The 46,435-nt window shown below is 56.3% G+C and carries 30 protein-coding genes and 3 pseudogenes (1 of these 33 cut by a window edge); 20 read left to right on the top strand and 13 right to left on the bottom strand.

Features of this window, described 5'->3' with window-relative positions; genetic code table 11:
• Positions 1-134 precede the first annotated feature (134 nt).
• From HKD31_RS16100 to HKD31_RS12415, 4 genes and pseudogenes are all read left to right on the top strand, one after another.
• Positions 135-696 (top strand): annotated as a pseudogene (locus HKD31_RS16100) (transposase); the annotation flags it as partial.
• Between the two features lie 597 nt (positions 697-1,293).
• Complete coding sequence (locus tag HKD31_RS12425) at positions 1,294-4,143, top strand: TonB-dependent receptor plug domain-containing protein (protein ID WP_194265252.1); 2,850 nt, start codon at positions 1,294-1,296, stop codon at positions 4,141-4,143.
• Positions 4,144-4,194: 51 nt separating this feature from the next.
• Positions 4,195-7,503 (top strand): GH92 family glycosyl hydrolase, encoded by a 3,309-nt coding sequence (locus HKD31_RS12420; protein ID WP_228120636.1) that lies wholly within the window; start codon positions 4,195-4,197, stop codon positions 7,501-7,503.
• A gap of 112 nt (positions 7,504-7,615) precedes the next feature.
• Positions 7,616-9,877: a GH92 family glycosyl hydrolase gene (locus HKD31_RS12415; protein WP_338085578.1), complete on the top strand. Its 2,262-nt coding sequence runs from the start codon at positions 7,616-7,618 to the stop codon at positions 9,875-9,877.
• Between the two features lie 156 nt (positions 9,878-10,033).
• On the opposite strand, the gene HKD31_RS12410 is transcribed toward HKD31_RS12415, so the two are convergent.
• The 4 genes from HKD31_RS12410 to HKD31_RS12395 form a co-directional block, all read right to left on the bottom strand.
• Positions 10,034-11,029 (bottom strand): putative FMN-dependent luciferase-like monooxygenase, encoded by a 996-nt coding sequence (locus HKD31_RS12410; RefSeq protein ID WP_338085577.1) that lies wholly within the window; start codon positions 11,027-11,029, stop codon positions 10,034-10,036.
• An 86-nt stretch (positions 11,030-11,115) separates the two neighbouring features.
• Positions 11,116-11,739: an alkylhydroperoxidase domain protein gene (locus tag HKD31_RS12405; protein WP_062495512.1), complete on the bottom strand. Its 624-nt coding sequence runs from the start codon at positions 11,737-11,739 to the stop codon at positions 11,116-11,118.
• Positions 11,736-12,386: a CMD domain protein gene (locus HKD31_RS12400; protein WP_194265255.1), complete on the bottom strand. Its 651-nt coding sequence runs from the start codon at positions 12,384-12,386 to the stop codon at positions 11,736-11,738. The genes HKD31_RS12405 and HKD31_RS12400 overlap by 4 nt, the downstream gene beginning before the upstream one ends.
• Positions 12,387-12,422: 36 nt before the next feature.
• Positions 12,423-15,023 (bottom strand): TonB-dependent receptor plug domain-containing protein, encoded by a 2,601-nt coding sequence (locus tag HKD31_RS12395; protein WP_338085576.1) that lies wholly within the window; start codon positions 15,021-15,023, stop codon positions 12,423-12,425.
• A 394-nt stretch (positions 15,024-15,417) separates the two neighbouring features.
• Here HKD31_RS12395 and HKD31_RS12390 point away from each other — a divergent pair, with 394 nt between their 5' ends.
• The 14 genes and pseudogenes from HKD31_RS12390 to HKD31_RS12325 all read left to right on the top strand — a co-directional run bounded on the left by HKD31_RS12390 (position 15,418) and on the right by HKD31_RS12325 (position 34,726).
• The gene (locus tag HKD31_RS12390) at positions 15,418-17,046 is read left to right on the top strand and encodes a TIGR04028 family ABC transporter substrate-binding protein (protein ID WP_062495516.1); all 1,629 of its coding nucleotides are present in this window, start codon (positions 15,418-15,420) and stop codon (positions 17,044-17,046) included.
• Complete coding sequence (locus HKD31_RS12385; protein WP_194265256.1) at positions 17,043-18,005, top strand: ABC transporter permease; 963 nt, start codon at positions 17,043-17,045, stop codon at positions 18,003-18,005. The genes HKD31_RS12390 and HKD31_RS12385 overlap by 4 nt, the downstream gene beginning before the upstream one ends.
• A complete protein-coding gene (locus HKD31_RS12380; protein WP_194265257.1) occupies positions 18,002-18,817 on the top strand; it encodes an ABC transporter permease in 816 nt (271 codons plus the stop codon). Before HKD31_RS12385 ends, HKD31_RS12380 begins: the two co-directional genes overlap by 4 nt.
• A complete protein-coding gene (locus tag HKD31_RS12375; RefSeq protein WP_194265258.1) occupies positions 18,814-20,424 on the top strand; it encodes a dipeptide ABC transporter ATP-binding protein in 1,611 nt (536 codons plus the stop codon). Before HKD31_RS12380 ends, HKD31_RS12375 begins: the two co-directional genes overlap by 4 nt.
• A gap of 182 nt (positions 20,425-20,606) precedes the next feature.
• A pseudogene (locus tag HKD31_RS16095) lies at positions 20,607-20,814 on the top strand (IS3 family transposase); the annotation flags it as partial.
• A gap of 672 nt (positions 20,815-21,486) precedes the next feature.
• A complete protein-coding gene (locus HKD31_RS12365) occupies positions 21,487-22,734 on the top strand; it encodes a LysR family transcriptional regulator (RefSeq protein ID WP_062495524.1) in 1,248 nt (415 codons plus the stop codon).
• Positions 22,731-24,029: an MFS transporter gene (locus HKD31_RS12360; protein ID WP_194265260.1), complete on the top strand. Its 1,299-nt coding sequence runs from the start codon at positions 22,731-22,733 to the stop codon at positions 24,027-24,029. Before HKD31_RS12365 ends, HKD31_RS12360 begins: the two co-directional genes overlap by 4 nt.
• Positions 24,026-26,419: a TonB-dependent receptor gene (locus HKD31_RS12355; protein ID WP_194265261.1), complete on the top strand. Its 2,394-nt coding sequence runs from the start codon at positions 24,026-24,028 to the stop codon at positions 26,417-26,419. The genes HKD31_RS12360 and HKD31_RS12355 overlap by 4 nt, the downstream gene beginning before the upstream one ends.
• Positions 26,406-27,779, top strand: a complete 1,374-nt coding sequence (locus HKD31_RS12350) for an MFS transporter (protein ID WP_194265262.1) — start codon at positions 26,406-26,408, stop codon at positions 27,777-27,779. The genes HKD31_RS12355 and HKD31_RS12350 overlap by 14 nt, the downstream gene beginning before the upstream one ends.
• Positions 27,776-29,296, top strand: coding sequence for an aromatic amino acid lyase (locus tag HKD31_RS12345; RefSeq protein WP_194265263.1), 1,521 nt, complete (start codon positions 27,776-27,778; stop codon positions 29,294-29,296). Before HKD31_RS12350 ends, HKD31_RS12345 begins: the two co-directional genes overlap by 4 nt.
• 22 nt (positions 29,297-29,318) lie before the next feature.
• The gene (locus HKD31_RS12340) at positions 29,319-30,641 is read left to right on the top strand and encodes a dihydroorotase (RefSeq protein ID WP_338085575.1); all 1,323 of its coding nucleotides are present in this window, start codon (positions 29,319-29,321) and stop codon (positions 30,639-30,641) included.
• Complete coding sequence (locus HKD31_RS12335; protein WP_194265265.1) at positions 30,638-31,891, top strand: Zn-dependent hydrolase; 1,254 nt, start codon at positions 30,638-30,640, stop codon at positions 31,889-31,891. Before HKD31_RS12340 ends, HKD31_RS12335 begins: the two co-directional genes overlap by 4 nt.
• 54 nt (positions 31,892-31,945) lie before the next feature.
• Complete coding sequence (locus HKD31_RS12330; protein WP_194265266.1) at positions 31,946-33,058, top strand: DUF917 domain-containing protein; 1,113 nt, start codon at positions 31,946-31,948, stop codon at positions 33,056-33,058.
• Between the two features lie 3 nt (positions 33,059-33,061).
• Complete coding sequence (locus HKD31_RS12325; RefSeq protein ID WP_194265267.1) at positions 33,062-34,726, top strand: urocanate hydratase; 1,665 nt, start codon at positions 33,062-33,064, stop codon at positions 34,724-34,726.
• A gap of 1,035 nt (positions 34,727-35,761) precedes the next feature.
• Here HKD31_RS12325 and HKD31_RS12320 read toward each other — a convergent pair.
• From HKD31_RS12320 to HKD31_RS12295, 6 genes are all read right to left on the bottom strand, one after another.
• Positions 35,762-36,535 carry an SDR family NAD(P)-dependent oxidoreductase gene (locus HKD31_RS12320; protein ID WP_157772957.1) on the bottom strand — a complete coding sequence of 258 codons (774 nt, stop codon included), beginning with the start codon at positions 36,533-36,535 and terminating at the stop codon, positions 35,762-35,764.
• A 38-nt stretch (positions 36,536-36,573) separates the two neighbouring features.
• Positions 36,574-37,842, bottom strand: coding sequence for a VCBS repeat-containing protein (locus HKD31_RS12315; RefSeq protein WP_194265268.1), 1,269 nt, complete (start codon positions 37,840-37,842; stop codon positions 36,574-36,576).
• Positions 37,843-37,898: 56 nt separating this feature from the next.
• Positions 37,899-38,522, bottom strand: coding sequence for a glutathione S-transferase family protein (locus tag HKD31_RS16365; protein ID WP_086897444.1), 624 nt, complete (start codon positions 38,520-38,522; stop codon positions 37,899-37,901).
• A gap of 554 nt (positions 38,523-39,076) precedes the next feature.
• Entirely contained in the window at positions 39,077-39,247 is a 171-nt protein-coding gene (locus HKD31_RS12305) for a hypothetical protein (RefSeq protein ID WP_194265269.1), read from the bottom strand.
• Between the two features lie 534 nt (positions 39,248-39,781).
• Positions 39,782-40,729: a TIGR03571 family LLM class oxidoreductase gene (locus tag HKD31_RS12300; protein WP_194265270.1), complete on the bottom strand. Its 948-nt coding sequence runs from the start codon at positions 40,727-40,729 to the stop codon at positions 39,782-39,784.
• A gap of 75 nt (positions 40,730-40,804) precedes the next feature.
• Positions 40,805-41,995 (bottom strand): MFS transporter, encoded by a 1,191-nt coding sequence (locus HKD31_RS12295; protein WP_202208598.1) that lies wholly within the window; start codon positions 41,993-41,995, stop codon positions 40,805-40,807.
• Between the two features lie 189 nt (positions 41,996-42,184).
• On the opposite strand from HKD31_RS12295, the gene HKD31_RS12290 reads away from it, so the two are divergent.
• Entirely contained in the window at positions 42,185-43,108 is a 924-nt protein-coding gene (locus HKD31_RS12290) for a LysR family transcriptional regulator (protein ID WP_086897447.1), read from the top strand.
• 188 nt (positions 43,109-43,296) lie between these two features.
• Positions 43,297-43,953: pseudogene (locus HKD31_RS16400) on the top strand (transposase); the annotation flags it as partial.
• Positions 43,954-44,035: 82 nt separating this feature from the next.
• Here the strand turns inward: HKD31_RS16400 and HKD31_RS12280 are convergent.
• The 3 genes from HKD31_RS12280 to wecB form a co-directional block, all read right to left on the bottom strand.
• Positions 44,036-44,353, bottom strand: coding sequence for a putative quinol monooxygenase (locus HKD31_RS12280; RefSeq protein ID WP_086897449.1), 318 nt, complete (start codon positions 44,351-44,353; stop codon positions 44,036-44,038).
• A 601-nt stretch (positions 44,354-44,954) separates the two neighbouring features.
• On the bottom strand, positions 44,955-45,659 hold the full coding sequence (locus HKD31_RS12275; RefSeq protein ID WP_194265271.1) for a hypothetical protein: 705 nt from the start codon (positions 45,657-45,659) through the stop codon (positions 44,955-44,957).
• 48 nt (positions 45,660-45,707) lie between these two features.
• On the bottom strand, positions 45,708-46,435 hold the 3' portion of the coding sequence (gene wecB / locus HKD31_RS12270; protein ID WP_089179464.1) for a non-hydrolyzing UDP-N-acetylglucosamine 2-epimerase. 421 nt of this gene lie beyond the right edge of the window; 728 of the gene's 1,149 nt are visible here — the last part of the coding sequence; the start codon falls outside the window, past its right edge; its stop codon occupies positions 45,708-45,710.

Raw genomic sequence — 46,435 nt, 5'->3', positions numbered from 1 at the left:
TGAAACACAGGCTCATGCGATTTATTTTCCACAGTCAGGGAACAGAACTCGCCGGATGATGGCATAAAGCCCCCTCTTGTCCATCTCCAAAGACCTTTCCGCAGGTCTGCTATCCAAAACGGCCGACCCGGCGGGAAAAGGCTGTGTCCTATGCGGACGCAAACAAAGAAGGGCGTCTCCCCTTTGACCCGGTACGGAATATCTGTCAGCGACCGCCTGTCCTTCTGGCGCTTTCTCGGTCCTGGGGGCATCGGATCATGTGCCGGATGCCAAAAAGATCTGCCTGTTTCGCGAACGTCTGGCCCAGACGGGCGATATTGAAAAACTCTTCAACCGGTTCGATGCCATGGTGCAGTCGGCTGGATCCCTGCCGATGTCAGGCCAGATCCCAAACACCACACTAATGGCGGCGCCAAAAACAGCGTAACACTCATGCTGGGAAGGTTGATCTTCGGGAGAAGTGTATCCCGAATACCGACAAGATAAACCGGCAAAACGGTCCCACAAGAACCGACATGCCCGATGCCCCCTGCAGTTCACCAAAGTAAAACGACAGGATGAGAGGACGATCCCCTCGACAGACTGCACTATCACACTCTTTGGCTATAAATCCCGTGTCGCCATCGACTGGAATTCAGTCCGATCCATAGACGGAAGACCACCGATGCGGCGGCCAGTGATGATATGAAACTACGCGCAGAGCAACAGCCCGGAACCGCCCACTCGTTCCTGACGCAAAGCAAAATTCATCACACAGGAACCGAAATCAGACCGGAAGGACCTCACGCGACGGCGCTCAAGGGTCGTTCACACGCCGCCACCCGTTTCGGAAAGACATCTCTTGATGCCCTTCCAAACGTTCGCTGCACAATGGATACATATTGTATCATAAGTTACAGTCATGAAATATGTATGCTTTTATGCAACACCTTTTCTTAAATTTATGTTCGATGATTTTTTGTAAGAATTAACAGTTTTTGTAACGGTCGAGCCAAGTTATGAACCGAAACACGTTATTGTTTCATAACGATGGCTTTCCGTTACTGATCCCCAATTTCCTACCCAGCTTGAGGACTGTTTTTTATGAAAGTCAGGCCAACCTCTCGTCGAAACGTTATGCTTTTCGCCTTTTCTGCGTTGACCGGTATCGCTGTCGCGGCCCCTTCCGGCCCAGCGCGAGCCCAGGCTGTCAATACCGCGCAGGACAGCATTGACAAGACGAAACAGAACAAGGTGCCCAGCCGCTCTGTAACGAGCAAAACATCGACTACCGCAGCATCGCGCAAAGCGACATTGAAAAATGCTGCCGATACCGGCGTAAATTCGACACATGCCGAGAGCGTCGTTGTCACGGGCACATTGTTCCACGACAAGAACCTGAGCAGCGCCTCGCCGATCGAACAGATCACTGCCAAGCAGCTTCAGCAGCGCGGCATCAAGACCGTGACTGACGCTCTTCAGCTTCTGTCGTCCAACGGTTCGGGCAACCTGACGAACGCGTTCTCCGCCAATGGAGCCTTCGCGGGTGGCGCATCCGCACCGTCTCTGCGCGGACTCCAGACGTCCGCGACGCTTGTGATGATGGATGGCATGCGCCTGTCTTATTATCCCGCAGGTGACGACGGCGCACGAAACTTCGTCGACACGAACTGGATGCCCTCGTCACTGGTGCAGACCATTGACGTCCAGCAGGACGGCGGTTCGGCACTTTATGGCGCTGACGCTGTTGCCGGCGTTATCAACATGATCACGCGCGAACAGATCAAGGGTTTCGAAGGCAACGCTGAAGGCGGCCTCAACCAGGGCGGCTACGGCGGCCATCAGCGACTCTACGCGAATTACGGCGTGGGCGATCTGGATAAGGATGGTTACAACTTCTATGTCAACTCGGAATACCAGTCCGATGACATGATCACCAACAGCCAGCTCGGCTATCCATACAATACGAGCAACCTCACGGGCATTGGTGGCGGAAACGCTGATGGCAACCTGCTGGGTTCCGACGGCACATTTACCAATGCCGTCACGCAGACCACAGGCGCCGTGGCGCAGGCTGTCGATAGCAACGGCAAAGCACTCAGCGGCTATCAGTTGCTGAATCCCACCTCCGGCTGCAACGGACTGTCAGGGGCTCATTCCGGATACGTTGCCGGTACGCCGACGGGGTCGGTGAGCACCATGTGCCAACAGGACAAGGTCTCGAAATACGGCGTCATCTCACCTTATGACCGCCGCGTGGAAGCAACTGCCCACCTCACGGTCAAGCTTGGTCCGCGTGCGAAACTGGTGAGCATGTTCACCTACTCGCAGAACCTGTCCTATTATACGGGCACCCCGAGCGCATTCTACGCCAACACACAGTCCCAGCTTGGAACAAGCGAAGGCGTGCTTGCCCCTGCCTATCTGCCGAATGGTTCGCTGAACCCCAACAATCCCTATGCGTCTCTCGGCGAAAGCGCACAGATTTACGGTCGTTTCATCGATCCCACGGCCGAAACCCAGTTTTCGCAGAACTATCGCGGCTCCATGCATCTGACCGGCTGGGAACCTTCCAACTGGGGCGGGGACTGGAACTATGATTCCAGTTTTGTCGGCATGAATACCGACCTTTCCACCAGATATGACAACAATATCAATATCGCCGATCTTGATTATGCGATCGAAAACGGCACGTATAATTTCGTTGATCAGGCCGCAAACTCCACTGCGGCAAAGCGCGCCATCGCGCCGACGGAAATCGTCCACTCCAAGACGGAAGAATATTCCTGGCAGGCTTCTGTCACCAAGGGGCTGGTGCGACTGCCGGGCGGAATGCTGAACCTGGCTGTCGGAACCAACGTCCGCTACGAAGGCTTCAACGCTCCGAATGCCAACCCGATCGATCCCAACGACGTCAACGACCAGTATGAAGGCATCAATCCGTTCAGCGCGATCGGCCATCGTTACGTCTATTCCGGATATTTCGAGCTGAATGCGCCGATCGTGAAAATGCTGAACGCCGATTTCCAGGGGCGTTACGACTCCTACTCCACGGGCTTCAGCCACTTCTCTCCGAAGATCGGCGTCACCTTCAAACCGACCAAGGAGTTCATGCTCCGCGGAACATGGTCGCAGGGCTTCCAGGTCCCGAGTTTCTACGAAACAAACGGCACCACAATTGGCTACACGTCTTATGGCCCCTCGAACCTGACCTGGATCAACCAGCACCTCAACGCCAACGGGACCAAGGACGACTACGCTCAGGCCTACAGCCTGGGTGGCGAAAGCATTGGCAACCCGAACCTCAAGCCCATGACGAACAATACCTTCACGGGCGGACCGGTCTTCCATCCCGTCCCATGGATGACGTTCAGTGCGGAATACTGGTACATCCGCGAGAAGAACGTCATTGTCTCCAATCCGATCCCGGCAGCCACCGTGGCATCGGCTTACGAGGCGTTGAACACCAACAAGACGGTCACGATCGACGGCGATACCGTGATCCCCGATGTTGCGGATCCGCTGCATCCTGACGCACCACGCCGCGCCGGCATCATTGAATCCTCCTATATCAACGCCGACAGCATGATGACCGACGGCGTTGATCTCAATCTTTCGATCAGCCATCGCCTGCCCGGTCCGCTGAAGATGATCAACTGGTACAGCAACGGCCACGCGACATGGGTGCACCGCTTCAACCAGACCATCCCGGGCGTGGGCGTGGAACGCTTTGCCGGAACCGAAGGCCCGTGGAACACAACCTCGGCATCAGGTACGCCGCGCTGGCGCGCCAACTGGCAGAATACCTTCACGTGGAACAAGCTCTCGACGACGTTCACGGTCTATTACACCAGCGGCTATCACGGCACGGCGGAAGACAACGATGGTCCAGGCACGGCCGGAAACTGCAAATACGCGCTCTATCAGGACGTCAGCAGCTTCTATCCCTCACAGTGCAATGTCCGCCACTTCTGGGACATCGACATGACTGTGAACTACCAGTTCAACAAACAGTGGGCGGGCTACGTCAACATCTACAATCTGGCCGGTTTCAAGGCTCCGTATGACTTCGGCACCTACGGTTCCTACCTTTACAATTCGTCCTGGGCCCAGAATGGTGTTCTCGGGCGGGCATTCCGCTTCGGAGTTACGGCAACACTGTAAGGCGTGATGCAAAATATAACCAAGCGATCCTATTCGCACGCGGCATTCCTCATGGCGACAATCGCCATGGGGGTACCGCAAGCCTTTTCAGCCCCCGTCCCCTCAAGCCTTTCGGACATGTCTGCGCCCCTCGCGGTCCAGACGGGTTCCGGGTCGGGCTGGGCTCTCTCCAGCACCGATGGTCCTACAAAGGAGGAGGTCATTACGGCCCGTGCCGGCAGCGGCCTGATCGGAACGAAGACGCTTCGCCTTGATGCAGCAGCCGCCTCTGTTCACACGATCATTGCGAAACCCGGTCGCGACATCTCCATCGACAGGCATTCCCACCTCACCTACGCGATTTTCCCGGTCGCCGATCCGCTGTCCCTGACGGATGAAGCCACCTATACCAGCCTGGACGTCCTGTTCACGGACGGAACCCGTGCCTCTACGCTCGGTGCCCGCGATCTGTCCGGAGCCGAACTGACGGCGCAGGGTCAGGGAGCAGGCCGGGCGCTCTACCCCAATCAGTGGACACTGGTTGATGTTCCTCTCGGCGAGGTCGCTGCGGGCCGAACCGTCGCCGCCATTGAACTCACGTCCCGCGCACCCAAAGGGAAAGCCCGGCGTGTCTATCTCGATGCGGTTTCCATCACGGATACTCCCGATCCGAGCAGCCTGACACCGGCCGATCTTGTGGACACACGACGCGGGACCAATGCGAACGGCCACTATTCGCGGGGGAACAACTTCCCTGCCGTCGCTGTCCCTCACGGGTTCAACTTCTGGACGCCCGTGACGCGTGGCAACTCCAACTGGCTTTACCAGTATCAGGAGCACAACGGCCCCGATAACCACCCGCGTCTCGAAGCCCTGTCTCTCAGCCACGAACCCAGTCCCTGGATGGGCGATCACGACACCTTCCAGATTATGCCCGCGCCCGGACCCGACGTGCCCTCCGCAGACCGGACAACGCGCGCTATCGGCTTTACGCATGACCACGAAACCGCCCTGCCCTACCGTTATGCCGTTACGCTGGACAACGGGATTGTGGCTGAGATGGCCCCGACCGATCATGCCGCAATCCTGCGCTTCCGCTATCCCGCGGGCACAGTTCAAGGGCAGGTCGTCTTCGACAACATCACCAATCAGGGCAGCCTGAAAATTGCTCCGGACGGACGCAGCGCCGACGGGTACACGGACGTCGCCAGCCAGCTCTCCACTGGCGCGAGCCGGATGTATGTCCATCTTGAATTCGACCGTCGCGCCATCGCACAGGGGCGCCTGAGCGGACAGAAGCGGGACAACGTGCAGGCCTGGGCGGCGTTCGACACGAAGACGGACCCGACCGTCACGATCCGGATCGCCACGTCGCTTATCAGCCTCGAACAGGCGCGTCATAACCTCGCACTCGAACTACCAGCCAGCGCTACGCTCGAAACCGTAGCGGACACAGCGAAAAGAGCGTGGAACAGTCGGCTTGCTCGCGTGCAGATCCCTGGCGCCCCACTAGACGAACAGCGCACGCTCTTCGGCAATCTCTACCGGATGTATCTCTATCCCAACAACGCGGCGGAAAATGTCGGCACCGCCAGTGCGCCGCGCCTGCGGCATGCCAGCCCGTTTGGGGTGCGGCTGCATCCCGACAGCCCGACGCAGACCGGGGTTCCGGTCGTAAACGGGCCGCTCTATGTCAATAACGGGTTCTGGGACACGTATCGCACGGCGTGGCCCGCCTATGCCCTGCTGACGCCGGAAGAAGACGGGCAACTCATTGACGGTTTCGTCCAGCAATACCGTGAAGGCGGCTGGATCGCACGCTGGTCCTCACCCGGTTATGCGGACCTCATGACCGGGACGAGCGCGGATGTGGCTTTCGCGGATGCCTATGACAAGCACGTCCGCAATTTCGATGCGTCTTCGTTCTATCGCGCCGGTCTGAAAGATGCGACCGTCATGCCCGATGATCCTGGCGTCGGGCGGAAGGGTCTCAACCGCTCGGCATTCCGGGGTTATACCGACACCGACACGGACGAGGCGCTGTCCTGGTCCAATGCTGCGACCCTCAATGATTTTGCCCTCGGCGAGATGGCCGCGTCCCTGGCCGCTTCCACTCCGGCTGACAGCCCGGCCCATGCCAATTATGCGGCGGAAAGCTGGTACCTGCACAACCGGGCGCTGAATTACGTCAATCTCTTCGATAACGAGGTTGGATTTTTCGTTGGCCGTCGGCCGGATGGCCGGTGGAGAGCTTCTAAAGCGCAGTTCGATCCGCTTGCCTGGGGCGGCGACTATACCGAGACAAATGCCTGGACGATGGCGTTCGATCCCGTTCAGGATGGACAGGGGATCGCCAGTCTCTACGGCGGCCGCGATGGGCTGGCGCGGAAGCTGGACGCATATTTCGCGACGCCCGGCGTTTACCACACGGGCGATTACGGCGGGGTGATCCATGAAATGCGGGAAATGCACGATATCCGCATGGGTCAGTACAGCCACAGCAACCAGCCCGCGCATCATATCCTTTATATGTATGACTATGCCGGGCAGCCCTGGAAAGCGCAGGACAAGATCCGCGACGTCATGAACCGGCTGTATCGCGGAACGGCGATCGGGCAGGGTTATCCGGGGGATGAGGACAATGGCGAGATGTCCGCCTGGTGGGTCTTCAGTGCGGCAGGTTTCTATCCCCTGCGCATGGGCACGCCGACCTACGCCATCGGTGCACCGCGCTTTGAGACCATGCGCCTGACGGTCGGGCAGGATCGGGTCCTTACGGTTCATGCTCCGGGCGTGAGCGACCGCAACCGCTTCGTCCAGTCCGTCAGCCTGAACGGCAGGCCGCTGACGCGCTGGTGGCTGAGCCATGACGAAATTGCCGAGGGTGGTGATCTGACCTTCCAGATGGGACCACAACCCTCGCACTGGGGAAGCTCACCGGATGCCTCCCTGCCGTCGCTGACACCGGCCGGACAGACGCCGAGCCCAGCGGTCGATCTGGCAGATGTCCCGGGCGCGACGCATACCGGGCCGGACGCGCTGTTCGACAATGACGCGCTCACATCAGCACCCATTGGTGGTACGGATGTGACGGTCACTGTATCGGCAGACGCATCGGCCCTGGCCTACACCGTCACATCAACCGGCAGCCCCGATCTCGCGCCTTCCGCGTGGGAGATCCTGGCGTCCGACGACAACAGGACGTGGCAGGTGGTGGATCACCGGACGGGTGAAGCATTCCCCTGGAAGCACCAGACACGTCCGTTCCTGCTACCGAAAGGCGCCACGCACCGGATGTATCGCTGGCATGTGCTGAAACCGGTCTCTGCCGAGGCTGGGGAATTCGAACTGCTGGGTCACACGTCCCCCTCAGCACGGTAACCCTTTCGCCCAGAAGATCCGGGGGCACCGCGTGCAATAGCCACCCGGATATTTTCACTCACGGAGTTAAGCCGTTATGGCGCTTTGCAGATTAGCCCGAAGTTTTCTGGTCGTGACCCTGCTGTCCGGGACCGCTCCTCTCGCCATGGCAGCACCGGCCATGGTTCCTGCGGATGCCTCTCCCGCCTCCGCCGTGGACCCACGGATCGGAACCGGGGGGGCAGGACACACCTATCCCGGCGCGACCGTACCATTCGGGATGATCCAGCTTTCGCCCGATACGGCGATGACGGATTTTCATCATTCCTATGCCTGGGCGGCGGGCTATCAGTATGATGACCCGACGATCATGGGCTTCTCACACACGCATTTTTCGGGCGCGGGCCATTCTGACCTCGGTGACGTGCTGGTGATGCCGATTTCCGGGGATGTCCGGCTGGAGCCGGGAGACGCTGCCGTACCGGAAAGCGGATATCGCTCGCGCTTCCGCCACGCCACGGAGATCGAGAAGCCGGGCTATTACGCAGTGACGCTCGATGATTACAGGATCCGTGCCGAACTGACCGCCTCCCGCCGGGTGGGCTGGCACCGCTATACCTTCCCCAAGGGAAAACCCGCGCATCTGCTGCTGGATCTGCGGCCGAGCATCTATGACTATCCAGGCAAGGTGCTATGGGCGCGCCTGCATGTCTCGGCCGATGGGACGGTTTCGGGCTGCCGGACGACACGGGGCTGGGCACCGGGGCGCACGCTGTGCTTTGCCATGCACTTCTCCAGGCCAATGGTCGGGCGCACGCTCTATGATCGCGAGACGAAAGTGGCCTATCGCGGCTTTGGCGGTCCGGGGAACCATCCCATCGATCATGAAGCGCAGAACGGCCGGGAACTGGAAGGCGTGTTCGATTTCGGGAAGCTGAAAGAGCCGCTTCTGGTGAAGACATCCATCTCACCGGTCAGTGAAGAAAACGCCATTGCCAATCTTGATGGCGAAGGACAGGACTGGAACTTCGACGCCCAGCGCAATGCGGCTCTCGAAGCATGGAACAAGGCCCTTTCGGTCATCGACATGCAGGGTACGCCGGATCAGCGGACGCAGTTCTATACCGCGCTCTATCATGTCATGCTTGCTCCGACGCTCAGCATGGATGCGAACGGCGATTTCACCGGACCGGATTATCAGCGTCACCGGGCGGACGGATTCGAGTTCTACTCCACCTGGTCGATGTGGGACGTCTATCGCGCGCAGCAGCCGCTTCTGGCCATTCTGCGTCCGGATATGAGCTCACATTTCATCCGCTCGCTCATCGCCTCCCAGCAGACCAGTCCGTTCGGCCTTCTGCCAATCTGGGCCTATCAGGGGCTCGAGACGTGGTGCATGATCGGCTATCACGCGGTGCCGGTCATTGCGGATGCGTATCTGGCAGGTGTGCGGGGCTTTGATGCCGAGGCCGCGCTCAAGGGCATGATCCGCAGTGCGACCTATGGTCCCTATGGTGATCTGACCGATTACATGAAGATCGGTTACGTCCCGATCGATAAGGAACCTGAAGGCGCATCCAAGACGCTGGAATACGCGTATGACGACTGGGCGCTTGCCCGCATGGCACGCGCGATGGGCAAGACAGACGTGGCACGGACATTCGAAAAACGTTCCGACAACTGGCGGAAAGTGTGGGATCCTCAGACGGGATTCATGCGCGCCCGCCTGTCGTCGGGGGACTTCCACACACCCTTCACTCCTGCCGCCGCAGCCTATGGAAGCGACTACACCGAAGGCAATGCATGGCAGTATTCATGGTATGTGCCGCAGAATATCCCGGCCCTCATCAAGGTCATGGGCGGACGGGAGAAGTTCACCGCCCGGATCGACGAGCTGTTCGACGCCAAGGTCGATCCCGCAATTTTCAGAAATGTCGAGGATATCAGCGGTCTGATCGGCTGGTACGCCCATGGCAACGAACCGGATCATCATGTCGCCTATCTGTATGACTATGCGGGTGCTCCATGGAAAACCCAGCAGCGCCTGACGCAGATCATGCAGACGCAGTATGCCCTTCGTCCGGACGGGCTGGCGGGCAATGACGACCTTGGCCAGATGTCGGCATGGTATCTGTTCACTGCGATGGGCTTTTATCCGGTTGCGCCCGCCAGCCAGGAATATGCGATCGGCCGTCCTTTCGTTTCACACGCCGTCATGCATCTGGGCAACGGCCATGACTTTACGGTCACGGCTGACAATCTGGACGATGCCCATCCCTATGTCGGTCAGATGACGCTCAACGGCCAGCCTCTCACCACCCCGTTCTTGCGACAGCAGGACGTGCTGGCAGGTGGCGAACTGCACTTCGTCATGCAGTCCCAGCCTCCGGCCTGACCCGACCGCCGGGGGTTCTTTTACCCCCGGCCTTCAGACACTTCCTCGAACTACCGCGAAAGCAGAGCGGAAGATGCCCAGAGAGTCATTCTCTCGTCATTCGCGAGGCCATGAAATCGGGCAACCACGACATCAAAGGGTCTTCACGCTTTCCATCTACAATTGAGGCGCAACCTGAGTAGCAAAGAGCTCCAGCGAGCGAAGAATGAAGCGGTGTTCCGGATCGACGGAATGAACCTGTATGGCGATCTCAGTAGCATGATCGAGCGTTCTGTCCTTTGACAGGGAGTCCAGAACATCGGCCGGCGTTCCCAGATGAACATCAAACGTCCGGATCAGGGTATCGATGTTGGTATCGTCAATCGTATGCCCGGCGGCCCTGAACTTTTTCACCTGCCGCAACAGTCCTTTCCCGGCCAGTTGCCGAGCTTCTTCGCGGTCGTCTGCAACGAAAACCGAGCGTGAAGCGAGTATCCGGGGGGCCTGCCCCGATGGCAGCGCTTCAAGATAGGCCTCGACGATCGGCAACTGAAGATCCGACAGGCTGGCATCCGGCCGGGCGGCAGAGCGTGGCTGCGTCCGGGACAGCAGCAGGCCATCACTGTCTTCTCCCGCCTTTTTCCCGCCAAAGGCGGAAAATGTCGCCTGCCAGCTCCGCTTTTCCAGTCCCGTCCCTTGAGGCCAGAGATGGTTCCCGCCGGCAAGTTCTGCGCCTTTCCAGGCAGATTTGACCGTCTCCAGATGACGGTTGAATGTTGCGTGACGATCCTCGAAACGCTTCCCGAATGCCAGATAGGACGCTGGCGTTCCCCCTGAACCGAACCCGACTTCCAGCCGCCCCTGCGACAGGATGTCGGTCACGATCGCATCTTCGGCCACGCGCACGGGATCTTCCATCACGAGAGTGACTACGCCTGTACCCAGACGAATACGGGACGTATTCGCCGCAACATAGGACAGAAAAGGAAAAGGAGACGGGAGTCCCCCCTCATCTCCATGAAAGTGATGCTGCGCCACCCAGGCGCTCTTGAAACCGTAAGTCTCTGCGGCCCTGATCTGTTCAAGCGCCAGGGCGTAACGCTGGCTGGCCGGGACGGCATCCAGAAGACGTGTAAAGAATCCGAACTGTTTTCGTAACACGGTCGAAATCACTTTCAATCTGTTCCCAACAAGGCCGGGCGCACGATGCAGTATTTTTCCATGCGTCCGCAATAATGCCTTCTTCCACGAAGGAAATCTTAGTCCTGTTTTTCCACCGGAAGGGTCGGATACCCCAGAGACAGCATCAGCCGGTTCGCCCAGTTGAAAAACGAGGACGCGTTGATCAGATCAAGAATCTCCGCATCATTAAAACCGGCCTGACGCAGAACACGCACATGAACATCTGAAAAACCAACGGGCGTTTCCGAGATCTGGCGGGCCACTTCCGCGACAAGCAGCCATGCCTCCGTCGCATCCACCGGCAGGCTTCCGGTTGCGAGCAAAACGGCCAGAGCCTCGGATGAGCCTCCCTGCCGTTCGCTGAAACGGGCATGAACAGACGCGCAGTAAATGCAGCCATTGAAACGTGAAACAGCCGTTGCCGCGAGTTCGCGCTCCCTGCGCGGAAGTCCACCGTCCGTGTTGTAAAAGATATCCCTGTCACTACGGGTCCGCGCGCCGAGAACCTGCGGATCACGGGCCAGCAGCATGAAATACGGGGACTTGGCGCGGGCACGATCCACCAGCCCGTCATAATGAACTTCCGTCAGTTCGCTTTCTTCAAGCGGCGGAAGCCAGGGGTGCCAGTCCAGAAGGGCTGTGGTGAAACGGGCAGGTTCCCGGTTATCCGGACGTGATGCATTCTGAGGGGTAACGCTCATGATGTGCTCTCCGGAAGACCCTGCCCCACGGCGGGACCGGCATGGCGCAGAACTGTCAGGCCATGAATGATCCTGACCTGAAAAGTGAGAAACGAAACGAGCTGGGACAGCGTCACGATGGCCGTTTCGCTCCATCCTGTTTCCTGCAGGGCCTCAAGTGCGCCGGCTGACGCATCGCGCGGATGATACACAAGAAGATGCGCATGCTTCAGAGCGGCAGACAGTCGCGTCCCGATCTCCGCAGCAGAAACATCGAACACAAGACCATTGAGATCTTCCGTGGATAGTGTCCCCTGCGGGTAAGCCCCGTAAGGCCCCCTTGTCCTGCCATCACGCACGAACTGCCTGATGGCCGCGGGGAGAGCATCGCCATCCCCGCTCCTTTCCAGAAGGTTCAGATACAGGCGGTAAATGTCCTGTTCCCCATGCAGTCCCGCGACAAATGACGCGACGGCCAGGCGCTCCGTTCTTGAAAAGCCCTCGTCCCGCTCCGGATGGAGAAGAAGCGCGGCGCTTTGCTGGGCATTATCTCGCAGGACACTGCGGCCACGCCTCAGAGTATCAAGCCATGATCCTGCCCCGATCCCAACGACAGAGTCGATCAGGTCCTGAGGCGGGTCCGATTCAAAGGAAAATCCTTCGGTCATCAGTTCATCCTCAAAAGAATTAAATGAAAGGGGCAATCAAAAGACATATCCAACCTTCGCATAGTAATATCCGCCTTCATATCCACCAGGAGCGGTCATCGGATACTTGATGGTTCCCTGGGTTTCGGAGAGTGTGCTCTCCTTCACCCGGGTCGGAAATTTGTTGAACAGGTTGTTGGCCCCCGCAGTCAGGGTAAAACCGTGCCCAACCCGTGCACTGAACGCAATGTTGGTCTGAACCTGCGGGCGGATATGCGTCCAGGTCGAGGACGGGTCACCGCTGTAGTTGATCCATTCAACCCCGGCATAACGCTGTTCCTGCACATACACATCATACCGTCCCTTGGACCAGTTCAGGGCAAAGGACTCCTTGTTCTTGGGAGAAGCCCGCAGGAGATTGTTGCGCGAGAGGCTGTCGTAATACGTTTGCCCCAACTGCTGCAGAACCGCGGGTGTGGCAGCGTAGCGGGTGACTTCCGTATCAGCCACGTTGGCCTGCACACTTCCGATCAGCACACCCCAACGCGGCGCGAGCGGAAACTGATAGCTCAGCTTGGCCGTAAAACCGTTGGTTGTCGTATTGCCGATATTGGTCATGTAATTGACGAATATCCTGTCCGTCGGGCTGCTGGTAATGCCCTGGGCGTAAAGGAATTCGTTCATCTGGGTTCCGGAAAACTCCGTGGTGCTTTCGATCCGGTCATTGATATCGATGCGATAGCCATCCAGCGAGAGATGAAGCGCATCGAGCGGAGACCAGTCGAACCCGATATCATAACTGCGGGATGTCTCACCTTTAACGCCCGTAGCACCCAGAAGCCTGGCCACCGGGTCGAATGACGAAAGATTCTCCGTCACCTGCCCCGGACCGGTAGATGTTGCATTGTAATGAACGGCGCCCAGAGTGGGCGCGCGATAACCCGTGTTGACACTGGCACGCAGCGCAAAACGCTTGCTGAAATTATACCGCATCCCGATAGAGCCGGTCGGCGCTGCTCCCTTGTCGGAATAGCTGACAGCCCGCCCCCCGATCGTCATTTCCCATTTTTGCGTCAGGAACAGATCCAGTCCAACGTGCCCGTCGAAAATATCCCGTGACCAGTTGCCGGCATTCTGGGGTTCGAACCCGGCATACCCCGCTGCACCGGAGCTTGGCTGGACACCCGTCTGCCCGACAAGCACGGGCCCGGTCGCCCAGGACTGATAGTCACCCTGGCCGATCTGATAGGTATCGTGCCGGTACTCAAGGCCAAAATTCAGCTCCGCAGGTTTGGCGAGACGGGGAATATCGAATTTCTTCGAGAACTTCGCCCCGCCGATCAGCTCGGATGAAATAAGCTGGCCCTGATGGAAACTTGTCTGACTATCAACGCCAAATGTCGGGTTCTCATCATTTTCAACATCTTCGTTCACCCGTTCACGGCCGAAGGAAACATACGTGTTCCAGGCCAGCCCTTCGCGAAGGACGCCACGCAGACCACCATTGACCTGAAAATCCAGCTCATCAAATGTTTCGATTGGAGAATATCCGTTCGGATAAAGCTCGCGTGTCGTATTGTTGTTGGCCGGACCACGGAAAAACCCGACACGATCCGTCGAACGATGCGCCAGCGTTCCGGTCGCATAGCCCTCCACCTGATCCGTAATGGGGATATGCCCGTTGAAGCTGAACACTTCCGCAAGAGATTTACTGACACCTTCGACGCGATTGACGTCCTGCCCGACGCGACGCTGCATCTCCGCATCCTGCGGCAGGGAATAGAGATTGGCTGTATTCAGGGCATCACGATGACTGGGAAGCTGGTTCAGAACCTGCCAGGCGATATCGATACCACCACCCTGATTGCCAATCCTGCGTTCAATGTCACCATAAGCCTCAACGGCCTGGCCATCCCCAGCGTAATATCCACTGTTCATGAGATTGACGGTGCCGCCATTTCTGGCACCGGATTTAAGAACAATATTAATGGCGCCCCCGATGGCATCCTGCCCGTAAAGAGCCGTGGCGCCTTCCGTAATGATTTCGATATGATCGATTGCACTGAGGGGAATCAGACTCAGATCCGCCGGCTGGGTTCCCTTCGCAGGGCCGTCTCCCCAGTTTCCGATGGCGCTGATATGACGCCGGACGCCATTGACCAGAACGAGAGTTTCATCGGCATTCAGGTTCCTCAGGATGACAGTCTGGGTCGGGGTCGTGGAATAGGCACCCCCGCCCCCGCCCGGTGGCGCGTTCAACTCCGGGGATGTCTGCTGCAGCGCAGCAATGACATTGGTCTGCCCGGTCTGCAGAAGCTGCGCACCCGTAACGGTCGCAACCCGCACCGTACTTTTCGTCGGCGTGGAGACCCGAAACGCGGAGGCAACATTCTCCCGGCTTCCCCTGGCCACGACCTGTTCCACAGATCCATGATCTTCTACATCCCTGGCGCGAACGGGATGCAATTCCACTCCAGAAAGCGTCTGGCGCACGGACACACGACTTTCAGGGCGCGCCTGCGTCACGTCAGCAGTCCTGCGACTTTCCTTGTGACTTTTCCGGACCGCCGCTTCACCATCGGTTGGTTTTGCCCCATCCGATGCAGCAGCCAGAGGCGCCATGCCCAGGGACAGAAGCAGGGTGGTAGCAAACGTCACAGGGCGTAAGCCTGCATACTGCAGGCGATCATAACTCCGTCTGTACAGCATCTCTATTTCACTACCAATAATGATGTTATGTCAGGCTCGAATCACCAGACAGAAAAGTCTGTAAGAAGTCCTGATACATAAAAAACTTTTTCGCAAGTTATTAATTAACTACTACTATTATTTTTAGTTTTTTAAAATTCCGCACAAATCTAAGGATTTCGTTCCCCAACAAGGCATAAAAGGAGCGTGGCGCATCTGAAACAGACAGGAAATTTTTCTGATTCCGTAGCCAACCCCTGTCCATAATTATCATTTCAAGATAGCATATTCCCAATTAACACGAATATTTTTTGTTAATTATAAACCTCTTTCTGCCTGCGACCTCATCATTCCGAAGGTAAAAATGCCGGTTCCCGCTGCCTCACCTTTCCGGTCGCTGCCCGCAGGTCTGTTTGTCCTAGCCTGCGCGCTTTCCATATCCGGCGCAAAAGGTCATTCCCAGGACGGAACCATCACGTATCTGGACCCGCAGGAGCATACGAACCTTTATCCTCCCGCTGGAGGATTTTATCCCAATGGTGGAATTCTGAGCCAGATTACCGACCGTCTGACCTGGCAGGACCCCCAGACGCTGGAAATCAGGCCATGGCTGGCAACGGACTGGTCCATGAACGAGGATGATACGGAATACACGTTCCATATCCGTCCCGGTGTCACGTTCTCGGATGGATCGCCGCTTGACGCGCGGGCCGTAGCCCTGAATTACCAGACCTATGGAAAAGGCAATCCGGCGCTGCATTTTCCTGTTTCAGAGGCGATCAGCAATTTTGATCGCGCGGAGGTCATTGATCCCCTCACCGTAAGGTTTCACTTCACCCAACCCGCGCCCGGCTTCCTGCAGGCCACCTCCGTTCTGGGATCGGGGATCGTCTCATCCGGCACCCTGCATCACTCTTTCGACGAACTGGGAACGGCCACCAACATCATCGGCTCCGGACCCTTCATCGTCTCGGCAGATATTCCAGGCAAGGAAGTCGTCCTTTCTGCCCGCAAGGACTACATCTGGGGTCCGGAGAACCGCCCGGCGCGGGCAAAGATGGACCAGATCAAGATTCTGGTCGTGCCTGAAGACAGCATTCGCGTCGGCGCCCTTCTGGCCGGTCAGGCAGATATCATCCGTCAGGTCGAAGCATATGACGAAGAGCAGATCAGACATGCCGGATACAGTCTCCATGCGCCCTCGACCCGTGGTGTAAACACGGGCATCGCCTTTCGTCCCGATAATCCTCTTGTGGCGGATATCCGCGTTCGCAAGGCCCTTTTGCACGGAACGGACCGACAGGAAATCGTCTCTGTTCTCTATTCGGAGAACTATCCGCTGGCACGTTCCGTGCTGTCGTCGAAAGCCGCCGGATTTGTCGATCTTTCGGAGAAACTGAAGTTTGATCCGGGTCTTGCCGGTCAACTGCTCGACAGCGCCGGATGGAAACGCGGCGAAGACGGCCTACGCTACAAAAACGGCCACCCTCTGCGTCTGGGAATCCATATCTCCCTCCCTCACCCGCAAGACAAGACGATGCTCGAGCTCGTGGCGCAGCAATGGCGACGGCTGGGTGTCGAACTCGATATCATGTCCGGCTCGGCCGCGGGTGTATTGCTCGACAACCTTGATCCGCAGAGAACCCCTCTGACTGTTTCAGAAGTCGGACGGGCAGATCCTGATGTACTGAAAAGCGAGTTCTTCCCCAGAAACCGGGATGCCCTTCTCCAGAAGGGTGGGCAAAGCAGCAAGGTGCAGCATTTTCAGGACGAGACCCTGAACGCAATGCTGCTCGATATCGCCTCCCAAACCGATCGCGCCGAACGTCTGAAACAGGTCGTTGCGGTGCAGGAATACCTGATCGACAAGGCTTATGACATCCCGCTTTTCGAGGAACCGCAGGTTTATGCCTCCTCTCCCAGGCTGACGGGTCTCGGGTTCGAGGCCGTTGGAAGACCCGTCTTTCAGAATGTGGAATTGAACCGCCCATGAGCAGTTTCCGTCATGCCGGCATACAGTTCATCCGCGCCATCCTGATCCTGTGGGGGGCTTTTACGGTGACGTTCTTCCTGCTGCAGATGATGCCCGGCGATGCCGTCATGGTCCGGTTCATGGATCCCGAGCTTGGCCTCTCTCCCGATCAGATCGAAGCCATGCGCGTTCTCTACAGCGGCTCTTCAAGCCCCGTGCTCCAGTATTGCCATACCATCCTGCGGATGCTTCACGGAGATTTCGGGTATTCCGTCCAGCTCGGCGTGCCTGTCCGGACCCTGATCGCAGCCGCATTGCCCGTCACCCTGCGTCTGGCCGTGGTGGGTTTCATCCTTTCGCTTGTCTGGACGCTCCTGATCGCCACAGGCGCCAGCCTTCTTCCGGCTCGCCCGCTGCGTCAGGCTTTTCAGGCGATTCCCGGATTCTGGAGTGCAATCCCGCTGTACTGGTCGGGGATATTCATCATCCAGATCCTGTCCTTTAAACTTCGTCTTCTGCCTGTTGTGGGCGTAGGCCCCTGGGAAGGAATCATTCTTCCCGCCCTTGCCGTCAGCCTGCCGATCGCAGCTCCCCAGGCCAAACTCCTGCTCCAACAGATCGAGGAAACCGAAAGACTGCCCTTCGTCATGGCAATCCGCACCAAGGGGGCCAGTCAGGAATCTGTCTTCTTCCGGCATATCCTGCCCAATTCCGTCACACCGTGTCTGACGATGGCCGGTCTTTCCTTCGGTGAACTGATTGCCGGAGCCATCGTGACGGAAACCATCTTCGGACTGAACGGACTGGGGCGCCTGACCCGCGACGCCGTATCCGGACAGGATGTCGCGGTCCTGCAGGCTGTTGTCATGATCGGCGCCACAGGCTTCGTGGCCGCCAATCTGGCGGTTGACCTCCTGATTCCCCTGATCAATCCGAGCCTGCGTTCCTCAGCGGCATGGAAGGAAAAATCCGGATCATGAAGCGTTTCGCCCCCCTCGGCCCGGAAAGCGTCCTGTCCATCGGGGTTCTTGCCGTTTTCGGGCTGGCCATCCTGTTCCCGTCCGCCCTGACCCACAGCGATCCCACGACAGGCGTTGCAAAGGACCATCTTCTGGCCCCTGACTGGGCACACTGGTTCGGAACAGATCAGCTCGGCCGCGATGTTCTGACGCGTATCATCTATGGAGCACGGGAAACGCTGCCCGCGGCGCTTCTGGCAACCCTGACGGGCGTGGTTCTCGGCGCTTTCATCGGCGGCCTGGCAGCCCTGTCCGCGCCGGTTGTGGACGGGGCTCTCTCAGGCGTCATCGACGTACTTCTCTCCATTCCGGAACTTCTTCTGGCGCTGACCGTCGTGATCCTGACGGGTTTCGGCCCCCTCCATGCCGCCCTGGCCGTTGGCATCAGCCAGACCGCAAGCTTTGCACGGATCATCCGCAACCTGGTCCGCAGTCTCCGCGCCATGCCCTATATCGAGGCCGCGCGCCTGTCGGGAACGGGGTTTGGGGGCATGATCTGGTGGCACATCCTTCCCAATGCGTTTCGCCCGGTTCTGGGACTGACTGTCCTGCGCTACAGCATGGCGATCCTCTCCCTCGCTACTCTCGGCTTTCTCGGCTATGGCGCGCCCCCTCCAACGCCGGAATGGGGACTGATGATTGCGGAAGGACGCGACTATCTGGCGACCGCCTGGTGGATGACCACATTTCCAGGTCTGGCCCTGCTGACCGTCGCATTCGCCACAAACCGCCTGAGCCACGCTATGACACGCCCGAGAGAGGATCAGCCATGAACACGCAGCATCCTGTTCTCGATATCAGTCACCTTGGCATTTCCTATGACGGGAAACCGGCCGTGGAAAATATCTCCTTGCAGACATTTCCCGGCCGGACGATGGCGCTGATCGGGGAATCCGGGTCTGGGAAATCAACCATCGCCAAAGCGATCATCCAACTGCTGCCACCCAGCGCCCGCCTTACGCACGGCACCATCACCCTGAACGGCATCTCCCTTACGGACGCGACACCACGCGGCCTGAATACCATTCGCGGCCGCCAGATCGGCTTTATTCCGCAGGATCCTTCCAGTTCGCTTGATCCGCGTCTTCCCGTTGGCAGGCAGATTGAGGAGGTACTCCGTCTTCATACCTCCCAGAGCCGGGCGGAAAGACGCGGACACGTCCTTCACCTGCTGGAGCATGTCGGCTTTTCCGAACCCGAACGTCGCTTTTCACAGTTCCCGCATGAGCTATCCGGCGGCATGAAACAGCGCGTGCTGATTGCTATTGCCGTGGCGCTTGCCCCTGCGCTCCTCATTGCCGATGAGCCGACAAGCGCACTGGACGTCACCATTCAGAGCCAGATCCTGGACCTGCTTGACCGCCTGCGGGAAGAAAGCGGATCCTCCGTGCTGATGATCACGCATGACCTGGCCGTTGCACGGGATCGCGCACACGACATGATCGTCCTGCAGCACGGCCGGATCGCAGAGCAGAACACGACCCGCTCTCTGTTTGAGAGTCCCCGGTCTTCCTATACCAGAAAGCTGCTTGCGGATTCTCCTGCTTTCCACTCACGTCCGGCAACACCCGCTCGCTTTGTTTCAGGCATGCGGCCGGCCATTCAGGTTAAAGATCTTACAGTCGCCTACGGGTCACAAACTGCTGTCAGCCACCTCTCATTCGACGTACAGCCCGGAACGACGCACGGTATTATTGGAGAGTCAGGCTCCGGCAAGACGACGCTCCTGCGATGCCTGATGGGCCTCATATCTCCACAATCCGGCTCAGTTCATGTCAACGGCAAAGACATCTTCTCCGAAACATCCGCAGAACGCCGCCAGCGTCTGCGGAACATGCAACTCGTTTACCAGAACCCCTGGAGTTCCCTGGATCCACGGCTGACAATCCGCCGGATCATTGAAGAGCCTCTGCGCAATTATTTTCCTGAAGGCCAGGCCTGGCGCCAGACACGTCTTCATGAGCTTCTGGAACGCGTGCATCTGCCATTGCATCTTCTGGAGCGGTATCCGTCGGAAATATCCGGTGGCCAGTGCCAGCGCGTTGCCCTGGCGCGCGCATTGGCGGCCCAACCTGACATCCTTGTTCTGGATGAATTCGTCTCCGCACTGGACGTAACAGTGCAGGCCCGGATTCTGGAGCTTCTGTCCGAATTGCAGAAAGAACTCGACCTGACATTCGTGTTCGTTTCTCACGATCTGGCCGTTGTCAGGCAGATTGCCGATACGCTTTCCATTATCCGGTATGGGAAACAGGAGGAATACGGTGATGCGGAACAGATTTTCAGAAAGCCTGCCTCTCCTTACACGCAGACACTGCTCCAAACTATTCCCGGGCAAAAACAGAATGGAAACCAGCCACAAAAATTCCTAGGTTCATAATTCATTGATTTTTCGATACAATTTTGATCCAGACTTTGTAAGGAGGCTGAACACGAGAAACCTGTATTGGCTGACGGATACCCAGATGAATCGTCCGCGGCCCTTTTTCCCCAGAAGCCTCGGGCAACAGCATAAGCTATAATCCGACCTGAGAGAGAACAGGTTTATGGGCAAATGCTACAGCGGCCCAGGGAGAACAGGTGCTGGCGACGTTGGCATCGAACGACAACGGGCATCAGACGATGATTGCACAGTGGAACCGCCAGGCGATTGAGGGGATGGCGGTAACTTTCTTCGGCCAGCCACCGGTTGAAGCGGTGGTCAGCCTCGCTGATGTAGAAAAGCCCCACTCAAAAAGTGGACAATTAGGTCGAACGGGATTTTTTCACATGGCAATGATGCGTTGCAGCAAAGTGCCCAACTTCGTGGCGATTACGCACAGGTTCGGACGAACGTTCTGCACCATAAAGCCGCTTGTACAGAACCACGCTGGAAATATTGAACCTCAGACGCAGCTTCTGTGACCGATCCTGCAATATCTGGCACAAGTATTCGCATACAGCAGGTAACGCAGCATTCAGAGCGCCTCACGTTCCTGGATGGCAGGCTGGCACGATGATCTGCCGTGAACCTTCGGACACGATGGCCCCTTCACGCATTTGCTCTCCGAAGACGACAGGGAAAGAGCAGGCCATTGTCTGTATCCACTTCGCCAACCCACCGGTTTCAGGCTGGATAACCTGACATTCATCATGTGGTATTTTCTCCCACGCCTGAACCGTGGCCAATGTCTGACGTATCCTTCACAACACTGACCCTGGACAGAAAGCCCCCCGGAACAGAGACAATCCTGTCAGTAAAGCCCCTCACGGTTTTCTGAAAATGCTCTCAAATGCCGCCGTCTGAATAGGGTATGCTTTGTTTTGCACAAGATATGCATCTTGGCACTTTTTTATTGCAGTGCCGTGACGACAGTGTTCTCATACAATTCCGTTAGTTAATTCTCGTATAGAACTAAATATAATAGTTCTATACAGCATGCTTTTGCGAGACCGGTCCTCCATGGAACTTACAGCGCTTACATATTTTGTGGCTCTGATTGATACCGGATCTCCGGCACAGGCAGCACAAGCTCTGGGGGTGAGTTCTTCCACGGTCAATCATGCTGTTCTGACCCTTGAACAGTCCATGGAATCTCCACTCCTCCTGCGCACATCCAAGCGTCGGCATCCTGAAGCGGTTCCAACCGCTTGCGGCCAGAGCCTGTATCGATCCGCCACAGCGCTGCTGCTCTGGAGCAGCACATTCGTCTCGCTTGCTGAAAATACGTCTTTCTCCTCAACGGAATCGCCGACACTTCCCGAGCTCAGGGCTCTGCTTCAAACCGGCCTGACGCTTCGCATGATCGGGTATTTCCTGACCGTCTGCGAATTGGGCAGCGTCGCAAAGGCGGCCCGCAAGTTGTCCATCTCGCAACCCACTCTCTCCCGTCAGATCCGGAAGCTGGAAACAATCCTGAACCGTGAGCTGCTGATACGCTCTCCTTTCGGAGTGCGGCTTGTTCCGGCTGCCCGGATGCTGATGGAAGGCTGCCAGCGAGCGGACCAGATCTATCGCAGTATCATGAGAGACGAGAATTTCAGCTATTTTCGCCAGTTCCGGACACTGCGACTGGCCTCCATGATGCCTTCCAGCAGTGACAGTTCCCTTACGCTGACACTGGCCAGGCTTGTCCGTCTGTGGCGTGAACGCCGCTATCAACCCACCCTGACAGTCTCCACACTGGCGGCGCCGACCATGGTCGAAGGTCTGCTGGGAGACGTCTATGATGCAGGCCTGACCGACCTCCTGGATATTCCTCCAAATCTTGATCACATGGATCTGGAGACATCCGGACTGCATCTCGTTTTCAGTCGGGATCGCGCGCCGGCCGGTTCTACGCTCACGAGCCTGATCGAAGGGGAGACCCTGGCCATACCAGCCTTCGGCACGGGGTTGCGACGCCTGACCGACCAGTTCCTGCAACACTCCGGGACGGTTCCTGCATCCCTTTTTGAAACACAGTCGCTTTCCCTCATGCTGCGGCTCGTCATTGACGGAACCTGCTGCGCCATCATGCCGGCCGGATCTTTCCGGTCGCAGGACGTGGACTCCCTGCCGCTGCCCGCGCGCTATCGCATGACCACGCGCCTGATCTGGAAGAAGACCCATTCAAACCCCGCCAGCATCGAACGCCTGAAATCCTGCCTGCTGGAAAATCGCCGGCGCTCTGGCGCGGAGAATGGTCGTCCACGGAAATCCGCAGCATGACAGTCATTCCGGCCATTCCGGGCTGGCGGCGACGTCTGAGCGTCTCCCTGCTCGTGATGGCAGGCTGCATCAGCTACATCGATCGCGCAGCCCTCTCCATCGGCAACACCGCCATCATGTCCAGCATGCACATGTCCTACACCGGCATGGGCTGGCTGCTGTCCGTCTTCGCCTGGGCCTATCTCGTCAGCCAGATTCCCGCAGGACTTCTGGCGGATCGTCTGGGAGGACGGATGCTGCTCGGGGCCGGTCTGTGCCTGTGGTCCTGTGCACAGATCGGCTTCGGACTGATGCAGGGCGTGGCGGGGCTGTTCGTGTGCCGGATCCTGCTTGGGATGGGTGAGTCCCCTCTTTTCCTGGCGGGGACACGCGTGCTCGTACGCTGGTTCCCGCCTGCGGAAAGAGGAACGGTCATCGGGCTTTTCAACGGCTCGGCGGCCCTCGGGCCAGCGCTTGCTCCTCCCCTGCTTCTGACCATCATGGCATTCCAGGGATGGCGCGGCATGTCCGTCAGCATTGGCATCCTCAGCCTGCTGCTCGGGCTGCTCTGGGTGCTCTATTACCGCGATCCGACGCGCACGGCGTCCGCCCCGTCGCCGCCGCCCTCCATCCTGCGCGACGATCTGGGATATCTCCTGCGCCAGCGTTCCAGCTGGATCGTGACCGCCGGTTTTGCAGGTATCATTTACCTGACCTGGCTGTATGCGACCTGGCTGCCGGCATGGCTTCAGTCCGCCTATCATCTTACCGCCACACAGGCCGGGCTGCTCTCGGCTCTTCCCCAGATCTGCGGTTTTGCCGGCAACCTGACGGGCGGGGTGCTTTCAGACCGTCTGATGGCGCGGGGCATGGGGCGGCTGGACGCCTGCCGCCGTCCCCTCGTGATCTCGATGGTGGTGGCAGCCGTCATGACCGGGCTGACCGCGCTTGATACCGGACTGAGCATCTCGATGGTCTTCATGGCCGCCGCCCTGTTCGCGGGCGGGGTCGCCATGAGCGCGGGATGGACGCTCGGAACCGTCATTGCCGCAGAGCATCGCGTTGCGACGCTTGAGGCGATCCAGAACACGGGTGGCTCGCTTGGTGGCGCGCTGGCCCCTGTCATGACCGGCATCATGGTGGATCATTTCGGATCCTTCGCACCTTCGATGCTTGTTGCCTGCGGCGTTGGGCTGACCTGCGCCGCCATCTATCAGTTCGGACTTCGTGAAACGGATGCATCCGACCGCCACGCTCCTTTCTCCGTGTCCCCTTTCTCCCTGCCGGATCCGGCAAACCAAGGAACGATCAAATGATCACGCGACAGGCTCTCACGCTTTCAACCGTCCTCAGTGGCGTGGCAATGGTTCCCGCGCTCTTTCTGGGACTTGTTCCCAGTCCGGCCAGGGCAGCCGACACACCCGGCAAGGCACCGGAAGCGTCATCCGGAACGCCACATGCTTCCGTGGCTCCGAAAACTTCCAGAAAGGTGCCGGCGAAAAAGGAACCCCGGATTCTCGGACAGGACGAAGCGATTACCGTCTTCGGTCATGGCTCCACACGCCAGATGACCAGCATCACGCACAGCATGATGCAGCAGAGCGCACCGGGAACCTCGCCGCTCAAGGTCCTGAGCCAGCTGCCCGGCGTCGTTTACCAGTCCGCCGATCCGTTCGGAGCCTATGAATATTCGAGCCAGATCTTCATGCGCGGTTTCAGCCAGTCCCAGCTCGGCTTTACGCTTGACGACATTCCGCTCGGCGACCAGCAGTTCAACAACTACAATGGCCTGAGCGTGACGCGCTCGATCATCTCCGATGATGTCGGGGGCGTGGACGTCTCACAGGGCGCCGGTGCGATCGACGTGGCCTCCACCAGCAATCTGGGCGGCGCGATCCAGATCCATTCCCTCGACCCCGCCCACAAGCGTGGTGGCACGGTCAGCCAGACCTTCGGCAGCAATTCCGCGATGCGCACCTATGTGCGGCTGGACAGCGGCGACCTCAACAAGACCGGAACGCGCTTCTACGTGGCCTATGCCCGCACGAACATGAACCTGTGGAAGGGGGGCGGCTACGATTATTCCGATCAGGTGAATGCAAAGATCGTCCAGCCGCTGGCTCGGGGATCCTCCATCAAGGCCTTCTTCGACTGGAGCTCGACACAGCAGTTCGACTACCAGGACATGACCATGAATTACCTGCATACGGTCGGTCCGAACCTTGCGAACTACTATCCGGATTATACAGCGGCCTATCAGGCAGCGCAGGGCATCTATCGCCCGGCGCTTCAGAAAACCAACGATCCGTATGACGCAGCCTATTATGCCGGCACGGCCAACCGCGTCGATTATCTGGGCGGCCTGACGCTGGACGAGAACTTCACCGACCGGCTGAACTGGAAGACCACGCTCTACGGTCACGCAGATACCGGCTACAGCACCTGGACCACACCTTACATGCCGTCCCCGAATGGCGCGCCGCTCTCACAGCGCATTCAGACGCCGGAAATCGCACGCGGCGGCTTCCAGACCGCGCTGACCTACAAAATTGCGCGCCATACGATCAACGCCGGCGTCTGGTACGAATACGGCAATTTCGACGAGAGCCGCTATTTCACCGAGGCCCCGGTTCTGGGACAGGGCACGCTTGGCAATCCGACGACTGGCTTTCCAACCAGCAAGGTTTTTGCCCAACCCTGGCAGGAAGCCTTCTCAACCAATACGTTCGTGTTCCACCTTCAGGACACCTACCGCATTACGAAGAACCTGACAGTCAATGCGGGCTTCAAGTCCATGATCGTCAATGCCGGGAACAGCGTTCCAACGCAGAGCCTCGCCATCAACGGCACGCAGATCGCGCAGGGACGGCTTGAGGCCTCCAACGCGTTCCTGCCGCAGGTTTCGGCCAACTGGCGCTTCCTGCCGCATCATGAACTGTTCTTCGACGTCTCGCACAACATGCGCTCCTTCCCCGAAGACGGATACGGCACCAACGTCTCCGCAACGCCCTGGACGTCCTCGCAGAGCGCTTTCCAGAGCACGAAGAACACGCTGCGCCCCGAAACCGACTGGGTCTATGAAGGGGGATACCGCTACACGACGCCGTTCCTCAGCGCCCTGGCCTCCCTGTACCGGATCAACTTCTCCAACCGTCTTCAGCTGATCAACAGCCAGTCGGGCATCAACCCGATCACGGCGGTCGAGAACGTGGGCGGGGTGACAACGAACGGTGCGGAAGCAAGCGTCACGATCCGGCCGGTCGACGGGCTGTCGATCTACAACTCGTTCTCCTACGCCCACTCCACCTACGATCAGGATGTCACGACCGCATCCGGTGTGGAGGCGACACGCGGCAAGCTCGTGCCGAACTATCCGCAGTTCATGTACAAGGGAAACATCACCTACCGCATCGGCGGCTTTGAGGTGCATGTCGATGGGACTTACCTGTCGAGCCGACAGCTGACCTACACGAACGACCTGCACGTTCCAGGCTATTTCCTCGCCAATTTCGGGGCACGCTACAATTTCGGCAATATCAGCGTCCTCAAGGGACTGACGGCAAGCCTGAACATCTACAATCTTGCCAACAAGACCTATGTTTCGACAACCAACGAGCTTGGCAACAATTTCGTCAATACCGGATACAACTACTTCCTGATGGGTGCGCCACGTCAGTTCTTCGGAACCGTCAGTGCCCATTTCTGAGAACAGGACGATACGCAGGCGGCTGATTGCAGCGGCCTGCGTGGGCAATCTTCTGGAATGGTACGATTTCGCGGTCTACGCGCTGTTCGCGCGCTATATCGCCGCTTCCATCTTCCACAGTTCCGACAGCTTTTCCCAGCTGGCCCAGAGCCTGATGGTCTTCGGGCTCGGAGCTGTGGTCCGTCCCCTCGGCGCCATCCTGATCGGGCGCTTTGCAGACCGGAACGGACGGGGGGCAGCGCTCACGATGACCTGTCTTCTGATGGGGATCGGAACGCTCATGATCGTCTGTGACCCGCCTTATGACACAGGAGGGCGCCTGTCCATCGTCATCATCTGCGTGGCGCGCGTGCTTCAGGGCCTGTCGGCAGGAGGCGAGATCGGGGGCGCCGCGGCTTTCCTGACGGAGCAGGCGGCGGCGGGTAGCCGGAGTATGACAGCATCGTTTCTTCAGGCAACGATGGGCCTGTCCAACATTCTGGGCGCCATGGTCGCGACCCTTGCCACACTGTGGCTCGACCCGGCACAGATGACTGCCTGGGGATGGCGGCTGCCCTTTGTTCTCGGGCTTCTGATCGTTCCCCTGGGACTGTTCCTGCGGCGCGCGCCCGCTTTTTCCGGGGCCGCGACGATCCCGCGTCAGTCAGAAACACCGGTCCTGAAAACCCTGCTAAAGCAGTACCGGCCATCTCTGGGCATCACATTCGGAATTTCGGTCCTTTGGACTGCCGCCCCATATGCGTTGGTGATTTACCTGCCACTTTACATGCAGACTGCCTTCGGCGTTTCTTCCCATGTCAGCTATGCAGCCTATCTGACCGCGAATATTGTGCTGGTGATCACCTCACTGCTTTCAGGACGAGTGGCCGACCGATACGGCGCGCGCAATGTCATGTTCTATGGAATGCTGGCCGTGATACTGGCTCCGGCGCCGCTCCTGCTGCTGGCTGGAGCGTTCAGCCATCCGCTCGTCATCACCCTGGTCATGATGGTCCTGTTCGGGACGGTCGGGCTTTTTGCCGGAGCCGCTCCCGCAGGATTGGCCAGTCTGTTCGCGCCCGCAGTACGCGCAACCGGGATCGCGGCGCCCTACAATATCGCAGCAGCCATCTTCGGTGGCTTTGCTCCCATGGTCCTGACATTTCTGGGACCGGACTGGCATGGGGTGCCCTCTCCGGCACTCTATGTCCTGCTCGCGGCACTCCCGACCGGACTGGCCCTCTGCGCACCTTTGTGGCGTCAGACCGGCGACCACTTCCAGCCGGATAAAGCTATGGGACATGCAACAGAAAGCATAACGCGTGACACCCCGGATGATGGGACAGTCAGGGCAGGATCACGGAAGGGAGAGCGGTTGTGAACGACATCACACTGACGGGCAGAACCCTGCCGCTCGCCGATCTGGTCCGCATTGCGGATGGCAGACAGGTCAGGCTTTCGGACGCTGGTCTGGAGCAGGTTCGTGCAGGCCAGACCGCACTTGGTGACGCACTGGCGCGTGGCGACGGTGTCTACGGAACGACCAGCATGGTCGGCGCCTTCAAGGACGCCGTGGTGACACCGGAAGATCGTCCACATCATACATTGCGCCTCATGCGCTCGCATCAGCTTGGCATGGGAGCACCGCTGCCGGTCCGCACCGTCCGGGCCGCCATGGCGATCCGGCTGAATGGCATCCTGAGCGGCCATACGGGTGCGAGCCCGGATCTGGCCCGGGCGCTGGCACGTCTGCTCAACACCGGCATCACGCCGGTGGTTCCGGAATACGGCTCCATCGGCTGTGCGGATGTGGGTCTGATGGGGCATGTGGGTGCAGTCCTGATGGGCGAGGGCGAGGCTTTCGGGCCCGATGGAACGCAGCGGGCAACCGCCGCCCTGCTTGAAGAATCCGGAATCGCACCTCTCGTGCCCGGACCCAAGGACATGATGACCGTGCTGTCGAGCAATGCGCTCGGCGTGGCAGGGGTTGCACTGATCGTGGCGGAAGTCCGGGCACGGCTGCCGCTCTGGCTCGGGGTGTATACGGTGTCCTGTGCCGGGTTCGGAGCGTTCCGGATTCCCTGGGAAGCCGCCCGGCGAACGGGAATGCCAACGGAACAGCGGATCGCCCGTTTTCTCGAACGCGTCAGCGGGGACGGTGGCTGGACGCCACGGAGGAACCTTCAGGACCCGCTAAGCTTCCGCTGCATGCCGCAGATTGGTGGCGCGTTTCTGTCGGCGCTGGAGCGGGTGGAAACGTCCCTCGCCTACAGTTTTAGCCATTGCGACGACAATCCGATCCTGCTGGACGGGAGGGCCCTCACATCGGGAGCCTCGCTCCCTCTGTCCCTGGCACTGGACGCGCAGGCTTTCGTGCTGGCCCTGTGCCATTACGTCCGGGGCGTCCTAGGACGCATTCTGGCGCTGTGCCGCAATGACCTGTCCGGTCTCTCGCGCAATCTGACGTTCGAACCAGGGCGGCAGGTCGCGTTTGGCGCCGCGACCAAGCTCGCTGCCGATCTGGCGACATCCATCCTGCGGGAGTCCACCCCGGCCTCGCTTTATCAGGTTCCCGTCGCCAACGGCTTTGAGGACGAGGCCAGCTATCTGCCGTCCATTGCCCGCGCGCTGCGGCTGCAATGCACGCTTCTTGAGCCTCTGGTGGCGCTGGAAGCGATGGCAGGGCGACAGGCCGCCCGGCTCTCGGGTGCCATGCCCGAAGGGCTGCCGGGCGCGATCATCTCGGCTCTGGCGCAGGACGTCCCCTGGCTCGACGACAGCCATGCGGTGGGCGACGTGGTGCAGGCGACCGAAGCCGTTCTGGCAGCCTTCCCGCTCCCCCCTGCGCCGGAATTCAACTCTTCTCAGTCTGACCCGATGGAGTGCCTGTATGCATGACATATTGCTGAAAGGAACGGTCGTGACCCCTGCGGCCGTTCTGGACAATGGCTGGGTTGCCATTGACGGCGCCACAATCAGCCGTCTGGGCCAGGGGACGCCGCCTGCGGCCCGCGAAGTGCATGATCATGGAACAAGCCTCATCCTGCCGGGCGGGATCGATGCGCAGGTACATTCGCGCTCCCAGAAGGGGCAGGAAGACTTCATCTGGACCACCCGGGCCGCAGCGGCGGGGGGCATTACGACGATCGCCGACATGCCCTATGACGAGGGCTTTCTTGTGTGCACAGCCGACCGGCTGAAGCAGAAGGCCATCGAAGCGGAGGAGCAGGCCCGTGTGGATTTCGCCCTCTGGGGCACGATCGCACCGGGTGACAGCCTGCACCATATCGGCGAGATGGCGGCGGCCGGAGCCTGCGGGTTCAAGTTCTCGACATTCGGAACCGATCCCAAGCGCTTTCCGCGGATACCGGCTGACCTTCTGGCACGCTGTTTTGAGGCCGTGCGTGAGACCGGGCTGATTGCAGGCGTCCATAATGAGGACGACGAAATGGTCCGGGCACGGCTGGCGCAGGTGACGGAAGCAGGCATCACGGACTGGCGCGCACATGGGCTGTCCCGGCCCCCGCTGACCGAAACACTCGCAATGGCGCAGATCTACGAAACAGCGGCGGGCACGGGATGCGCGGCACATGTGGTGCACTGCTCCGTCGCGCGGGGCTATGCGTTATGTGCGTCCTACCGCCAGCAGGGGTTCGAGACGACGGCCGAGGCCTGTATCCATTATCTGGTACTGGACGAAGAGCATGACGTGGCCCGGCTGGGCGGCCGCGCCAAGATCAATCCGCCCGTCCGTCCGCGTGCAGAAGTGGAAGGGCTATGGCATCATCTTGCCGCGGGGAACGTAACGGTCGTCTCCACCGACCATGTGTCATGGAGCCTGACCCGGAAATCTGATCCGGACATGCTGAAAAACGCTTCAGGCGCGCCCTCCCTCGAAGTCATCTATCCCCTGTTCCTGACGGAACTGGGACGGCGAAACCTGCCCTGGACACATGCCGCACGCCTGCTGGCTGAAAATCCGGCGCGGCTGTTCCGCCTGACCGCACGCAAGGGTGGACTTGCCGCAGGACGCGATGCGGACATCACGATCGCCCGGCACGAGGAATGGGTTTATGATCCGAAGGCCAGTGGCCATGCGTTCGAGGACTGGAGCCCGTACGAAGGTCGGACCCTGGACTGGCGCATTTCCGAAACATGGCTCCGTGGCGAGCGCATTTTCGCAAATGGCGAGGTTCTGTCGAAACCGGGGCACGGGCACTTCGTGAAGCCGGAGCAGCCATGAACGCCGCAGACTTCGTCCAGCCGGATCGCCTCTGGGCCGATCTCATGACGCTCGCGGAAATCACCGATCCGGGACGGCCGCATACCCGTCGCTCCTTTTCCGACCGGTTCCTCGACGGACGACGCTGGCTGGAACAGCGCTTCACCGAGGCCGGGCTCACCTGCCATCTGGACGATGCAGGCAACCTGATCGGGCGGCGTACCGGGTCTGCTGCCGGGCTCGGGACCGTCATGAGCGGATCACATTCCGACACCGTTCCGGATGGCGGGCGGTTCGATGGCATTCTGGGCGTACTCTGCGCGCTTGAAGCCGCCCGCGCCTTGCGGGATGCGGGTCTGGTTCTGCGGCATGATCTCGAAATCGTCGATTTCCTCGCCGAGGAGCCAAGTGATTTCGGCCTGTCCTGTATTGGCAGCCGGGGCATGGCGGGAGCGTTAAACACGGAACAGCGCGCCCTCGTCGCCCCGTGGGGAGAGACGCTGGCGCAGGCCATAATGCGGATGGGGGGGCGTCCGGACCAGTTGGACACGCCGCGCCGGACCGACCTTCGGGCCTTCCTCGAAGTTCATATCGAACAGGGTATCGTCCTGGAACAGGACAGGCTGCCGATCGGAGCCGTCACGGCCATTGCCGGCGTCACGCGTATCGAAATCCTTTTTGGCGGACGGGCGGACCATGCTGGCACGACACCGATGGACCGCCGGCAGGATGCCGCCGTGGCAGCGGCGTCTGTCATCACATTCGTCAGCCGGAGAGCAGGTGAACTGGCACAGTCCGGTCAGGGACATGTGACGGCCACATGCGGGATCGTCGAGATCTCGCCCAATGCCTCCAATGTCGTACCACGCTCGGCACGGATCGTGGTCGATATCCGGGTTTCGGAACGTGCCGTGGTCGAGGCTTTTCTGGAAGAACTTGAAGCCGCCTGCCACACGGCTGCCTCGGACGCTCATGTCCGGCTGGAGCGTTTCACCCGCCTGTCGGACACGAAGCCGGTCGCCTGTGATGCGGGCCTCGTTCGCATGATCGGGCAGGCTGCCGACCGGCTCGGGCTGAAACACCGCCTGATGGTGTCCGGCGCAGGACATGATGCCGCCTTCGTGGCCCGGCTGTGTCCGGCAGCCATGGTGTTCGTGCCGTGCCGTGACGGGCGCAGTCATGACCCGGAGGAGTGGTGCACACCGCAGGACGCCGCCAACGGTGCGCGCGTTCTGACGCAGGCTCTTCAGGACGTGGATCGGGATTTTTGAATGATGCGGTCTCCCTCGCGCAGGTGAGACGCAGGAAGACGGGAATGAAGCACTATGGGCAGAATACTGGTTGAAAAAGACGTGGAAGCCGCGATCCGTGGTGGATCGGTCTTCGCCTGTGGCGGCGGCGGCTGGGTCGAGCACGGGCACATACTGGGAACGGCAGCGGTCAATGCCGGACAGCCGGAACTCGTCTCCGCAGAAGAGATTGAGGATGACGCGATCATCGCCACCGCCGCCGCGATCGGAGCACCAGCAAGCACGACCGAATGGCAGATGCTGGGCGTCGATTACGTCAACGCCGTAAAGCTCGTGCAGAAGGAGCTGGGCCGGCCGATCTATGGTCTCATGATCGGGCAGAACGGCAAGTCCAGCACGCTCAACGCCTGGCTGCCTGGCGCTATTCTGGGGACAAAGGTCGTTGATGCTGTCGGCGACATGCGTGCCCATCCTACCGGTGACATGGGCTCCATCGGGATGGCCAACTCACCGGAAACGATGATCCAGGCCGTTGTCGGCGGCAACAGGTCCCGCAACGCTTATATCGAGATGGTTGCGAAGGGGGCGACTGCCCGCATTTCGCCCATCCTGCGAACCGCCTCCGACATGTCAGGCGGCTTCATCGCATCCTGCCGCAATCCGCTTCCTGCGTCTTACGTCAAGCGCCACGCGGCATGGGGCGGCATTTCCCGCGCGCTCGCGTTGGGAGAAGCCATTCTCGCAGCATCCGGCAAAAGCGGAAGTGCTGTAGTCGACGCCATCCTGAAAACGCTCGACGGAACCATTCTCGCGCAGGGTAAGGTTAGCCGGAAATCGGTCACCTACACGCCGGAAGCGTTCGACGTTGGCACTATCACGGTCGGACAGGGAGCCTCTGCCGTGACCCTGCACGTCATGAACGAATACATGGCTGTGGAAGATGCGGACGGTCAGCGTCTGGCATCCTTTCCCGACATCATCACGACCCTCGCACCGGATGGCTATCCTCTGAGCGTTGGCGAGATCGAGGACGGCATGGAAATCCTCGTCCTGCATGTAGAAAAATCAAAATTTCCGCTTTCCTCAAGCGTTGTGGACCCGGCCGTCTACCCACCCGTCGAACGTGCGCTGGGCATCAATCTGAGCAGCTATGCGCTCGCCCCCTCTTCCACTGGCAAGGACTCCTGAGACATGACCAACCGAAGTTTCGACGTCACGTCCGGCAACACACTGCGCTGTCGGGGATGGCGGCAGGAAGGGCTTCTCCGTCTTCTGGAAAACGTTCTGTCCGTCGGTGAAGATCCTGACAATCTTGTTGTCTATGCCGCTCTGGGCAAGGCCGCGCGGGACTGGCCGTCACATGATGCCATCGTGCAGACGCTGAAAACCATGCGCGATGACGAAACACTCATCGTCCAGTCCGGAAAGCCCATCGGCGTGGTGCGCACGCATGACCGTGCGCCGGTCGTGGTCATGGCCAACTGCAACATGATCGGGCAATGGGCCAAAGCGGAAGAATTCTACCAGCTGGAAAAGAAGGGCCTGATCTGCTGGGGCGGCCTGACGGCTGGCGACTGGCAGTATATCGGCTCCCAGGGCGTCATTCAGGGAACTTACGAGATCTTCCGTTGCATCGGTGAACGTCACTTCAGTTCGGACTTGTCCGGCAAGCTGATCCTGACCTCCGGCCTTGGCGGCATGGGCGGCGCACAGCCTCTCGCCGGGCGTCTGGCAGGCGCCGTAATCCTGTGCGTAGAAATGGACAGCACACGCATCAACAAACGCATGGAAGCCGGTTACCTTCAGCACCGGGCCGAAACGCTCGATGAAGCCCTGAGACTGGTTGTGGAAGCTCAGCGCAAGGGTGACGGCTGTTCGATCGGTCTGCTCGGCAACTCAGCAGACATCCTGCCCGAGATCCACGCCCGTGGCATCGTTCCCGACATCGTCACGGACCAGACATCCGCACATGATCTGGTTTATGGCTATATTCCTGCCGGCCTGTCCATCGAAGACGTTCAGGCGCTGCGGGAAAACGAACCCGAAAAACTCGCCGGGCTTTCGCTGACGTCCATCGCCCGTCATGTGCAGGCCATGCTGGATTTCCAGTCTGCAGGATCGATCGTCTTCGACAACGGCAACCTGATCCGCACCCAGGCAAAAAAGGCAGGGATCGAGAATGCGTTCGACATTCCGATCTTTACGGAAGCCTATCTGCGGCCTCTGTTTGCACGCGCAATCGGACCGTTCCGCTGGATTGCGCTGTCGAACGATGAGAACGACATCCGCAGGATCGACGATTATCTGCTGGAAACATTCGCGGATAATCCGTCCGTCGTGAACTGGATCACACTGGCCCGGGCGCATGTGCCTTTCGAAGGGCTTCCGGCGCGTATTGCCTGGCTCGGTCATGATGCCCGCACACAGGTTGGCCTTGCCGTAAACAGGATGGTCCGTGATGGCGTGCTGGCCGGCCCGGTCGCCTTCACGCGCGATCATCTGGACGCTGGCGCGATGGCCCATCCGAACATCATGACGGAGAACATGAAGGACGGATCAGACGCCATTGCAGACTGGCCGCTGCTGAATGCCATGCTGGCCTGTTCCTCCCAAGCCGATCTGGTCGCCATCCATTCCGGGGGCGGCGGATATGCCGGGTACATGACCAGCGCAGGTATTACGATCGTCGCAGACGGCTCCAGCGAGGCAGACGAGCGGCTGCGGATCGCCCTGACAAACGACACCAGTTTAGGCGTAATGCGCTATGCCGATGCTGGTTATGAAGACGCTTACGATGAGGCAAAGGATCGTGGCATTCGCTGGTTAAACCTGAAGGAACGCAGAACCGTTGATTGAAACCGTAATATCCTGATTGAGGCTCTGGCGGCATTGAATTGTTAGCTATGACAGGGCATGGCTTGAGATGCAGCTTTTTCCTATGGATCTTCGAGACAAAGCCCAACTTGCCTGTAAAGGATTCAGCGGCTTTTGAGCGATATACCGTGTCCGCGCTGCCAATGTACGCACTTCCTGTAGATTTTCTTATTCCAATAGGACCTTCACGAGTGCCCATTCTCTTCAGCCCGATTACGCCAGAGCACGCCCGTATCTGGAGCGGCTGGTTACGGGTGTAGGGCCCCCCGCTTTGAACCTGCGGGTGCCAAGGTATTGAAATGATGGGGGATTTGATAGGCGCCTGGTGTTTAGCAACAAAATAAACCCGCCTCTAAGGGGCGGGTTTATCGTGTCCGATCAAGGACTTATTCAGATGGTTGCGGGGGCATGCAACCAATGTAGCCTGCGTCTTGTGAGCGGGTTCGTTGAACGTATCGCAGCATAGCTAAACGACTGAAAAAGGAGAAGCTTTTTCCCGCGTTCCCTTATAGCCCGTGGGTGTGCTGAATGTGGCTGCACATGCGCGTGCCCTTCTGTCGCCGGAGCACGACGACAATCAACGCCAGTCTGGCCCGTCACGGGATATTCATCATGGACGGGCGTGGCCGTCAAATGGATAACGTGCACGTTGAGCGCCTGTGGGTATTCTTGAACCACGAACCCGTCTACTTAGTTGGGCTCGAAACCGAATTGGCAATGCGGATGGGGTGGCAGAATGGGTTGCCATTATAATGCGCTAAGTCCACATCCCGCACTGGTCGGATGCGAGCCCCATCAGGCGCATCATATCGCGCCGGCACCGTCAATTGGGGAGGCGTCCCCCCCCCCCACACACAAGACAACAAATAGCAATCCGGTCAAAGAGGCGGCATCGCGACCGCTGGTTATCCTTAGAAAGTCAATAAAACTGTTGGAACGGACGGCACATCCTCTCTAAATAATATCTAGGATTTCTACTATAACCTGATTCGCTTGATTGAAATTTTCAGACGAACTCTAGAAGGCTGTCCTGACCAAGCCACCGTCAATGCGATAACCTGCTCCTGTGATGGCGGCAGCCCTATCGGAGACTAGGAACGCTATTAAGTCTGCAACCTCACGTGGCTGCACAAAACGGTCAATCAAACTAGTCGGCCTATATCTCCTTATGAATTCCCGCTCCATCTCGTTTTCGCTCATGGTTTCCCCCTTGAAGACCGATTTTACAAAATCGCTGACCCCTTGGGTCCACGTTGGACCTGGCAACACACTATTCACCGTCACTCCAGTACCAGCCGCCACTTGGGCATAACCCCGTGCACTTGCGACCTGCGCAGCCTTTACGGCACCGTAATGGATCATTTCTGTAGGAATTTGCAAGGCCGACTCACTACTTACAAATACAACTCTACCATCTCCACGTTCTATCATCTGCGGCAGATAGTGCTTAGTAAGGCGAACTGCACTCAAAAGATCTACTTGAAACATTTCAAGCCAGTCACTATCGGTGAGATCGAGCGCCGATTTTGATTTGAACATTCCAGCGTTGTTGATGAGCACATCAACGCGCGGGACGGAAGCAGAGACCAGGGGAACACTGTCTTGACTTCCAACATCGGCAACGCAGCTCGATATTTCCCCGTAGGCTTCTAAAGCCAGGACTGCTGCCTGAAGTTTAACAGGATCGCGCCCATTGACCACGACGTGAAACCCATCGAGTAAAAGTGCTCTAGCAGTTTCAAATCCAATACCTTGCGAACCGCCAGTTATTAATGCGATTTTTTTGCTCATGCTCCCAACTCCCATTCCATTGATTTAGGGTGAAAATGCTACAGTCCTTCCTTCTGGAAGTAATGCATAACTATTTGCGAGTTATTCGCCTCAAAATAGTTTTTTACGGAATATCCGATGGTAGCGAAGTCTACTACACCAGCTCCCTCGCGAGGTATCAGCTTGATTCTCGCGACAGACGCATCGGAAACTTTCCACTTTAAATACATACCTTTTACTGGATCAATGATCTTGTAGTAATAAACTCCCTGCCATGGTTCTGGCCCGCGGAGACCTACTAGAAACTCATCATCCCCGTCGTTATCAAAATCGGCTGCCACAACGCAGTGGCCTGGGCCTTCTCCCAACTCGTTCGGGTCACCGTAAACGTCAAGAATATCGCGGGACCACTGGGATCCCAGATTGCTACATCCTTGAGTCGCGTAATAAATACACACGGTATTTCCGTGGAATGGCTCCAATGACAGCACGATGTCGTGACCAGTACTTCCCAGATGCCCAATGGCCGCGTCGCCGCTGCCTTTGAATCCCGTTCGCTCGAGTTGGCTGCCTTCGCCACTTCCGACCGTTTGCCACGCCCATTTTTCTTCGTTGATGTCGTAGAAAAAAATGCGTACGCCTTCGTCAGAACAAATCAATAAGGCATCGGCGCTTCCCGTCGGGTTACCGCCGCGAATAAGTTCCACACCGTGAACGAAACGGAAATCACCATTATTTATAATTTTACTAGGCCATTTCTCGCGAGAATTTCCATCGCTCGGAGAGCTGAACAAGACTATGGGCAATACGGCATGTGTACCATTGAGCCCTACTATCGGAAACCCAATGATCTCCATATGACCAGATGTAGTAAAATTTCCAACACGGAATCGGTGCAGCGCCGGAATTTGTCCGATTAGATGATGCTGCCACGGCACATCAGGGGACGGACCCGGTTCAAGCCATGCGAGTTTCCCGCCGTCGCCAGAAGGATCTCGGAACGTACCAGTGCACCCGTACAAATCATAGCAAATTATTGGATTCAGCCGCCCAGTTCCGTCCAATGGCGCGAGATCCATGGCCACAGGCATCGTGAGCGAGTTGGTCAAAAGTTTTCTTCGCCAGCCGCCGACAAAAGGAGCTCCAAACCACGTATCGCGAGAGTATAGAAATATCTCACCCATGGTCGGACCATAACCGATGATTTCGTTACGGCCTTTGGCCGAAATACCGCCCCAGTCAACCCAATATCCGTCCCGAAGAAACTCGTCGACCACCTCCTGCTCGAATTTTGGCGCGACTATGGTGGCTGATATATTCTCTTTCATTGATTATTTTCCTTCGCTCTACACTCGGTTTCCCATTTTTTGACTTCGTTATAGGATCACGAGGGACAGTAAGTTGCCTGTATGACAGAAGGCCGTTCGAGGTTTAGTCTCATTCGGGCGCGCCATGTAGGATATCTCTCCATCGAGATCGCTAATCCTGTGCCCCAATTAAAATAGGGTATGAGGTAAGCATCAATAATTGTTAATTGATCAGTCCACCAATCGAAACTCGCAACAAATCGCTCGATTTCCAGGAACTGATCAGGTAGTAGTCTGATCGCATATTTACTGATTTCCTTCCTGATATTCTCGTCAAATGCTAAGTGCTCGGGTCTGAATATGGCGCCGATTGTTCTATGCACACTGGTGCTGAGCCATGACAGAAATTCTACTGTTCGTAACTCCACTTCTCCCTTAGGAGGAAATATATCGTGGCGTTTTTTTGCTAACGACCGAATAAAGAGAACAATTGCTCCGAGTTCCGTGAGTATAAAATCATCTCTAGTAATTACGGGAACCAACCCTTTGGGATTGATGCCTAGAAAATCTGGGGTACGGTAATTTCGAAAAGAGTCGGCTGTTCTATCGACGTAAACAACTTCAAAGGGCACTCCTAATTCGGACAATAATACATGAACCGTAGCCGAAATTGTATTTGGGTCTGTATATAGAGTTAACATGGAAAACTCTCCTTTTACATTCCGGACTAAACCCGAAGAAAATGATGCGACAAAATCCGACCATGCTCAGCCGCAACCTGATTTTTTTCCATAATATTGAATTTCGGTAGGGGCATTTGCTGCTTCGGCGTGGATCAACGCTACAAATGTTGCTCTCTGTCACTCTAAATTCGGTGTCTGGGGTCTGACGCGATATCACTGTAATTTACGAGCGCTCGATGATTTGCTTTCCGTAATCGTTCCTCATTTTATTAGTAAAGCGAATTATATTATAATAGAATAGCAAGGTCCGTGAGCATGAATACGCGAAAATTGATCCAATATTACTTAATAACCCAGCGCGCCACTTGAGGGCATGGCCTAACCTGCTTCGACCTATGTTTTTTTTCGATGGTAGAATAGCTTCAACGCACTGGCACCCATGCATGATTACGACCTCGTTACATCTCGCCAACTTTATGAAATTCATAGTGTACGACCATAGACGCCGAGAACCGAGACAACGGGCGGGGAACTTCATCTCAGCCGCCCCAAACACTGGTGCTAGCCACCAACTAACTCCGCATGGTGTCACGCCCCCTTGTTTGTTGATGATGCGCGAGGGCCTCGCCTGTCATGCCGCAAGTCAGGCCGACCAGTGTGACATGTCCGATTTCTTTCATGGACGCAGGCAACTGGTTGACATCCGCCAGACCGAGAAGCTGTGTTGCCACAGGGTAGGCCATATTAACATTGCTCTCGCGCAAGCTGTCAGCGATCGTCCAGCGTATCAAAGTTTGATTACCGAGGACAACGCGATCGCGGGCGCAGGACTGGCAGCCCCGGTGGGCACGACAGACAAGATGCCGAGAACCATCTTCATGGTCGTCATACGACAGTCCCTTGTCTAGACAATGCGATGATCCAGAAAGGGCAGCCTCCGCGGATTACTTCATCAAAATAGTGGCCCGCCTTGCGAGCGAAGGCGTTGAAAGTTTGCCAACTCTTGCGGGATGCATGGCTGTGCCGAATGGGCTGGCGCAAGGAACATCAATTTCACCTTGCACCATCAGCAATAAAAGGGAAGTCGCTTTTTTTGTGCTATGGCGTCACCGACATGCACAGTCATGCATCTCAAAACTTTTGAGCCGGTATTACCAACAGCTCACCTTATAAGTTTTTGATTTTAAAAACATACAATATAATCTACTTACTATAGACGAGATATTTTTAATAGATAATAATTTTACGCAGTAATAATCGTTAATATCTCAATCTTGTTATTCCGAAACATCAATGTGGAATTTTGGTATTACATACTGGGATAATTCGTATATAACCTCGTCAGGTGGACGCTGACTAGGCCGGAGCAATATAGCAACATGTGATAATTTCACTTCATTCATAATTTTTAAATAATCCATTAATGTATTTCGCCCCATGCGTCCACCGAATCGAAATGGCTGCAGCGGGCAATCAGGATCTCTATCTAGATCCAAGTGAAGTGCCGTTATTACCCCACGAGTACTTCGACCAATAAGTTGACGTTCGTGCTCCCAGTCTGAAACTTTTTTTGCCAAGTGCTCAATAGGCCCAGGATATACGAACCATGCGTCAGCATGGCGCGCAATCCAAGATGTACTTTGCTGGGCTCCCCCTATCACTACCCTCGGAATTAACGGCTGGATAGACCGAGGTAAAATAACGGCGCCCTGTTCCATTGACTCCATGTCGCCTGAACGCCACAATTTTTCAAGCGCGACGAATGACCGACGATATATCGCCCCGCGTTCATCGTAATTGACGGCATAGAGAGGATATTCGAGTTTTCGATCTCCGGAAGCAAGGCCCAAAACGATCCTCCCTCCTGACAAAACGTCTGCGGACGCCGCTGCTTTCGCCACATCAATCGCACTTCGCAATGGTAGCACCACCCCGGCAGTCCCAATTACAATTCGCGAGGTGATCGCGGAGAGGTAGCCGTAGTTAACGAAGGGATCAAAGATGCTTCCCGCGTCTCCGAAATGAATAGGATCAAACACCGGAACATCTCTCTGCCACACGGCTGCAAAATTTCCTTCTTCGGCCAATTTCACGAGATACCCTTGTCGGCTTATATCAGCGACACCTCGAGCCTCCGTAGGGGAACTCCTGGCCCAGTCATTGTCGATCGGAAGCTCGATGCCGATAGTAAGGCAGTTCCTGCAAAGTTTATCTAACGCATTCATATTGGTAATCCTGGAAAAGTGGGCCTAACGACAGAGAGAAAAAACCGTGCCGACCGCGTATTCTTCGACCGCACCTCATTGAGCGGCATAGCCATCACGAAATTTTTTTTTCTTATCTAAGGCGTAACTCAAGACCGCCAAAACAAAGGCACACACGACAACCGCAGCAGCGGCAACGGGTGTCGTTCCCACGCCACCACCAGAACTGACGATCTTCGCCCCAACGAACGAACTGAAAGCGATGCCAAAATTCGCCGCCGATATGTTGAGCGCTGAAGCTACATCTACTCCATTTGGCCGAAAGGTCTTCGCGAGATCGACAATATATAAATGCAGTCCAGGCACATTTGCGAATGAAAAAACTCCGACAAATGCGATATTTAATAGCAACAAATATGGATGCAGATCGGTTATATACAGGAGCGACAATAAAACCCCTTGAATTAGAAATAATGGAATTAAGATTTTTATCGGCGTGCGGTTGGAAAGATATCCTCCGACCATGTTCCCTATGATTACCGACACCCCGTACAATGACAATATCGGCCCCACAGTCCACGTAGGCATGTGCGCAACCTCAGTGATAATTTCCGAGAGAAACGTAATAGCAACGAATGTACCTCCATACCCAAAGAAATTCATAGCGAACCCAACAAGCAGCCTACCGCTACTGAGAACGGATAACTGCTCATGAATGCTCACATCTTCATCTGTGCGAACACCACCGGGAAGCCATCTTGCCATGCAGGCAACCGAAACCGCGCCGAGGAGCGTTACAAGCACAAACGTAGCTCTCCAGCCGGCACGTTGCGCAATGATTGTTCCTAACGGGACGCCTAGTGCTATGGCTATAGTAAGCCCCGAGAAAACCGTTGCTATGGCAGAGGCACGTTTGTTTGGTGGAACTAAATTTGCAGCGAACGTTGCCGCTGTGGCAAAAAAGACACCGTGCGCTGCTGAGGTTGCAATACGAATAACCAATAACGCCTCGAAGTTGCCCACCAGTGGTGCGAGCGCGTTCCCTGCGGTGAATAACGTCATCAAGCCCAACATCAGCTTCCGGCGATCCACTTTCTGACAAAAAGCGGTTAACACTGGGGCACTAATCCCAACGCCAAATGCGTATAAACTCACCAGAAGCGATGCAAGTGAGAGAGATACCTGGAGGGATTGTGAAATGACCGGTATCACTCCCACCAATACGAATTCACTGGTTCCGATCGCGAACGACGCCAGTGCCATTGCCAATAGTGCAAACTTCATCATTCTTCTCCGAGAGTATCTAAGAGACCGCAAAGGCAGTACTGGCTACTTCGACCTTTTGAAGGTATTAATGGACGTACTGGTTCGTCCTTTGCGATAGGTTGCGTATGTCATGCTACATCGACTGAGTTCCGTTGACTCGTGCCGCGTCGGCATAATTAAAGTGAATTGAGAGCAACACCGGAGTAATCCATGACTCAAGATATCGCGGAAATGCGTGTTTTCGTTGCAATAGTTGAAAATCTCAGTTTGTCCGAGGCTGCTAGGAAGCTTGGGCTTACGCCCTCTGCTGTCAGCAAGTCATTATCCAGGCTTGAGGCAAGACTAGGAGCTACTCTAGTCCATACATCTCCGAGAAAAATTTGGATAACAGAAATCGGGGCTTATTATTATGAGGAGTCCAAGAATATTCTAGATGACCTATGCGAACTCGACAAGAAAATACGAGGATATTCTTCTAGTTCTCCCGGGCAGACGATTAAGATCACGTCGAGCATACCTTTTGGACGTCTTTTACTATCACCGCTGCTCGCAGAATTTTGCAGAATTCATCAGCACGTTAATCTTGATATTTATCTAGATGACACTGTCGTAGATCTCGTAGAGGCTCAAGTCGATTTGGCAGTACGGGTGGGACCACTCCGCGATTCCACGTTAATTGCTCAACGGCTGCTAGATAGCCCTTACATTGTTGTCGCTTCGCCCGATTACTTACATAGGGAGGGATTCCCCGAGAAACCGACCGATCTTAATAACCATGATTGCATCGCTTATAATTTCAAAAGAAAAACGATGAGTTGGCCATTTCAAGTCGAGAAAAAAATATATCGCTTCATACCGACATCGCCTCGTCTTCGTGTGAACAATGGTGATTCTGCTCGGCAATTTGCATTGATGGGCGTAGGGATTACGCGGCTAGCCCGTTTTCACGTTGATGATGAAATAAGAGAAGGAAAACTTGTCGAATTGCTTTCCGAATTCAGAACAGAAATGGCTGAACAGGTAAATGTAGTGTATCACGGAAAACATAGACACAATCGTAACATTAAGTTATTAATAACATTCCTGAAGAATTCTCTTAATGAATCATCGCGGCACAAACAAAACACTCTCTAAATTATGAAATAATTCAAAACAATACTGAACTTCCTCTACCTCTATCCTTATCTCTTGCGACGTAATATCAGGTCTCGGAGCCTTTTTGGGGAAGCCACGGATGAACGTTTCTGCTGAGCATGAGGCTTCCCATGGCGATGTGGATCATGGCCTCTGCGACATCAATCCGCTATTCGTCGTCCTTCACGAGGAGAGGCCGGCGGACCCACGACTTCGACAACAGGATCATCTCGATGTAAGCACACGGGATGAACGCGGGCGAGATCCACGGCCATCTACTTGCAATCTATGGCCTGGAAGCGTCGCCGGGCCCAATCAGCGTCATCACCGACGCCGTGCTGGAGATGTGACGGGACGGCAGAACCAGTCGCTGGAGACAGTCTACCCAGTCGTGTTCTTCGATGCATTCCGGGTGAAGACCCGAGACGAGAGCGTGGTGCGCAACAAGGCGGTGCCCATTGCACTGGGCGTACCCGTCGACGGTACCAAGCAAGTCATCGACCTGTGGATCGAGCAGAACGAACGCGACAAATTCTGACTCCGTGTCATGAAAGAACTACACCATCGCGACCATGAGGATATCTTCGTCCTCATCGACGGGCTAAAAGGCTTCCTCGATGCCATCCGTACCGCCTTCTCCGAAACCCTAGAGCAGATCCCGTTCAGATGGAATCATCTGAACGGGTGAAGATGCTCGCAAAAACAAACAACCGGAACGTTTTTCGCGAACCGTTTTGAGCGGAAAACGCTCTAGTGCAGACTGTATCGTTCATCTGCTGCGCCATTCGCTGGATTTCATCGCCTCGAAAGACCGGAAGTCTGCGCCTATGGCATTGAAGGACATTCTATATCCACAAAATCTGTTTGGACCGGACATGATTTTAGTAATTGCGACCATGTCCGGTCTCGCATACGAAGATTTTATGCTTACGTATTATAAATATTCATACTGATATCAGGCTGAAAATATTCCACTCTCATCTCTTCAGCAAGGACTTCGTCTTTCGATGCCCTAAACGCCAGAAAATGAGGCGATTTTGTATGTCGGTCGAGGTCCGCTTGAGTCGCCCAATGTTCATAAAACATCCATGTAGCGGGGTTATCTGTGGAACGGTGCAGATCATATGTGATGCACCCGTCCTCAGCAAGAGTTGGTTTGATACCCGAACGAAGACGCTTCCCCAGCTCTTCCTCTTGTCCAGGCTTCGCGGTAAGTTGTGCTACCACCGTTACTATTCTCGTCATTTATGTTGTCCTTCTTGGAAAGAACTTCCAGGAACTATTGTTCTGGAAGATGTTGGGTTGTCCCTGGTGAGCACCTCTCATAGAACACCATCTATTCATGGAGAGAACGTGATTTCTTAATAATTTCCATAATGTGGAAAAAGACGGGAGCAGCGATAAAAACTCTCTGAATGGCACAAATACGTTGGTTTCTTGATACTACACGAAATACCAAAGCTACTTTCCGGTTACGATTTTCGTCTTAATCCCTTTAAACTATAAAAATCATGTAGGGAGATGTACTAAACTACTGAATTTAACGGCACAAGGATCAGAAAAACTAACGACTAAATTTGGAGAATATCTCTTACATTTGCATCTCATTGACAATTGCCAAAAAACTAGGTTTCAGTCGGGAAATATAGCACGGAAAGTGATCAATTTATTTTTTTATACATATTTTATTGAGGGGGCCATATGATATAAACCGCCATTAATTCGGCATTTGTAATGAGATAATCTTGGTTTAAATAATATTATACGCATAATTTCGCAAAATCAGGTATGTTGTTTCCGTAACGAGTCTAGTTATCAGATAATAATTCGCAACAAATTATTTTTTTTAAATCAGAAAGTATTCCAGTGCCATCCAAACACAATCTGTTTCAGCAAAATACTGATGAAAAGGGTATGAAAACTCTCCTTCGGCGATCTCTGAGCAGAATGGTTCAGAAGTTGTTGTGCCTGGTGCCAGTATATCTTGCTCGATAATTGAATTATATTTCTGGGAACGAAATTTTTGCATAATTCCGACTCCGTATAATTGAGTGTGTATTTCTAAGAAATCATGTTTGTCGTGAATTCCACAATGGCTTCCGGCAGACGCGAACCAAAAATTTGCATAAACAGTAAATAGGCGCGGACCAAGGTTTCCCTTTTGAGGCATTGTTATTATATCGAGATCAATTGGAATCGTTCCGATTTTTATTCGCGGCGACTTCCAAAGCTCGCCATAACCGTTTGTGGCGGGATCAAGTTTAAATTCTTTCCATCCTAACTGCTTAACGCAGCTCATTTTTTTTGGGATCACATCTAAATCTACTAATAACAAGTTGTTTCCTGTTAATCGGCTCCCGCGTTGGTAGTGGCGGGAAGAGAATGGCCTAAGCGCACTTGGAGGAGACCCTTCTGCGTAAGCCGTCTCTTCGCCTATATTAACGACAATCATTTGGTGATTCATGAGGAGTTCTTGCGCGCGCGCAGCGAATGACAACTTGATACCGTGGTCAGCAGAGATCTCTAACTGGTCATTTACCGTTCGAGACATTGTATATTCCCTTCATATTTGTCGAGAGATATTGCTAAATGTTGGGCTCTATATAATGCTCCATTGATACGCGATATGGTCCGCTGGCAGTTTCCCAAAATATTTTGCAATCGCAGCAACACACCGTGCCGAGGCGTTGCCGTCCCCATAGGGCTGTCCCAGATGAACGCGATCTCCTTGATTGTGTATCTCTACCAGCGCATCAGTGGCATTGTTCAAAATACTTTTCAGATCACGGCCAGTTAATTTCGCTACCCCCGTTGAGACGGCTTCAGGACGTTCGGTTACTGTCCTCAGGACCAGAGTTCGTATTCCAAGGGTAGGTCCCTCTTCTTCAGCGCCGCTACTATCCGAGATAATAAGGGAAGAATTATTGAGAAGATCTACGTATTCTGGATAGGAAAGCGGTTCAATGAGGAACACGTTTTCTAATCCTGAAAGCGCCGGAACAAAAGCCTCGCGAACGATGGGGTTTTTGTGGAGAGGAACAACTAAACTGACGTCGTTTAGCCTTGCAATTTCCCGTAGCGCGCTGGCGACTTCTGCCAAGTCATGCCAACCCTCGCGTCGGTGTGCGGAGGCTATTATTATTGGCTTTTGACGCGATACTATAAATTCGATTTGTTCCGAGCGCGGTGTTCTATTATTACTGATAAAATTCTGTAGTGCATCAACTACCGTATTTCCTGTCACAAATATAGCATCGCTGTGAATGCCCTCTCTTAGCAAGTTTGCTCTGGCGCCCTCCGTGGGAGCTAAATGTAGATTAGCTATTT

The sequence above is a fragment of the Gluconobacter potus genome (genome assembly GCF_015244705.1).
Lineage (GTDB): Bacteria > Pseudomonadota > Alphaproteobacteria > Acetobacterales > Acetobacteraceae > Gluconobacter > Gluconobacter potus.
This window is presented reverse-complemented; position numbering and strand designations above follow the sequence as displayed.

Excerpts from the sequence above, each read along its gene's own strand:
- HKD31_RS12420 (WP_228120636.1), top strand. The coding sequence starts at position 4,195 with ATGGCGACAATCGCCATGGGGGTACCGCAAGCCTTTTCAGCCCCCGTC.
- HKD31_RS12405 (WP_062495512.1), bottom strand. The coding sequence starts at position 11,739 with ATGAGCGTTACCCCTCAGAATGCATCACGTCCGGATAACCGGGAACCT.
- HKD31_RS12400 (WP_194265255.1), bottom strand. The coding sequence starts at position 12,386 with ATGACCGAAGGATTTTCCTTTGAATCGGACCCGCCTCAGGACCTGATC.
- HKD31_RS12390 (WP_062495516.1), top strand. The coding sequence starts at position 15,418 with ATGCCGGTTCCCGCTGCCTCACCTTTCCGGTCGCTGCCCGCAGGTCTG.
- HKD31_RS12385 (WP_194265256.1), top strand. The coding sequence starts at position 17,043 with ATGAGCAGTTTCCGTCATGCCGGCATACAGTTCATCCGCGCCATCCTG.
- HKD31_RS12380 (WP_194265257.1), top strand. The coding sequence starts at position 18,002 with ATGAAGCGTTTCGCCCCCCTCGGCCCGGAAAGCGTCCTGTCCATCGGG.
- HKD31_RS12375 (WP_194265258.1), top strand. The coding sequence starts at position 18,814 with ATGAACACGCAGCATCCTGTTCTCGATATCAGTCACCTTGGCATTTCC.
- HKD31_RS12365 (WP_062495524.1), top strand. The coding sequence starts at position 21,487 with ATGGAACTTACAGCGCTTACATATTTTGTGGCTCTGATTGATACCGGA.
- HKD31_RS12360 (WP_194265260.1), top strand. The coding sequence starts at position 22,731 with ATGACAGTCATTCCGGCCATTCCGGGCTGGCGGCGACGTCTGAGCGTC.
- HKD31_RS12355 (WP_194265261.1), top strand. The coding sequence starts at position 24,026 with ATGATCACGCGACAGGCTCTCACGCTTTCAACCGTCCTCAGTGGCGTG.
- HKD31_RS12335 (WP_194265265.1), top strand. The coding sequence starts at position 30,638 with ATGAACGCCGCAGACTTCGTCCAGCCGGATCGCCTCTGGGCCGATCTC.
- HKD31_RS12330 (WP_194265266.1), top strand. The coding sequence starts at position 31,946 with ATGGGCAGAATACTGGTTGAAAAAGACGTGGAAGCCGCGATCCGTGGT.
- HKD31_RS12325 (WP_194265267.1), top strand. The coding sequence starts at position 33,062 with ATGACCAACCGAAGTTTCGACGTCACGTCCGGCAACACACTGCGCTGT.
- HKD31_RS12320 (WP_157772957.1), bottom strand. The coding sequence starts at position 36,535 with ATGAGCAAAAAAATCGCATTAATAACTGGCGGTTCGCAAGGTATTGGA.
- HKD31_RS12315 (WP_194265268.1), bottom strand. The coding sequence starts at position 37,842 with ATGAAAGAGAATATATCAGCCACCATAGTCGCGCCAAAATTCGAGCAG.
- HKD31_RS16365 (WP_086897444.1), bottom strand. The coding sequence starts at position 38,522 with ATGTTAACTCTATATACAGACCCAAATACAATTTCGGCTACGGTTCAT.
- HKD31_RS12305 (WP_194265269.1), bottom strand. The coding sequence starts at position 39,247 with ATGGCCTACCCTGTGGCAACACAGCTTCTCGGTCTGGCGGATGTCAAC.
- HKD31_RS12300 (WP_194265270.1), bottom strand. The coding sequence starts at position 40,729 with ATGAATGCGTTAGATAAACTTTGCAGGAACTGCCTTACTATCGGCATC.
- HKD31_RS12295 (WP_202208598.1), bottom strand. The coding sequence starts at position 41,995 with ATGATGAAGTTTGCACTATTGGCAATGGCACTGGCGTCGTTCGCGATC.
- HKD31_RS12290 (WP_086897447.1), top strand. The coding sequence starts at position 42,185 with ATGACTCAAGATATCGCGGAAATGCGTGTTTTCGTTGCAATAGTTGAA.
- HKD31_RS12280 (WP_086897449.1), bottom strand. The coding sequence starts at position 44,353 with ATGACGAGAATAGTAACGGTGGTAGCACAACTTACCGCGAAGCCTGGA.
- HKD31_RS12275 (WP_194265271.1), bottom strand. The coding sequence starts at position 45,659 with ATGTCTCGAACGGTAAATGACCAGTTAGAGATCTCTGCTGACCACGGT.